53 protein-coding genes (1 of these 53 running past the window's edge) are annotated in these 57,671 nt (G+C 40.7%); 32 read left to right on the top strand and 21 right to left on the bottom strand.

Annotation, left to right across the window (positions count from 1 at the left end):
• Together VLB74_RS01300 and VLB74_RS01295 are read left to right on the top strand one after the other, a co-directional pair.
• Positions 1–464, top strand: partial view of a hypothetical protein gene (locus tag VLB74_RS01300; RefSeq protein ID WP_325201664.1) — the 3' portion only. Its footprint begins 295 nt before the window's first position; only the last 464 of its 759 coding nucleotides appear in the window; the start codon falls outside the window, past its left edge; the stop codon is at positions 462–464.
• A gap of 15 nt (positions 465–479) precedes the next feature.
• A complete protein-coding gene (locus VLB74_RS01295) occupies positions 480–1,298 on the top strand; it encodes a hypothetical protein (RefSeq protein ID WP_325201663.1) in 819 nt (272 codons plus the stop codon).
• Positions 1,299–1,341: 43 nt separating this feature from the next.
• On the opposite strand, the gene VLB74_RS01290 is transcribed toward VLB74_RS01295, so the two are convergent.
• The gene (locus tag VLB74_RS01290; protein ID WP_325201662.1) at positions 1,342–2,208 is read right to left on the bottom strand and encodes a helix-turn-helix transcriptional regulator; all 867 of its coding nucleotides are present in this window, start codon (positions 2,206–2,208) and stop codon (positions 1,342–1,344) included.
• Between the two features lie 229 nt (positions 2,209–2,437).
• Between VLB74_RS01290 and hemA the strand changes: the two genes are divergently transcribed.
• From hemA to VLB74_RS01220, 14 genes are all read left to right on the top strand, one after another.
• On the top strand, positions 2,438–3,697 hold the full coding sequence (gene hemA / locus VLB74_RS01285) for a glutamyl-tRNA reductase (protein WP_325201661.1): 1,260 nt from the start codon (positions 2,438–2,440) through the stop codon (positions 3,695–3,697).
• Entirely contained in the window at positions 3,690–4,613 is a 924-nt protein-coding gene (gene hemC, locus VLB74_RS01280; RefSeq protein WP_325201660.1) for a hydroxymethylbilane synthase, read from the top strand. The genes hemA and hemC overlap by 8 nt, the downstream gene beginning before the upstream one ends.
• Complete coding sequence (locus tag VLB74_RS01275; protein ID WP_325201659.1) at positions 4,613–5,281, top strand: uroporphyrinogen-III synthase; 669 nt, start codon at positions 4,613–4,615, stop codon at positions 5,279–5,281. Before hemC ends, VLB74_RS01275 begins: the two co-directional genes overlap by 1 nt.
• A 39-nt stretch (positions 5,282–5,320) precedes the next feature.
• Complete coding sequence (gene hemE, locus VLB74_RS01270; RefSeq protein WP_325201658.1) at positions 5,321–6,346, top strand: uroporphyrinogen decarboxylase; 1,026 nt, start codon at positions 5,321–5,323, stop codon at positions 6,344–6,346.
• Between the two features lie 27 nt (positions 6,347–6,373).
• The gene (gene hemF / locus VLB74_RS01265; RefSeq protein WP_325201657.1) at positions 6,374–7,276 is read left to right on the top strand and encodes an oxygen-dependent coproporphyrinogen oxidase; all 903 of its coding nucleotides are present in this window, start codon (positions 6,374–6,376) and stop codon (positions 7,274–7,276) included.
• Positions 7,277–7,330: 54 nt separating this feature from the next.
• The gene (gene hemB, locus VLB74_RS01260) at positions 7,331–8,326 is read left to right on the top strand and encodes a porphobilinogen synthase (RefSeq protein WP_325201656.1); all 996 of its coding nucleotides are present in this window, start codon (positions 7,331–7,333) and stop codon (positions 8,324–8,326) included.
• Between the two features lie 73 nt (positions 8,327–8,399).
• Complete coding sequence (locus VLB74_RS01255) at positions 8,400–8,822, top strand: c-type cytochrome (RefSeq protein WP_325201655.1); 423 nt, start codon at positions 8,400–8,402, stop codon at positions 8,820–8,822.
• A 111-nt stretch (positions 8,823–8,933) separates the two neighbouring features.
• Entirely contained in the window at positions 8,934–9,413 is a 480-nt protein-coding gene (locus VLB74_RS01250; RefSeq protein WP_325201654.1) for a hypothetical protein, read from the top strand.
• The gene (locus VLB74_RS01245; RefSeq protein ID WP_325201653.1) at positions 9,403–9,603 is read left to right on the top strand and encodes a helix-turn-helix transcriptional regulator; all 201 of its coding nucleotides are present in this window, start codon (positions 9,403–9,405) and stop codon (positions 9,601–9,603) included. Before VLB74_RS01250 ends, VLB74_RS01245 begins: the two co-directional genes overlap by 11 nt.
• Positions 9,604–9,620: 17 nt before the next feature.
• Positions 9,621–10,091, top strand: a complete 471-nt coding sequence (locus VLB74_RS01240; protein ID WP_325201652.1) for a methylated-DNA--[protein]-cysteine S-methyltransferase — start codon at positions 9,621–9,623, stop codon at positions 10,089–10,091.
• Positions 10,092–10,309: 218 nt separating this feature from the next.
• On the top strand, positions 10,310–11,467 hold the full coding sequence (locus tag VLB74_RS01235) for a serine hydrolase domain-containing protein (protein WP_325201651.1): 1,158 nt from the start codon (positions 10,310–10,312) through the stop codon (positions 11,465–11,467).
• Positions 11,468–11,529: 62 nt separating this feature from the next.
• Positions 11,530–12,243, top strand: coding sequence for a 3'-5' exonuclease (locus VLB74_RS01230; RefSeq protein WP_325201650.1), 714 nt, complete (start codon positions 11,530–11,532; stop codon positions 12,241–12,243).
• Positions 12,244–12,458: 215 nt separating this feature from the next.
• Complete coding sequence (locus tag VLB74_RS01225) at positions 12,459–13,898, top strand: nucleoside recognition domain-containing protein (RefSeq protein WP_325201649.1); 1,440 nt, start codon at positions 12,459–12,461, stop codon at positions 13,896–13,898.
• A 296-nt stretch (positions 13,899–14,194) separates the two neighbouring features.
• A complete protein-coding gene (locus VLB74_RS01220) occupies positions 14,195–15,796 on the top strand; it encodes a fumarate hydratase (RefSeq protein WP_325201648.1) in 1,602 nt (533 codons plus the stop codon).
• A 110-nt stretch (positions 15,797–15,906) separates the two neighbouring features.
• Here the strand turns inward: VLB74_RS01220 and VLB74_RS01215 are convergent, their stop codons facing one another.
• The 6 genes from VLB74_RS01215 to VLB74_RS01190 form a co-directional block, all read right to left on the bottom strand.
• On the bottom strand, positions 15,907–17,073 hold the full coding sequence (locus tag VLB74_RS01215) for a class I SAM-dependent rRNA methyltransferase (RefSeq protein WP_325201647.1): 1,167 nt from the start codon (positions 17,071–17,073) through the stop codon (positions 15,907–15,909).
• A gap of 86 nt (positions 17,074–17,159) precedes the next feature.
• Positions 17,160–17,816: a 3-oxoacid CoA-transferase subunit B gene (locus tag VLB74_RS01210; protein WP_325201646.1), complete on the bottom strand. Its 657-nt coding sequence runs from the start codon at positions 17,814–17,816 to the stop codon at positions 17,160–17,162.
• 91 nt (positions 17,817–17,907) lie between these two features.
• The gene (locus VLB74_RS01205) at positions 17,908–18,606 is read right to left on the bottom strand and encodes a CoA transferase subunit A (protein WP_325201645.1); all 699 of its coding nucleotides are present in this window, start codon (positions 18,604–18,606) and stop codon (positions 17,908–17,910) included.
• A 73-nt stretch (positions 18,607–18,679) separates the two neighbouring features.
• On the bottom strand, positions 18,680–20,980 hold the full coding sequence (locus VLB74_RS01200; protein WP_325201644.1) for a penicillin-binding protein 1A: 2,301 nt from the start codon (positions 20,978–20,980) through the stop codon (positions 18,680–18,682).
• Between the two features lies 1 nt (position 20,981).
• On the bottom strand, positions 20,982–21,473 hold the full coding sequence (locus VLB74_RS01195) for a gliding motility lipoprotein GldH (RefSeq protein ID WP_325201643.1): 492 nt from the start codon (positions 21,471–21,473) through the stop codon (positions 20,982–20,984).
• The gene (locus VLB74_RS01190; RefSeq protein ID WP_325201642.1) at positions 21,457–22,770 is read right to left on the bottom strand and encodes a PSP1 domain-containing protein; all 1,314 of its coding nucleotides are present in this window, start codon (positions 22,768–22,770) and stop codon (positions 21,457–21,459) included. The genes VLB74_RS01195 and VLB74_RS01190 overlap by 17 nt, the downstream gene beginning before the upstream one ends.
• Before the next feature lie 458 nt (positions 22,771–23,228).
• On the opposite strand from VLB74_RS01190, the gene VLB74_RS01185 reads away from it, so the two are divergent.
• The 5 genes from VLB74_RS01185 (at position 23,229) to VLB74_RS01165 (ending at position 29,118) form a co-directional block, all read left to right on the top strand.
• Positions 23,229–24,530: a TolC family protein gene (locus tag VLB74_RS01185; RefSeq protein ID WP_325201641.1), complete on the top strand. Its 1,302-nt coding sequence runs from the start codon at positions 23,229–23,231 to the stop codon at positions 24,528–24,530.
• Between the two features lie 11 nt (positions 24,531–24,541).
• Positions 24,542–25,606 (top strand): HlyD family secretion protein, encoded by a 1,065-nt coding sequence (locus VLB74_RS01180; RefSeq protein ID WP_325201640.1) that lies wholly within the window; start codon positions 24,542–24,544, stop codon positions 25,604–25,606.
• A gap of 3 nt (positions 25,607–25,609) precedes the next feature.
• Positions 25,610–27,178: an efflux MFS transporter permease gene (locus tag VLB74_RS01175; protein ID WP_325201639.1), complete on the top strand. Its 1,569-nt coding sequence runs from the start codon at positions 25,610–25,612 to the stop codon at positions 27,176–27,178.
• A 62-nt stretch (positions 27,179–27,240) separates the two neighbouring features.
• Positions 27,241–27,942 (top strand): potassium channel family protein, encoded by a 702-nt coding sequence (locus tag VLB74_RS01170; protein WP_325201638.1) that lies wholly within the window; start codon positions 27,241–27,243, stop codon positions 27,940–27,942.
• Positions 27,943–27,987: 45 nt separating this feature from the next.
• Entirely contained in the window at positions 27,988–29,118 is a 1,131-nt protein-coding gene (locus VLB74_RS01165) for an AI-2E family transporter (RefSeq protein ID WP_325201637.1), read from the top strand.
• A 73-nt stretch (positions 29,119–29,191) separates the two neighbouring features.
• On the opposite strand, the gene VLB74_RS01160 is transcribed toward VLB74_RS01165, so the two are convergent.
• Genes VLB74_RS01160 through trhO form a run of 3 tightly spaced genes read right to left on the bottom strand, consistent with a single transcriptional unit; the run spans position 29,192 to position 32,048 of the window.
• A complete protein-coding gene (locus VLB74_RS01160; protein WP_325201636.1) occupies positions 29,192–29,422 on the bottom strand; it encodes a ferredoxin in 231 nt (76 codons plus the stop codon).
• Positions 29,422–30,663 (bottom strand): peptidase U32 family protein, encoded by a 1,242-nt coding sequence (locus tag VLB74_RS01155; protein WP_325201635.1) that lies wholly within the window; start codon positions 30,661–30,663, stop codon positions 29,422–29,424. Before VLB74_RS01155 ends, VLB74_RS01160 begins: the two co-directional genes overlap by 1 nt.
• Positions 30,663–32,048 (bottom strand): oxygen-dependent tRNA uridine(34) hydroxylase TrhO, encoded by a 1,386-nt coding sequence (gene trhO, locus VLB74_RS01150; RefSeq protein ID WP_325201634.1) that lies wholly within the window; start codon positions 32,046–32,048, stop codon positions 30,663–30,665. Before trhO ends, VLB74_RS01155 begins: the two co-directional genes overlap by 1 nt.
• 259 nt (positions 32,049–32,307) lie before the next feature.
• Here trhO and cax point away from each other — a divergent pair, with 259 nt between their 5' ends.
• The 8 genes from cax to VLB74_RS01110 all read left to right on the top strand — a co-directional run bounded on the left by cax (position 32,308) and on the right by VLB74_RS01110 (position 43,573).
• Positions 32,308–33,411: a calcium/proton exchanger gene (gene cax / locus VLB74_RS01145; protein ID WP_325201633.1), complete on the top strand. Its 1,104-nt coding sequence runs from the start codon at positions 32,308–32,310 to the stop codon at positions 33,409–33,411.
• 331 nt (positions 33,412–33,742) lie between these two features.
• Entirely contained in the window at positions 33,743–34,891 is a 1,149-nt protein-coding gene (locus VLB74_RS01140) for an efflux RND transporter periplasmic adaptor subunit (protein WP_325201632.1), read from the top strand.
• A gap of 2 nt (positions 34,892–34,893) precedes the next feature.
• Positions 34,894–38,058 (top strand): efflux RND transporter permease subunit, encoded by a 3,165-nt coding sequence (locus tag VLB74_RS01135; protein WP_325201631.1) that lies wholly within the window; start codon positions 34,894–34,896, stop codon positions 38,056–38,058.
• A complete protein-coding gene (locus VLB74_RS01130; RefSeq protein ID WP_325201630.1) occupies positions 38,051–39,421 on the top strand; it encodes an efflux transporter outer membrane subunit in 1,371 nt (456 codons plus the stop codon). Before VLB74_RS01135 ends, VLB74_RS01130 begins: the two co-directional genes overlap by 8 nt.
• Positions 39,422–39,721: 300 nt before the next feature.
• Positions 39,722–40,726 carry a recombinase RecA gene (recA, locus tag VLB74_RS01125; RefSeq protein ID WP_325201629.1) on the top strand — a complete coding sequence of 335 codons (1,005 nt, stop codon included), beginning with the start codon at positions 39,722–39,724 and terminating at the stop codon, positions 40,724–40,726.
• Positions 40,727–40,820: 94 nt separating this feature from the next.
• A complete protein-coding gene (locus tag VLB74_RS01120) occupies positions 40,821–41,237 on the top strand; it encodes a hypothetical protein (RefSeq protein WP_325201628.1) in 417 nt (138 codons plus the stop codon).
• A gap of 15 nt (positions 41,238–41,252) precedes the next feature.
• On the top strand, positions 41,253–41,798 hold the full coding sequence (locus tag VLB74_RS01115; protein WP_325201627.1) for an RNA polymerase sigma factor: 546 nt from the start codon (positions 41,253–41,255) through the stop codon (positions 41,796–41,798).
• Complete coding sequence (locus VLB74_RS01110) at positions 41,795–43,573, top strand: outer membrane beta-barrel protein (protein ID WP_325201626.1); 1,779 nt, start codon at positions 41,795–41,797, stop codon at positions 43,571–43,573. Before VLB74_RS01115 ends, VLB74_RS01110 begins: the two co-directional genes overlap by 4 nt.
• A gap of 91 nt (positions 43,574–43,664) precedes the next feature.
• On the opposite strand, the gene VLB74_RS01105 is transcribed toward VLB74_RS01110, so the two are convergent.
• Positions 43,665–44,414 (bottom strand): lysophospholipid acyltransferase family protein, encoded by a 750-nt coding sequence (locus tag VLB74_RS01105; protein WP_325201625.1) that lies wholly within the window; start codon positions 44,412–44,414, stop codon positions 43,665–43,667.
• Positions 44,415–44,484: 70 nt separating this feature from the next.
• On the opposite strand from VLB74_RS01105, the gene trpS reads away from it, so the two are divergent.
• The gene (trpS, locus tag VLB74_RS01100) at positions 44,485–45,456 is read left to right on the top strand and encodes a tryptophan--tRNA ligase (RefSeq protein ID WP_325201624.1); all 972 of its coding nucleotides are present in this window, start codon (positions 44,485–44,487) and stop codon (positions 45,454–45,456) included.
• A gap of 229 nt (positions 45,457–45,685) precedes the next feature.
• Here trpS and dprA read toward each other — a convergent pair whose 3' ends face one another.
• On the bottom strand, positions 45,686–46,789 hold the full coding sequence (dprA, locus tag VLB74_RS01095; protein WP_325201666.1) for a DNA-processing protein DprA: 1,104 nt from the start codon (positions 46,787–46,789) through the stop codon (positions 45,686–45,688).
• A 283-nt stretch (positions 46,790–47,072) separates the two neighbouring features.
• Between dprA and VLB74_RS01090 the strand changes: the two genes are divergently transcribed.
• Both VLB74_RS01090 and VLB74_RS01085 read left to right on the top strand, forming a co-directional pair.
• Positions 47,073–48,011, top strand: coding sequence for an HU domain-containing protein (locus VLB74_RS01090; RefSeq protein WP_325201623.1), 939 nt, complete (start codon positions 47,073–47,075; stop codon positions 48,009–48,011).
• Positions 48,012–48,081: 70 nt separating this feature from the next.
• On the top strand, positions 48,082–48,597 hold the full coding sequence (locus tag VLB74_RS01085; RefSeq protein ID WP_325201622.1) for an acyl-CoA thioesterase: 516 nt from the start codon (positions 48,082–48,084) through the stop codon (positions 48,595–48,597).
• Between the two features lie 48 nt (positions 48,598–48,645).
• On the opposite strand, the gene VLB74_RS01080 is transcribed toward VLB74_RS01085, so the two are convergent.
• The 9 genes from VLB74_RS01080 to atpA form a co-directional block, all read right to left on the bottom strand.
• Positions 48,646–49,896: a murein hydrolase activator EnvC family protein gene (locus VLB74_RS01080; protein WP_325201621.1), complete on the bottom strand. Its 1,251-nt coding sequence runs from the start codon at positions 49,894–49,896 to the stop codon at positions 48,646–48,648.
• A gap of 21 nt (positions 49,897–49,917) precedes the next feature.
• The gene (gene lolB1 / locus VLB74_RS01075; RefSeq protein WP_325201620.1) at positions 49,918–50,682 is read right to left on the bottom strand and encodes a lipoprotein insertase outer membrane protein LolB1; all 765 of its coding nucleotides are present in this window, start codon (positions 50,680–50,682) and stop codon (positions 49,918–49,920) included.
• Complete coding sequence (locus VLB74_RS01070; protein ID WP_325201619.1) at positions 50,682–52,034, bottom strand: tetratricopeptide repeat protein; 1,353 nt, start codon at positions 52,032–52,034, stop codon at positions 50,682–50,684. The genes lolB1 and VLB74_RS01070 overlap by 1 nt, the downstream gene beginning before the upstream one ends.
• Before the next feature lie 3 nt (positions 52,035–52,037).
• A complete protein-coding gene (locus tag VLB74_RS01065) occupies positions 52,038–53,048 on the bottom strand; it encodes a sugar phosphate nucleotidyltransferase (protein ID WP_325201618.1) in 1,011 nt (336 codons plus the stop codon).
• Between the two features lie 81 nt (positions 53,049–53,129).
• On the bottom strand, positions 53,130–53,564 hold the full coding sequence (gene dut / locus VLB74_RS01060; protein ID WP_325201617.1) for a dUTP diphosphatase: 435 nt from the start codon (positions 53,562–53,564) through the stop codon (positions 53,130–53,132).
• Between the two features lie 43 nt (positions 53,565–53,607).
• Positions 53,608–55,074: a lipopolysaccharide biosynthesis protein gene (locus VLB74_RS01055; RefSeq protein WP_325201616.1), complete on the bottom strand. Its 1,467-nt coding sequence runs from the start codon at positions 55,072–55,074 to the stop codon at positions 53,608–53,610.
• Positions 55,075–55,139: 65 nt separating this feature from the next.
• Entirely contained in the window at positions 55,140–55,577 is a 438-nt protein-coding gene (locus VLB74_RS01050) for a GNAT family N-acetyltransferase (RefSeq protein ID WP_325201615.1), read from the bottom strand.
• A gap of 181 nt (positions 55,578–55,758) precedes the next feature.
• Complete coding sequence (atpG, locus tag VLB74_RS01045; RefSeq protein WP_325201614.1) at positions 55,759–56,619, bottom strand: ATP synthase F1 subunit gamma; 861 nt, start codon at positions 56,617–56,619, stop codon at positions 55,759–55,761.
• A 73-nt stretch (positions 56,620–56,692) separates the two neighbouring features.
• Positions 56,693–57,671 (bottom strand): F0F1 ATP synthase subunit alpha (gene atpA / locus VLB74_RS01040; RefSeq protein WP_325201613.1); only part of this gene is annotated, 979 nt, incomplete at its 5' end.

Below are 57,671 nucleotides of genomic sequence, written 5' to 3'. Positions count from 1 at the left end.
ACGGCCCTACCAACCGAGGCGTGATAATAAACAACAACACAACAGAAACAAGCAAAACAGGTTCAATTATCGTTGTGCCTTTTTCTTCTCCTCAAACCGCTCTGATTGAGGTAAAATACAGCATCACTGCAATGTTGTCCAGTACCGATTTAGGCGTAAGTTCGACCTCTTTTAACGACATATCAACACGAACGCTGAAGTTTTATTTTTGCATTGATCTGAATAATGACGGACTGGACGCTTCGGAGCTGTCAAGAAAATACGGCTTGAATGCCCAGTTTTATTCTTCCCATTCACAAGGTATACTCGGCTATTGCTTTACTAACGGACACGGGAATTCAACCGTTCCGCAAGGCAACCATTCATTACATTTTTTCGTAGAAGTAATTGATGGTTTGGGAAAATTCACAAGCGTCGGTATTGGCGGAAAATCAGACACCTTAAAAATCAGAATCTACAACTAACCCAAAACTACTGATATGAGAAAACAATTACTACTTATAGCCACATTGATTCCCTTGTCATTTCAGGCACAGGTTGGAATCAAAACAACAAACCCACAAGAGGGGTTGCACGTTGGCGGTTCAAATTCTACCGTAAAAGTTGATGGTTTAAATTTTGTCAATAATCCTGAAAATTTAGGGCCTGGTAATTCTTCCCGCGTATTTGTGAATGCTGACGGCGATTTGGTTCTCGGCTCTGCCTCTACCAACATTGCTATTCTTTTCGATTCTGAAAATTATTTAGACGATACCAGCAATTCAAGTGAAAATGGAGTAACCCAACACGGTTACGGAGACGGATTCACTTATGCCGGAGTGCCACGCGACATACCCAACTCGACCTTCACGCTGACACAACCTGCTATTATCGAAATTAACTACTCTGTTTCCTGGAATATTGAAAAAAATGGGACCAATAGAGTTGGAGACGGTAATGCTCGGGTAGTTCAAACCTTAATGTACTTCCGCCAAGGAAACTATCTTGGCCCAGTGGTAACCCACGATTTAGACGGAAACCTTATCGGTGGGGCTTTTGAAATCAGTACAGGATCTTCCGTGTTAGGTGGGGGATTAGGAATTACCGGACAGTACTACAACAACAAGCATTCCTTAAAAGGGGAATATGAAAATTTCCATAATTCAGGATCAGACTTTGTAAAACTTCCGGCTGGCACATACTGCCCAATGTTTTCCGCACAGTTAGCTGTTTCGGATGCCAGTGGCGCCGGAGCAATGAAAATGTATTTGGGTACCGGAAAAGACGAAGTTCAGATAATTGCCCATTATTACGAATAAAATAATAAAACTCATAAAAAAAACACCCGAGAGGGTGTTTTTTTTATATCGCTTTCTCAAGCAGATATTTTTTTGGAGTTGTCCCATACTTCTTTTTAAAACCGGCGATAAAATGACTCGCCGTACTGTAGCCTATTTTCAGACCTACCTCATTTACATTATACGAACCCGAATCCAGTAAACGTCTTGCATATTCCATTTTGTAATCAAACAAAAAACCATAAACCGTATCCCCGTAAATCTGCTTGAAACCCATTTTTAATTTTTTAAGGTTTAACCCAACCTCGTCAGCCAACTCCTGCAATCCGGGTGGTTCCCCCATATTGGCGATTATTATTTCTTTGGCCTTTTTGAGTTTCAGCACATTCTCTTCATCAATCAAAAACGGACATTGCTCGGCATTAGGATCTTCATTTCGGTTGAAAAACAAACTCAGCAGTTCATAGCCTTTCCCTTTATAATACATGTTTTTTATCGAAGGATTGAGCGAATAGTTAAACATCTGGTTCAAAACAATTGCCATTGACGGACTGATATTCTCTTCACCATAATACTTTTTATCACGGTTTTCATCACTCAAAAACGGAATATGCTCGGCCTGTTCCGAAAACAAACCGTGAAACTTTTTAATCGAAACCAGAACGGTAATCACCCACGATTTGGGTGCAACCTCCATCTGAAGCGGTAATTCTTTTTGCGGATTATAAAGCAAAAGCGACTTCTCTTCCTTCAATTCCAGAGAATAATTCCCCTGATTAAAGATATATTTCGCGCTTCCCTTCAATCCGAAATGAAACTGTATCAACCCCATATTTACAGGTCGTTCGAAACGAACCATTTCCTCCGAATCATTCTGAAACCGAAGCAAAATAAAATCTTCTTCAATTTTTATCTCTTCCATAGAACCCATAGCGGTATTTTTTTTAAGTAATTTTGAAAGATGATTAAAATTTATTTAGAATCACTCTAAATAAAAACTTTCAAAATACCTGATTTTTATACAAATTTAAAAGAAATAACGCTAAAGAACCATTTTAAAGACAAAAAATCTCATAGCGACACAAAAAGCACTTACAGCGTTATTTTAATAAACGGCTTCGCAATATATTTGTTTAACTTTTAGTGAAAAAGTGAAAAGCATGGAAAACAATACAATTTCAAAGCCTGCTTCATTCTATGTTGTTGGATTGAGCTATAAAAAAGCAGATGCCGAAATCAGGGGGAAATTCAGTCTGAACTGCGAGGCTAAAGAAGCCTTACTACTACAAGCCCAAAAGGAAGGAATCGAGAGTTTAATCGTTACATCCACTTGTAACCGAACCGAAATTTATGGCTTTGCACAGCACCCTTTTCAATTGATTAAATTGATGTGTGAAAACAGTCAGGGAACCATAGAAGATTTTCAAAAAGTAGCCTACGTACACAAAAATACCGAAGCGATTGGCCATATGTTCCGCGTTGGAACAGGTTTGGACAGTCAGATTTTAGGTGATTTCGAAATCATCAGCCAAATAAAAAACAGTTTTGTAGAGAGTAAAAACCACAACCTGGTTAACAATTACCTTGAGCGTTTGTGCAATGCCGTGATTCAGGCAAGTAAACGTATCAAAACCGAAACTGAAATCTCTTCTGGAGCCACATCGGTTTCTTTTGCCGCGGTTCGTTATATCTTCAACAACGTCGAAGACATTTCCAATAAGAACATCCTTCTTTTCGGAACCGGAAAAATTGGAAGAAATACTTGCGAGAATCTGGTAAAACACACCAAACACGAGCAGATTACCCTAATCAACAGAACCAAAGACAAAGCCGAAAAATTAGCCCGTAAGCTGAACGTAATCGTAAAAGACTACGCCAACCTGGAGGCAGAAATTCAGAAAGCCGATGTTTTGGTGGTCGCCACCGGTGCACAGAACCCAACGATAGACAAAGCTATCCTGAACCTGAAAAAACCGTTATTGATTCTGGATTTATCCGTTCCGAAAAACGTAAACGAAAATGTCCAGGAACTGGAAAATGTGACACTGATTCATATGGATCATTTATCGCAAATGACAGACGAAACGCTGGAAAACAGAAGAAAACACGTGCCGGCTGCCGAAGCTATCATCGAAGAAATCAAAGATGAATTCATCGGTTGGACTAAAGCCAGAAAATTTGCACCGACTATACACGCTTTAAAACAAAAGCTGAACAACATCAAAGAAAAAGAACTGACAGTTCAGCGCAAAAAATTCATCAATTTTGATGAAGAACAGGCGGAGTTAATAAGCAGCCGCATCATTCAGAAAATTACAAACCATTTTGCCAATCACCTTAAAGACGATGCAACCATGGTGGATGAAAGCATCGAGTGGATTGAAAAAATCTTTCAGATAGAAACCGAAAAAAATGACTAAAACCATCCGTATCGGAACCCGCGACAGCGAATTGGCCTTATGGCAGGCACATACTGTTCAGCACCAGTTGCAGCAACTCGGGTATTCCACAGAAATCGTAGCCGTGAAATCTACAGGCGACATTATTCTGGACAAGCCTTTATACGAATTAGGCATTACCGGAATCTTCACAAAAACTTTGGATGTGGCCATGATATCAGGTCAAATCGACATCGCGGTACACTCCATGAAAGACGTCCCAACTGCCTTACCGCAAGGGATTGTACAGGCAGCCGTTTTAGAACGCGCCAATACCGTTGACATTCTGGTACACAAAGGCAATCTGGACTTCTTAAACGGAACCGGAACTATCGCCACCGGAAGCTTACGCCGTCAGGCACAATGGCTAAACAAATATCCAAATCATACGGCAGTGGATTTACGAGGAAACGTAAACACCCGCATGCAGAAACTACAGGAGAATGACTGGAGCGGAGCGATTTTTGCCGCGGCCGGATTGGAACGCATCAACTTAAAACCCGAAACCTGCATCGATTTGGATTGGATGATTCCGGCACCTGCACAAGGTGCTATGGTAGTTGTAGCGATGGAAAACGACGAATTTACCCTGGATGCCTTGGCTCAATTAAACCATATTGAAACTGAAATCTGTACTTACATCGAACGCCAGTTTTTAAGAACCTTGGAAGGTGGCTGTACCGCTCCGATTGGCGCTTTGGCAATATATGACGAAACCGACGACACTATTCATTTCAAAGGGGTTTTATTCTCGATTGACGGCCAACAAAAAATCGAAATCGACCGTTCTTTTGATATCTCGGAATGGAAAAAACTCGGATTCAATTGTGCCAAAGAAATACTGGATAACGGCGGAACCGCATTAATGGCAGAAATCAAATCGAAACTGAAAAAATAATGAGCGACTCAATCCGCATATTGTCCACAAAAAAACTGTTACCCAACCAGAAGCAGTATCTTTTGAATGCCGGTTTTTCAGTTGTTGAAGCGGATTTCATCTCTACCAAACCTGTTGCATTTGAATTAAAAAATGTTAATGACACACTGATTTTCACAAGCCAGAATGGTGTAGAAAGCATTTTAAAGCATCCGAAAATCAATGAACTGAAATCAAAAGACGTTTTTTGCGTAGGCATCAAAACAAAAAACTTACTGGAAGCGAATGGTTTCAATGTCGTAGCCCATACCGGCTATGCCGAAGATCTGGCGGAAATCATCACATTGGTGTATCCGAACAACCAATACACATTTTTCAGCGGAAATCTTCGTCGCGACACATTACCGGAAGCATTGAAGGAAGCCGAAGTGGTTTTCAATGAGATTACGGTATACGAAACGGTACTCACCCCGCAAAGGATGGACATCAAACCCGACGGTATCTTATTTTTCAGTCCGTCCGGCGTGGAAAGTTACCTGAAAGAAAATATAATCAGCAAGGAGTATGCGTTCTGCATTGGAAATACCACGGCGGAAGCAGCAAACCGATTGGGAATCAAAAATATCATAATCGCCAATCAACCAACAATTGAGAACACGATTATTCAATGTATCAACGAATTTAAATAAAACTTTGCAACTTAGCCACTTTGCAATTATAAAGAAACTATGTTAAAAAACGACCTATTTTTAAGAGCTTTAAAAGGAGAAACCGTAGAACGACCACCGGTATGGATGATGCGTCAGGCGGGAAGATATTTACCGGAATTCCGTGCCTTGCGCGACAAATACGATTTTTTTACCCGTTGTGAAACTCCGGAATTGGCGGCCGAAATCACGGTACAGCCCATCAGAATCGTAAAACCGGATGCTGCTATTTTGTTCTCCGATATTTTGGTGGTTCCGAGAGCAATGGGCATCCATGTGGAACTGAAAGACAATCTGGGTCCGATTATCCCAGATCCGATCCGTTCGATGGAACAGGTGGAAAAAGTGTTCATCCCTAATATTGAAGAATCGTTAGGTTATGTGATGGATGCCATCAAACTGACCAAAGAAATGCTGAACGACGAAGTGCCATTAATCGGTTTCGCCGGTTCACCTTGGACCATCTTCTGTTATGCCGTGGAAGGAAAAGGATCGAAGAGTTTTGATACTGCCAAAGGATTCTGCTTTTCGAATCCGGTAGCTGCCCATACCTTATTGCAGAAAATTACCGATACAACCATCTTATACTTAAAGGAAAAAGTAAAATCGGGCGTAAATGCCGTTCAGATTTTCGATTCTTGGGGTGGTATGTTATCGCCGACCGATTATCAGGAATTCTCATGGAAATACATCAATCAGATTGTTGATGCTTTAGCCGATGAAACCGAAGTGATTGTCTTCGGAAAAGGATGTTGGTTTGCCTTAAACGAAATGTCGAAATCCAAAGCATCTGCCTTGGGTGTGGATTGGACCTGTTCTGCCAGAAATGCACGTTATTTAACCGGAGGCAACATCACCTTACAAGGAAATTTTGACCCTTCAAGATTATTGTCGCCAATTCCGACTATCAAGAAAATGGTTCACGAAATGATTGACGAATTCGGAAAAGACAAATACATCGTAAACCTTGGTCACGGAATTTTACCGAATATCCCGGTAGATCACGCCAAGGCGTTTGTGGAGGCCGTTAAAGAATATAATCAGTAGGCAGTCGCAGTATACAGTCAGCAGCAAATGAAAGAACAATTCTATCAATATATCCAAACGCTCCAGGATCAAATCTGCAAAGGTTTGGAAGATTTGGATGGTACAGCAAAATTCCGTCAGGATTTGTGGGAACGTCCCGAAGGCGGCGGCGGAAGAACCCGCGTGATTGAAAACGGTAATGTTTTCGAAAAAGGCGGCGTGAACATTTCGGGCGTACATGGAGCGCTGCCTGTAGCCATGCAGACCTATTTTGGTGTGGGTGAAGTCGATTTCTTTGCCTGCGGATTGAGTTTGGTAATCCATCCGAAAAACCCGATGGTACCGACCGTCCATGCCAACTGGCGTTATTTCGAAATGTACGATAAAGAAGGTAACATTGTGAACCAGTGGTTTGGCGGCGGACAGGATTTAACGCCTTATTATCTGTTTGAGGAAGATGCAAAACATTTCCATCAAACCTGTAAAATAGCTTGCGACAAACACAATTCGGAATTCTATCCGAAGTTCAAAAAACAATGCGACGAGTACTTCTGGAACGCACACCGAGACGAAGCAAGAGGTATTGGCGGATTGTTTTTCGACCATTTGAAAGCCTCTGAGGAAATGTCGATGAAAAACTGGTTCAATTTCGTTACCGAAGTCGGCAACAGTTTCTTATCGGCTTATTTACCAATTGTGGAAAGAAGAAAAGATTTACCCTATACAGAAGCTAACCGAACCTGGCAGGAAATCCGACGTGGCCGTTATGTCGAATTCAATTTAGTTCACGACAAAGGAACTTTATTCGGTTTAAAGACAAACGGAAGAATCGAATCCATACTGATGAGTTTACCGCCACATGTGCAATGGGTGTACGACCATCATCCGGAAACGGGAAGCCAAGAAGAAAAATTAATTAAAGTATTGGAAAATCCAGTTGATTGGATTTAATTATAAGTTAAACCAAGCTGATGGCTTAACGCTGACAGCTAAAAGCTAAAATATATGTTCCCATTACACAGAGGCAGAAGACTAAGAGTCAACGAATCGATAAGAAGTTTAGTTCGCGAAACAAGTTTAAGTCCGGCGGATTTCATGTTTCCGATGTTCATAGCTGAAGGCGAAAACGTAAAAGTGGAAATCCCTTCCATGCCGGGTATTTACCGCCGTTCGATTGATTTAACCGTGGAAGAAGTAAAAGAATTGTTCGCATTGGGCATCCGTGCGGTGAATATTTACGTAAAAGTCAACGACGATTTAAAGGACAATACCGGAAAAGAGGCCTGGAATCCAAACGGGTTGATGCAGCAAGCCATCAAAGCCATCAAATCGGCCTGTCCGCAAATGATCGTGATGCCGGATGTAGCGTTAGATCCGTATTCAATTTACGGTCATGACGGAATCATCAAAAATGGCGACATTGCCAATGATGAAACCGTAGATGCTTTGGTTAGAATGGCTGTTTCCCATGCACAGGCCGGAGCGGATTTCGTGGCACCGAGCGACATGATGGACGGACGTGTAGTGCGTTTGCGAGAAGGTTTGGATCAGGCAGGTTTTCATAATGTTGGGATTATGAGCTATTCGGCAAAATATGCTTCAGCATTTTACGGACCATTCCGTGATGCGTTAGACAGTGCTCCAAAAGAAGCCGAAATCGAAGTCCCGAAAGACAAGAAAACCTATCAGATGGACTATGCCAACCGCATCGAAGCCGTGAAAGAAGCACTTATGGATGTGGAAGAAGGTGCCGACATGGTTATGGTAAAACCGGGAATCGCGTACCTGGATATTGTACGCGAAGTGAAAAACGCAGTGAATGTTCCGGTAACGGTATTCCACGTATCGGGAGAATATGCGATGATTAAAGCGGCATCCGAAAGAGGCTGGCTGGATCACGACAAAATCATGATGGAACAACTGATGTGTATCAAGCGTGCGGGCGCGAGTTTAATCTCTACTTATTTCGCCAAAGAAGCGGCAATCTTATTGAACAAATAAGATTCTTCACGGCAGATTCTCGCAGTTTTTTCTTAACTTTGAGAGACGTTTTTAACGTTAAAAAGTTAAGAAAATGAAAAAGTATACAATCATTTTTCGCACGCTGATAATGATTTTACTGATCAGTTCGCAGATGTTGGTATCCTGCGGTAAAGAAGAAAAAAAAGAGAAAGAAGAAGAGCCTCTATATCCTGAAGTAAAAAAATCAGCTGAAGAAGTTTCTTTCGATTTAGGAAAAGAGATTTTTGAAGGAAGAGGTACGTGCCATACCTGTCACAAGCCTAATGAGAAATTAGTAGGACCGCCTTTGGCCCTGATAGCTAAAACGTATAAAGAAAAAGGAGGAAGCATACCTGATTTCTTAACCGAAAAAAGCGGCCCTATTGTAGTCCCTGCGGAATACAATACGATGAAGGCTAACTTTAAAATTACAAAAGCCCTCACCGACGAAGAACGTAAAGCGTTGGAAACCTATATCATGAGTTTCGGAAAATAAAACCACTCGTCCTCTTTTGAGGACATTTTTATTTTACAAAATGTAAAGTTTATTTGTCTTTTTGTTAATTATGTTTTACATTTGTCCTGTAATTCTAAATTCATTTTAATTATGAAAACAAAATTTTTATTTCCGCATCGTTTTAAAAAAATTGGGTGGTTACTTTTTATTCCATTCGCAATACTGTCACTTATCAGTCTTTGCACTACTTTGGAATTGAATTTTTTAAATGTCAATGTATTTTGCTTCATTCATAATAGCTTTTCTCGAAGCGGAACAATTTATTTTGGCTTTGTTGAAAACAACATTACCGATGAAATTTTAATGGGAGGCTTAATCATAGGGGGCTTACTGACCGCCTTTTCGAAAGAAAAAAACGAAGACGAAATGGTTGAAAAAATCAGACTGGAAAGTTTGGTTTGGGCTACCTATTTCAATTATGCCATGTTGTTAATTTCCATTATCTTCATTTATGGAGAATCCTTTTTTACAGCCTTATTAGTTAATATCGCTTCTTTACTAATATTTTTCATCGTACGTTTCAACTGGATGCTTTACAAAACCAATAAAATTTCTACCGATGAAGAATAACGTAAAAGTACAGCGCGCCATCGCCAATATTACTCAAGCGGAACTGGCAGAAAAAATCGGGGTAAGCCGACAGACCATCAACGCGATTGAAGCCGGAAAATATGTTCCTTCAACGGTATTGGCACTGAAAATCTCCAAACTGTTCGAAAAGCCCGTCAACGAAATTTTTGAATTGGACACCGACGATTAATTCCGTAGTTTTATCACATGGAAACCGCTTTTATACAATCGCCTTTGGGCATTACCAAAATTCAGGGAGATACCGATGGTATTGCAGTAGTTTCGGTAGTATCCGAAGGCGATGTTTCGATTACCATTCCCGAGTCATTACAGGAAGCGGCACTACAGCTTCAGGAATACTTTGAAGGAAAACGAACCGAATTCTCTTTTCAGTTAAATCCAAAAGGAACCGAATTCCAACAGAAAGTCTGGAAAGCGCTATTGGAAATTCCATACGGAAAAACCACTTCCTATCTTGATCTTTCCAAGAAATTGGGCGATGTCAAAGCCATCCGAGCCGTAGCTTCTGCCAATGGTAAAAACCCCTTATGGGTAGTCGTTCCCTGTCATCGCGTAATTGGTTCCGACGGATCGTTAACCGGTTATGCAGGAGGATTATGGCGTAAAAAATGGCTATTGGAACATGAGAATCCGGAAAAACAACAAAGTCTTTTTTAAATTACGAATTTCAAATTACAGATTACGACTGAACGACAGATTCATTTACATGATTGATAACTGTTCTTCTGAAAAACTTTGAAAAGCGAAATATTCTTATATACCGAAAGTAATTTCCAATTCGTAATTCGTAATTAACTCCCATTCGCTCCAAAAAAATAAAAAACATAAGCCGAATTTGTGTAAATTCGTTGCAATCGCAGTTTAAAACCCAACCTATGAAATTTCTGAAAAGCTTCCTGAAATGGTTTTGCATCATTGTGGCTTCCATTGTTATCCTAATGTATATTTTCGATGTAGATTACCTGTTTCGCGCTGTGCGAACCATCTATTTCAGAGGGTACACCACGGCCTTTTTGGACGATTACACCCATTTCCCAAACCGTGAAATCAAAAAGGGTACAGGACAACCATGGGCCATGGCCAAAGATTACAATACGGTTCCCGCCACTGAAGAACTTGAAAAAACCCACAAAGAACTGGGCACTGTAGCCTATGTTATCATCAAGAATGACAGCATCTGGCACGAAGCTTATTATGATGGATATGATAAAAATTCCAAATCCAATTCGTTTTCTATGGCCAAGAGTATTGTTTCGGCTGCGTTGGGCAAAGCGATCATGGAAGGCAGAATCAAAAGTTTAGACCAAAAGGTAACCGACTTTTTTCCGGAACTGAAAGGAAAATACGCGAAGGAAGTTACCGTGGGCGATTTGTCGTCGATGGCGTCAGGATTAAGCTGGGACGAGAAATATTACAGTCCGTTTTCCATCGTAACACGCGCCTATTTCGATAATGATTTAAAGAAAGTGATACTGGGATTGGAAATAAACGAAAAACCGGGACAATCTTTCAAATATTTAAGCGGCGCGACCGAACTATTGGCCATGTGCATCGAAAAAGCCACAGGCGAATACGTTTCAGATTATGTCTCCAAGAATTTCTGGCAACCGATGGGCGCCGAAAACGATGCCCTATGGCAACTGGACCACAACAAAGACGGCATTGAAAAAGCCTACTGCTGTATTGCCAGCAACGCCAGAGATTTCGCCCGTTTCGGAAAACTGTACCGGGATTTTGGGAAATGGAACAACAAACAGGTTTTAGACAGCGCTTTTGTGGCGAAGTCCATCACACCTCGTTTCGCAAACAGTCCGCAATACGGTTACGGATTCTGGCTGCATAAAATCAACGGCAAACAATTATTTTACATGCGCGGACACCTGGGCCAATTTGTAATCGTGGTTCCGGAAGACAACGTGATAATCGTACGTTTAGGACACATCAAAGGATTACAGACCGAAGAAGACCCGCACAGTAACGACTTGTACGTATATTTTAATGAGGCTTACAAAATGTTGGAAAAGCGAAAATAAATCATTTTATTTGTAATATTTTTCATATACAAACCAAACAGACTGAATCGAATCCAAACGCCATGATTGAAAAAATAAATTTAGACAACATCTTGTTTCTGGACATTGAAACCGTTCCTGAAACTGAAAACTTCAGCGTTTTAGACACAACAAAACAGGAGCTATTTGCCACCAAAACACAATACCAACGCAAAGACGATTATACCCCAGAAGAATTTTACGAACGCGCCGGGATTTGGGCGGAATTTGGAAAAATTGTCTGCATTTCCGTTGGGTATTTTACCCTGAAAAGTGACATTCGCCATTTCCGCGTGACTTCCTTTTTTGGGGAAGAAACCAAAATCCTGAAAGACTTTGCCAACTTATTGAACAATCATTTCAACCAGCCGCAGCATCTGTTGTGCGGCCATAATGCCAAGGAATTCGACTTCCCGTTCATTGCCCGTCGCATGCTGATTCACGGCATCCAGATTCCGCAAAAGCTGAATCTCTTCGGAAAAAAACCCTGGGAAGTACCGCACCTGGACACCATGGAACTGTGGAAATTCGGCGATTATAAAACCTTTACTTCGTTGAAATTACTTACCAATGTGTTGGGAATTCCGTCTCCAAAAGACGATATCGACGGCAGCGAAGTGGCACACACCTTTTACGTCGAAAAAGACATCGACCGCATCATCACCTATTGCGAAAAAGATGTGGTGGCCGTAGCCCAGATTTTCCTGAAATTCAGACGGGACGATTTGCTGATTGACGAGGAGGTTATTCATGTTTAGGAGCTATTTAACTACGTTGAATCTTTGATTTCCCGCTATCCACTATCTCGAGCGAAGCGAACTGACGAAGTAATCTTTTTTGCATATCACCTTCGGCGAAATTTCCGTTAAAGCAAAAAAGGATGCCGTTACTATCGGGGCTAGGGTCATTGCAAACTTTTAGCTTTGATTGTGTCTTTTCCCCTAAATAATTACATTTACGAAAAATATAAAGTATGGTATTAAGCAGATTCTGGCTAGCGATTTTTATTTCCTCCATTGCCTTTGTGATTATCGGTTTATTTTCCGGCAGCAGTTATTCAATTGATTATGTGCTGAACGGCAAAAAAGACGAACCGCTGTTAATCTCCGAAAAATACCTGAAAGAAGTTCCTGCTTTTATCAAAGACAGCATCGAAAAAGCACCGGAGAACACAATTGTCATCAATAAAGTAGAAACCGACTTGGACACCACATATGTATATAAAAACCAAACAGTTAAAATTTACAGTGGCGTACAAAAATCAGATGGTTTATTGCCGACTTGTAAAAACAGTCTGCTGGATCTGATCTTACCTTTAATAGCCTACCTGGCGTTCTTCTGTGGCTTGATGGAATTGCTAATCATATCAGGAGCTGCCGAAAGACTTGCCACAAAATTGAGTCCGGTTTTCGCCAAAGTGTTCCCGACCATTCCTAAAAACCACGAATCGATTTCCTATATGACGCTGAATTTCGCAGCTAATTTTCTGGGACTGGATTCGGCAGCCACGCCATTCGGATTAAAAGCCATGGAGAGTTTACAGACCATCAACCCCGAAAAAGACAAAGCCAGCGATGCCCAAATTATGTTCATGTGTCTTCATGCCGCCGGACTTACATTGATTCCAACGTCTATCATTGGCTACCGAGCCGCCGAAAATGCCTCGAACCCAGCCGATGTAATGCTGCCATGTATTATCACTTCTTTTGTGGGAACCATCGCCGCCTTCTTGTTGGTAGGAATCAAACAAAGAATCAACTTTAAAAGCGCTTCCCTAGTTCTTGCTTTGACCACTATTTTGGCAGCAATTGCCGGACTACTTTTCTATATCAACGGATTGGATTTAATCGGGAAAAACTTCTTTACGGGCAATTTATCCGGTTTGATGTTGGTGGCCATCATTGGTTTTACCCTAATCTTCTCATTCTATAATGAAAAAAAATTCACCCAAAAAGACACGACCATTTTCGACACCTTTGTCGATGGCGCTAAAAATGGTTTGAACACCGGAGTTAAAATTTTTCCGTATGTGATGGGAATGCTGGTAGCCATTTCATTCTTCAGAAACAGCGGTTTGTTTGAAATCATCAGTAATGGAATTTCGTTTACGTTTGCGCAAATCGGAGTCGCCAAAGAAATCACCGATTCTTTACCGGTAGCGATGCTGCGTCCGTTCAGTTCTGGAGGATCGAGAGGCTTCATGATTGACGCGATGCGCAGTTTCGGACCGGATTCATTTACCGGAAGATTAAGCTGTATTTTCCAGTGCAGTGCCGAAACGACTTTCTATGTGATTGCGGTATATTTCGGTTCGATTAACATCAAAAACACGCGTTACACTTTGGGTATGATGCTATTGGTGGATCTGATTTGTGTGATTACCGCGATTATGGTGGCGAGTTGGTTTTTTTAAATAATGCGTTTTTTAGAAGATATCATTTCAGAATTTGCAAAAGAAGGAATTTATTCTGCCTTTAAATGGCTGGGTATCTTTTGCAAATGGATTTTCTATGCAGGCCATAAATCTGTTCAACACATCGAAAAAGAAAACTGGAATCGAAGGATAGGTTTTTTTGTTTTTTGTACGGTTTTCTGTATCATCTATTATTTTATAAATTAGATTCATTCTATATCTCAAAGAACTTAAAAAACAAGCTTTTAGACTTCATTTAGTTTCGTTAAATTTACGCTCCTAAAATTACTGTTACAATGGACTTTATATACCAAGACCCGTATCCTATTACAAAAGACGATACACAATACCGAAAAATCACTTCCGACTACGTTAAAGTAGAACAATTGGGCGACCGTGAAATCTTAACGGTTGATCCGAAAGGTTTGGAATTATTGGCCGAAGAAGCAATGACCGACGTATCGTTCATGCTACGCTCTTCGCATTTACAAAAATTAAGAAACATCATCGACGATCCGGAAGCAACCGACAACGACCGCTTCGTAGCCTATAACCTATTGCAGAATGCCGTAGTGGCCGTAGATGGACAATTGCCATCATGCCAGGATACCGGAACGGCTATCGTAATGGCGAAAAAAGGTGAAAATATTTATACTGGAGCTGATGACGGCGAATGGTTGTCAAAAGGAATTTTCAACACCTACGAAAAAAGAAACCTGCGTTACTCACAGATTGTTCCTATTTCGATGTTTGAAGAAAAGAACTCCGGTTCCAATCTTCCTGCGCAGATAGATATTTATGCTAAAAAAGGAAGCTCTTATGAATTCCTGTTTTTAGCCAAAGGAGGCGGTTCCGCTAACAAGACCTTCTTATACCAAAAAACAAAATCGTTGTTAAACGAAAAATCATTGGACGAGTTCGTTCGCGAACGCATCATGGATTTGGGAACTTCAGCTTGTCCTCCATACCACTTGGCCATTGTTATCGGCGGTACTTCTGCAGAAGCGAATTTGGCTGCCGTGAAAAAAGCGTCCGCAGGATATTTCGATAATTTACCAACCAGCGGAAACATGGCGGGTCAGGCCTTCCGTGATTTGGAATGGGAAAAACGCGTACAGAAAATTTGCGAGGAAAGCCACATTGGGGCACAATTCGGCGGAAAATATTTAACGCATGATGTTCGCGTAATCCGTTTGCCGCGTCACGCTGCTTCTTGTCCGGTTGGAATGGGCGTTTCCTGTTCGGCGGACCGAAATATCAAAGGAAAAATTACCAAAGAAGGTATCTTCGTAGAGCAATTGGAAGTGAATCCGAAACAGTTTTTACCCGAAACGGCTCCACATCTGGAAGATCCTGTAGAAATCGATTTGAACAGACCAATGGCGGAAGTATTGGCGGAATTGTCAAAATACCCAATCAAAACCCGTTTGAAACTAAACGGAACATTAATTGTGGCCCGTGATATCGCTCACGCAAAAATCAAAGAATTACTGGATGCCGGAAAACCAATGCCGGAATATTTCAAAAACCACCCGATTTATTACGCAGGTCCTGCCAAAACTCCGGAAGGAATGCCATCAGGAAGTTTCGGACCAACCACAGCCGGACGTATGGACGTCTATGTAAACGAATTCCAGAAAAATGGCGGAAGCATGATCATGTTGGCCAAAGGAAACCGTTCCAAAGACGTGACCAATGCGTGTAACAAATACGGTGGTTTCTATTTAGGCTCCATCGGCGGCCCTGCTGCTATCTTGGCGAAAGAAAACATCCTTTCCGTTGAAGTGGTAGATTTCGAAGAATTGGGCATGGAAGCCGTTCGTAAAATCACTATTAAAGATTTCCCGGCATTCATCATTACCGATGACAAAGGGAATGATTTTTTCGAGAATTTATAAGTTTTAGAAAATAGAGTCAAGAGCAAAGAAAAAGAAACCCCGAAAATTATTTTCGGGGTTTCTTTTTCATCCTAGTTTCAAGATGAACACTGCGACTGTAAACTAATAAACTATTCCACATACAATACCAACCCTTTAAGGTAATGCCCTTCCGGATGATAAATGTTGGTTGGGTGATCCGGGCCTTGTGATAATTTATGCAATACACGGATATTTCTACCAGTTTCGATGGCAGCCGCAGCTACGGTGTTGTAAAATAAAACATCATCGATAACCTGCGAACAGGAGAACGTGAATAAGATTCCCTTTGGCGCCATGGCTTTCATACCGGCAATGTTCAAACGCTTATAGGCTTGTGTTGCGGTATGTTTACTTTTGATGCTTTTAGCGAATGCCGGCGGATCCAACACAATCAGGTCGTATTGTTTGTCGTGCTCTTTCATGAAAGCAAACACATCGGAGGCTACCGCTTCGTGGTTACAATCGTCATGGTTCAGTTTCATATTTCTTTCGGCCAGTGCCACTGCTTTTTCGGAGATATCCACGGAAGTAACCAATTCCGCACCGGCACTCATAGCGTAAACGGAAAACCCTCCGGTATAACAGAATGTGTTCAGCACTCGTTTCCCCCTGGCGTACTGTCCAAGCAATTTCCGATTGTCCCTCTGATCCAAAAAGAAACCGGTTTTCTGTCCTTCTACCCAGTTTACCGAAAACAAAATAGTATTCTCTTTTGCTGTGGTTTCCTTTGTTTCGCCCATTAGGAAAAAATCCCTTCCGGTTTGCGGTAACGTGCCACTGCTTTTGCAATAAATAGTTTCGCAGTAATTTTTGAAATTCGACTGTATGGCTTCGGCTATTTTTTCCATCTCATGAAAGATTCCGCTTGAATGCGCCTGCAAAACCCAGTTTTTATCGTAATAATCTATGATCAGACCAGGGATTCCATCACCTTCACCGTGAATCAAACGAAAGGCATTGGTTTCATTCAGATCCAATAATTTCATTCGTAATTCCCAGGCACTTTTTAATCGGTCGCCCCAAAAATTTTCTGTAAATGTTTCGTCTCCGAAAGTGAGGATACGCACCACAATACTGCCTCGATCACTAAAGTAACCCGTTGCCAGGTGTTTGTTGTTGGAATCAACCACGTCCACCATTTCTCCGTCATTCAATTCCTGACTTACACCATAAACAGCTCCGCTAAACACCCATGGGTGACGGCGTTGCACTGATTTTTCTTTTCCTGGCTTTAATATTACTTTCGGATAACTCATTGTTTCGTATTTTAATGCAAAGGTAAAAACAAAAAGCATCTTTAGTGTAGTTTACCAAAGATGCTTTTCAATATATTTTGATTGAATTAATCAATTATCATTTCCGGAATATCCCCTTCAATGATTAATTCTGCTTCAGTCGCTTGAATGATATCCTCCACAGAAACACCCGGAGCTCTTTCAAGAAGTTTAAATCCTTTTGGGGTGACTTCCAAAACAGCCAATTCCGTGACTACTTTTTTCACGCAGCCAACACCTGTTAGCGGAAGCGTACATTTCTTAAGGATTTTCGATTCACCTGCTTTGTTTACGTGCATCATGGCTACGATGATGTTTTCCGCAGAAGCTACCAAATCCATGGCGCCCCCCATTCCTTTTACCATTTTGCCCGGAATTTTCCAGTTGGCAATGTCTCCGTTTTCCGAAACTTCCATCGCTCCTAAAATCGTTAGGTCGACTTTCTGCGCGCGGATCATCCCAAAACTGAAAGCCGAATCAAAGAAACTTGCTCCCGGTAAAGTGGTGATGGTTTGTTTTCCAGCGTTGATGACATCGGCATCTTCTTCTCCTTCAAAAGGGAAAGGCCCCATACCCAACACGCCGTTTTCGCTCTGGAATTCTACGGAAATATCATGTCTTACATAATTGGCTACCAACGTCGGAATCCCGATTCCTAAATTCACGAAATAACGGTCTTTAACTTCCTTGGCGATTCTTTTTGCAATATCTTCTTTTGATAACATATGACTATTTTTTAAATCATTAAGTTGTTAAGGTTCATCAAAGATTTATTTACAAATGCTTTTTAACTGAACACTTAAAACTGAACACTGATTACTTTTTTCTAACGGTACGTTGCTCAATTCGTTTTTCAAATTTCTCTCCCTGGAAGATGCGCTGCACCATGATTCCCGGAATATGAATTTGGTTCGGATCCAAAGTTCCTGCAGGCACTAATTCTTCTACCTCTGCAATGGTAATTTTGGCTGCACCGGCCATACAACTGTTGAAATTTCTGGCTGTTCCTTTGAAAATAAGATTTCCGGCTTCATCGCCTTTCCATGCTTTTACGATGGAAAAATCAGCGTGATAAGCCAATTCCATTACGTGCATTTTTCCGTTGAATTCACGCACTTCTTTTCCTTCCGCTACTTCAGTACCATAACCTGCCGGTGTGAAAAAAGCTGGGATTCCGGCTTGAGCTGCACGGCATTTTTCAGCTAAAGTTCCTTGTGGTGTCAATTCTACATCCAGTTCGCCGCTTAACATCTGGCGTTCAAATTCGGCGTTCTCACCCACATAGGAAGAAATCATTTTTTTGATTTGACGTTTTTGCAATAGCAATCCTAATCCGAAATCATCAACACCTGCATTATTGGAAATACATGTCAATTCTTTTACATCTTTTCGGACAAGTTCGGCAATACTGTTTTCGGGGATACCGCAAAGTCCGAAGCCGCCTAACATGATGGTCTGCCCGTCTTTTATATCGTGTAATGCCTCCTGGACATTACCTACTTTTTTATTAATCATATGGTGATTGTGTTTGTTTAATTTTGGCCTTAAAAGTATAAAAAAAACGCCTTTTAAAAAAGGCGTTTCCTATTTAGAAATCGAATTCTTCGGTTTGTGTATCTTCCTCGACGGCAAGACTGTCTACAACCGCTTTCCTTGGCGTATAACAATCTACTTTGATTGAGAAATTTTCAGGCTTTTCGAATGGTTTCTGCGAAATATCCAGACTCGCATCCTCGTAGCATTTTCTCATGAATATCCCCCAAATAGGCAAGGCCATCGTAGCACCCTGCCCCATATTGGTCTGTTCGAAATGCGCCGAACGGTCTTCATTTCCAACCCAGACTCCGGCACATAAATTCGGCACCATACCGATAAACCAACCATCGGAATTATTCTGCGATGTTCCTGTTTTACCGGCTATCGGGTTTCTTAAGTTATAAGGAACTCCGGTAACTCTTGCCGATTCCGGAGCGCTTCCCCAACGTAAACGGGAACCCGTTCCGTATTCGGTAACCCCTTCCATCAGTTTAATCATGGTATAGGCAACATCTTTGCTCATTACGTCACGGGATTCCGGCACCGGTTCATATAACACTACGCCGTTTTTATCCACGATTTTCACGATTACCTGCGGCTTCATATACACGCCCTGATTAGCGAATGTACTGAAAGCAGCCACCATCTGTTCCACAGTGATATCTACAGCTCCCAAAGCGATTGAAGGCTGAACAGGTATTTCAGAGGTAACACCTAATTTCTTCGTCATGTCTACCACCGCTTCCGGTCCTACTTTATCAATCAGTTTAGCCGAAACCGTGTTGATGGAATTAGCCAATGCAGATTTCAGATTCACCATTCCGCGGTAATTTCCGGTTGAGTTTTTAGGTGTCCAATCGGCATCGATATTATAACGTCCCTGTGGCATCGTGAATGGAGAATCCATTATTGAGTCACACGGCGACATCTTCAATTGTTCGATGACCGTGGCATACAAAAACGGTTTGAAAGTAGAACCAACCTGTCTTGCTCCCTGTCCAACGTGGTCGTATTGGAAATGCTTGTAATTGATTCCGCCTACCCACGCCTTAACATGACCGGTTTGAGGCTCCATGGCCATCATACCCGTTTGAAGGAAATGCTTGTAATATAAGATGGAATCTCGAGGTGTCAACAACGTATCTTTTTCTCCCTTCCAGGTGAACACCTGCATTTTTGTAGGGATATCAAATGATTTTACGATTCTATTCTCATCGAAACCTTTTTCACTCATAATGCGCCAACGCTCTGAATTTTTCATGGAACGTTCCATAATCGATTTTGTTTCATCCGGGGTAATACCCGTGAAAGGTGCGTTTGGATTATCCTTCTGTCTTTTGTTGAATTCCTGTTGCAGGTTGGCCAAGTGTTCCGCAGCTGCTTCCTCGGCATATTGCTGCATTCTGGAATCGATCGTGGTATAGATTTTCAAACCGTCACGGTAAATATCGTATTCGCCGTCACCGTCTTTTTTCGGATTTTCTTTTACCCATTTTTTCATAAAATCACGCAAGTACTCTCTGAAATAAGTAGCACTTCCTTCAATATGGCTTTCCGGTGTGAATTTTAAAACAATAGGTTGTTTTTGAAAATATTCTTTTTTGTCTTTGGTTAAAAACCCGTTTTTCTCCATTTGATGAAGTACCACATTTCGTCTGTCGGTCACTTTCTGAAGGCGACGTACAGGATTGAACAACGATGGGTTTTTCAACATCCCCACGAACATTGCCGCTTCGTCTACGGTTAAGTCTTTAGGTTCTTTTCCGAAATACACTTTGGACGCCGAACGGATTCCCACTGCCGTATTAACGAAATCTACCGTGTTTAAGTAGTGGGCAATAATTTCCTGTTTGGTATATTGTCTTTCCAGTTTGGTAGCGATAATCCACTCTTTTGCTTTTTGGATAATACGGAACGGAAGGAATTTAGACCCTTCACCGTGGAAAAGGTTTTTTGCCAACTGTTGTGTCAACGTACTCGCTCCACCGCTTCTTCCTAGGCTCAACATGGCACGAAGCGTTCCTTTGGTATCGATACCGGAATGCTCATAAAAACGCTCATCTTCCGTAGCGACCAAAGCTTTTACCAAATGATCCGGCAATTCGGCGAATTTAACCGGCGTTCTGTTTTCCAGGTAGAATTTACCAATGGTTACTCCATCGGAAGAAATGATTTCCGTAGCTACATTCGAATTTGGATTTTCCAGTTCGTCAAACGAAGGCATCGATCCGAAAAGTCCCCAGGAAGCAAACAGGAAAAATAAAATCACGCCGCCAAAACAGTAAAAAAACAGTTTCCAGAATTTTTTTACGTACGGAGTTAAATCTTCTTTTTTATTATTGATTTGAGCCATTTTAATTCGTTTTTTCTATTCTAAAACCTACTTCCGAAACACCTTGCAATTGTTCAACACCAGCAACTTTCCCGGTTTCTCGAACGGCCTGTTGAATACTTACAATATACTTCCCTGCTTTGGGAAATCTTGTATTTTCCTTATACCAAAGTTTACTTTCTTTTACATCGGAAAACCCTTCACCCATCAGTGTACCGTCAGGATTTGCCATTTGGTATTCCAACGTATCTACTTTGGTAACCCCATCCGGTTGCAGCATGGAAACAATAAGAAACAAATTATTGTATGGGTAATCATTGTTGTTTCTGATGTTTACAAACATATTGTAATCCTGAATCGTGTCCTTTTGCTCAAAAGTAAACGAAACTTTCTGTTTTTTATGCCAGGAACCGTCGATTTCGCGATATTCATCAAAAACCCTTTTTTTATCGCATGAGAAAAGCGCTAATGATAAGGCGAATCCAAAAATTAAAAATTTATTGTTTTGAATCATTTTTATTGTTCGATGGTTTGTTTCTATTTGGTCGCGGTCTGCGGTTATTATTTTTTGGTTGCCCTTCAGCAGTTGGTTTATTCTGTCCGCCCTGACCTTCAGGAGCAGGCCTGTTTTGCTTTTCCGGTCTATTTTGTTTTTCAGGTGCTCCTTTTTGCTTTTCGGCATCGGCAGTAGGACGCTTCTTGTTGGGACGTTTCTTTTTCTTGGGCTGATCAAAACGTGTCAAACTATCCTGTCCTACAGCATTTTTGAAATCTTTCTCTTCCTCAACAATCGTCTCAACTGTATAATCTTCCAATGCAGCTATACGTTTCTTCTCTTTGTTCAATGCCACGATTTCTTTAACCTGATCCACCTTTAAAACGTGCCATTGTGCAAAATTATTGGTATAGGCGAACCACATCAGGCCTTTGAAAATATCCACCTTCTGACAAAGCGCATCGCCTTTTTCGGTATATAACTTGGTTTCCATGTCCGGAAAGCCTTTCAGCGCATCCAGATAAGTATCCAATTCGTAGTTCAGACAGCACTTTAATTTACCACACTGACCCGCCAGTTTTTGCGGATTTAGTGACAATTGCTGATAACGTGCCGCAGACGTATTTACACTTCGGAAATCGGTCAACCACGTGGAACAGCACAATTCGCGTCCGCAGGATCCAATTCCTCCCAAACGGGATGCTTCCTGACGGAAACCTACCTGTTTCATCTCGATTCTTGTACTGAATTCTTTGGCAAAATCCTTAATTAGCTGACGGAAATCGACACGGTCATTTGCGGTATAATAGAACGTGGCCTTTGAACCATCGCCCTGAAATTCAATATCTGAAATCTTCATTTCCAATTTTAAGGCAATTGCCAATTCGCGCGCACGAACTTTCATCGGTTCTTCTTTATCGCGGGCGTCACTCCAGATATCGATATCTTTTTGAGATGCTTTTCTGTAAATCTTAAGAACCTCCCCTTCGTGGTTAACGCCTTTTTTCTTCATTTGAACCTTTACCAATTCTCCGGTTAAGGTAACAATACCCACATCGTGACCCGGCGACGATTCTGTAGCAACGATATCACCGATGCTTAACGTTAGTTTTTCGGTATTGCGGTAAAATTCCTTACGTCCGTTTTTAAAACGAACCTCAACGCAGTCGAAAACCTCCTGACCTCCCGGAAGAGCCATATTGGAAAGCCAATCGAATACGGTTAATTTGTTGCAGCTATCGGTGCCGCAAGTCCCATTATTTTTACACCCCTTTGGCGCACTGCCATCGGAAGTTGAACAACTGTTACATGCCATAATTTGAATATATATTGATCGTCGGCCTCAAGGCAGACTACTTATTCGTAAATAGATTTTGTGTGTAAAGATAGTATTTTTTTATTTGGCGACTGACAGATTAACTTTAAGCCTTAACACTTCTTAATTTAAGTTCCGGTCGTATTTAATTTTTATTCGGAATTACCAAAATCGGAAGTTCAAAACAACCGATTACACCCTTCACCGTAAACCACTGAAGACCAACTTCTTTACTTTTTTCCGTTCAAAAGCAATTTATGACCGCCAACCGACATCCGGCAGTAATTTTAACGGATAACAGAAGGTTTTTATTGTTAAATTATTTAAATTTGATAATCAGGACATTAACACTATTCCCCTTGTTTTTTCCTGATTACTTAAAGCGATTTGTTATTAATCTTTTAAAATTAAAAAAATTGATAACTGTTACCCTCTTACAGCGCTTAAAATACGTCTTTTTGCTACTGATTGTCGCACTCATCGGCATGGAAAAAGGATACGGTCAGAATGATTCCTTAACCAACGTGAGAAGCATAACTTTAGAGGAAGCCCTGAAACTGGGAATTGAGAACAACCGGCAAATTAAAATTGCCAATACCGATGTGGCCATTGCCAATGAAAATGTAAGTCAGTCGAAAATGGCGAAGCTGCCAGTTATCGGCTTGAACATGAACTATAATTACATCGGCAATCCAAAAGTATATGAAGGCTTTTATGAAAAAAGCATCACCGTGGATTACTTCGATTATCAGGCTTCCGCTAACATCCTTGCCAGCATGCCTGTATATACAGGAAACCTCATCAATAACCGAATAAGCAAACAAGAGTTAATCAGTCAGTTACAGGAAGCCGCGGTTAAAATGACGGAAGCCGAAATTAAGCTGGCCATTGTTCAACAGTATTTCACATTGGAAAAACTATACCGCCAGATAGAAGTCACCAAACAAAACATCATCAACACCAATTTGAGGATTAAACAGCTAAAATCGAGGGTAGCCAACGGACAAAACCTTAAAAGTGATCTATTACGAACCGAATTGCAACAATCCCGATTCGAAGTTTCCGTATTTGAAGACACCAACAATATCAAACTGGTCAGCAATTATCTGGATATCCTGATTGGTATTCCGACGGACACGATTCTAAAGCCCGAAATGGCCGAAACCATGATTCCCATGGAAGAACGGGACATCAAACAATGCCTGGCCGAAGCGTATGAGAACCGCTATGAAATCAAACAATCCGAATTAAACGTGAAAGTATCCGAATCCAATCTCAGCATCACCCGAAGCGGATTCTTACCCAATGTATACGCCGGGGCAATGCTCAACACCCAATATCCCGCTCAATGGCCGGATTATCCAAACCTGCTCAGTTTTTGGACAGCAGGACTGACCCTAAATTGGGACATCTCCAGTTTTTACAACCTGAAACATCAGGTGAGTGGTGACAAGTTGGATATTGATCGGAGTAAAACGATTCTGGATGTAACCAAAGACCAGATCGACAAAGAAGTCAAAACCGTTTTTGTGAAGTATGTTGAAAGCCAAAAAAACATATCGACCTATAAAAAAGACGTGGAATTATCGGAGAGTAATTACAGAATTGTAAAAAGCCGTTACGACAATGACTTTGCCCTGATCAGTGATATGGTGGATGCCGAATTACAGTTAAACGGAGCTAAAATTTCACTCATCAACGCTAATCTCGATTTGATCATTCAATATTATACCCTGCAATATGCCATGGGCAAACTCTAAACCAAGACGCTATGAGCCAGGAAAACCAAAATACCGAAGCAGTTCAAAAATCAGAACGAAAAAGAAACACCATTCTGACCATCCTTTCTTTTGCTTTTCTGCTGGGGGGTGTTTTCTGGATATTGAGTCTGTTTTTTGACTTCAGCAAAAATGAAACCACCAACAATGCCCAGGTGGAATCATATATGAACAACATTGCGGCCCGGGCGAGCGGACATATTAAAGAAATCCGTTTCGAGGCCAACCAGCCTGTACACAAAGGCGATACGCTAATCATTCTTGATGACTCGGAATATCAAATCAAAGTACGACAGGCCGAAGCCGATTTGGCCATAGCCGAAGGAAACCTGCATTCTTTGGAACAGGCTATCATCACATCGACATCCAATCAGGCGGCTGCCAGGGAAAAACTGGCCGGTGATATGGCCGATCTTGAAAAAGCAAGAAAAGATTACCAGCGTTTTGAAAAAATGTTTGCCGATTCGGCTGTGACGCGAAACCAATACGATCAGGTACTTGCCAAAATGAAATCGACTGAAGCCTATCTGAAAGCGGGACAGAACGAATTGATGGCGAGCAGTTCCATTACGCAACAAAGCAAAACCAATCTGGAAGCCGCAAAAGCAACCGTAGCAGGCAAAAAAGCCAATCTGGACAACGCCAAACTGCAATTATCATATACGGTCATAAAAGCCCCGATTGACGGTTTTGTGGGAGAACGCGAACTTTCCGTGGGCGATTTGGTGAATACGAATCAGGTCATAGCCTCCATTGTACTGAAACACAAATTATGGGTAATTGCCAATTTCAAAGAAACGCAGGTGGAACGAATAAAATTGGGACAACCGGTTACGATTACCATCGATGCGCTTGACGGCAAGGAATTCAAAGGAAAAGTAGTTGGATTCTCACCGGCAACCGGAGCCAAATTTTCGATGGTCGAACCGGATAATTCCACCGGGAACTTCGTGAAAATCACACAACGTATCCCGGTAAAAATTGAATTTGAAGCCAGTCCACAGGAACTTGAACCCGTGAAACCCGGGATGAATGCAACAGTTGAAGTAAAAAAATAAATCATGGGCAAGATAAAAAAAGGAAGCGTTTTAATTCTTGTCGGGCTGTATGTCCTGACCATTCCTTTTTTTAATACCCTCAACATAACGGCTTACGACAATTCACAAATACTGGGGCATTTCGGAGAATCAACGACGGCTTTTACCTACTCGAGCTATATTCCCGTTTTTGCTATGTTAGCCTTTTTACCATTGGGAATAAAGATTGCCAAACAAATTCCGCTACGCACGATGGTTTTAACCGTTAGCTTTTTGTCGATAATCTGCAATACAGCCTCATTATATACCACTTCTATTGGATGGTTTACGGTTTGGCGTTCGCTTTTATCCATCCTTTCGATTATCGGGATATTTGCGACCATGATTCCCATCATCCTGAAATACAATCCGGCCTTCAATATGGCCATCATGTACGGGATTATGCAGTTCATCCTTCAGGGAAGCCAGCACATCTACAAATATTTGGGTACGAGTTTCACCAGTTTACACAATTGGACCTTTAGTGTTTACTTTCTGAACATCAATTTTTTCATCGGCATTATTCTGGCGTGGATTTTTTACCGAAAAGATGTCGCTCCAATGAAAGGTGTTTTCCAATTCGACTGGAGAGGCTGGTTCCTGATGATTTTATTGTTTACCGATATTCTTTTCCTATGTGCCGAAGGGCAAACCCGAAACTGGTTTCAGGACCCGAAAATAGGGTTAGCCGTTGCTTTTGGACTTATTATTATCGGAATATACATCCTTCACACCCGCTTTACCGAAGATCCGCTGATTGATCCTGATGTATTCAAGTACACCAATGTGGCCATAGGTTCGTTTCTCTTTTTCTACATCGGAGCCATCAATGGTACGGGAAGCGTTGTATCCGGATTCATGGGCAATATACTAGGTTTCGACCCTTTATATGAAGCCCGGACGCATTTGTCGATGCTGATTGGGATTTTCATAGCTATTCCGCTGACTACTTATCTGCTGTACAAAAAAATCTACATCGCTACGATTTGGATTTTGGGTTTCACCTGCTATGGCTTGTTCCACATGATTCTCTTTTTTAGGTTTTACCCCGAAATCAGCCCTTCCGATTTTCTGGAGCCTTTTGTCATGAAAGGATTAGCCATAGGATTCCTTTATCCGACCTCATCGCTTTATTTAGCCGAAGGAATTCCTAAAAAATTAGGTGATTCCCGAATGATGAGCGGCGTAATTTGCCGTGTCGTTTTGGCCGTGTTATTAGGAAGTGCCATTTTGGGAACGATGATTACCAACGCAAATATCCATCATAAAACAGGTTTGAGTCAGCAGTTATCCCCTACAAATCAATTGGCTGAAGATCAGTTAAATCAAACAAAAAACGTATATTTACACAAAGGACTTTCACAAACAGAAGCCCAAAAAATGGCTGAAAAAAGTCTTTCCAACCAAACTTCCCAGGCTGCTATTTTACTTGCTTACAAAGATATTTACTTGGTATTATCCGCCATTTGTTTTTTACCGGTTCTCATTATTTTGCTTTTCCGATTGGGAAGACGGCCGCTCGGAAGGGTTGAAGTCGAACCCATCCCCATTTAAATGCAACCCTTTCTCTTTGATTTTTGCAGTTACTGATTGATTTCCATTAAAAACAAAACCTTATGGTCGAAGCAAAAAAATATCGTTTATTCAATGGTTTATGGGATAAGGAAGACGGCCTTTTAAGCATGCTGGTTTTGCTTTTCATCATGCACTTTCTTTTTATTCCGTTGTTTGGCAGCTATTCCTTTTTAAAGTTAGCCATGCAGATTTTCTGGGTACTCTTTCTTTTGGCGGGTATTTTTGCATTGGAAACCACTAAAAAGCAAGCCAGGCTGATTTCCATTATTCCGGTTTTGTTTGTACTCGTTGGTTGGATCAGTCTTTTCAATACCAGTAATTTCATTGTAGTTGCCGACTTCATCCTTTCGATTGCAGCTCTTTTGCTGTTAATTACTTTGGTCCTTATAAAAGTATTCGAACCCGGGCCTGTAACTATATTCCGGGTAGTGGGATCGGTGGTGGTTTATATGCTGATGGCAAACCTCTGGTCTATCATTTACTTGTATATATTCCAGGATATCGAAGGAGCATTTCAGATTACCCTGCCGCCATTTGAAAGAAACAGTCTGGAAGCCAATTTTTTATATTTCAGTTACATCACTATTACCACTACAGGTTATGGTGAAATCCTTCCGCTCCATCCGTTTGCGCGTTCCATGGTACAGATGGAAGCCATTTTTGGCGTGTTGTATCCTGTAATCCTGATCGGGCGCCTCGTATCAGACAGTAATACCCCTGATATCAGAAAAAATAAAACCTGACAATTCAACTTTTATCCGTTTCACTAACTTTTAAAACCAATGGGCATGAAAAATAATTCCGATTTTAATAGCAAAACGCTATTCGACCTCATCCTGCAATTGGGAATGATATTCCTTATCATGGGATTCTGCATTAAGCTTTTACTACCTTTTACGATGCCGATTCTATGGGCCATCATCTTTGCCATTATACTCTATCCCTTATATAATTTTGTCCAGAAAAAATTAAAGGGACGCGGCGGGCTGGCTTCTTTTTTAATAATAACGATCCTCTTACTGGTCATCATCATTCCTACCATTACTTTTTTTAATTCGGTAGTTTCCAGCATTGTTGATGTAAAAGACCAAATGGAAGCCGGAACCTTAAAAATAGAATCCCCGGCCGAAAAAATGAAGGACTGGCCTATTATCGGAGACAAGATATACAACTTCCTGAATTCGGCATCCTCCAATCTTGAAAAAGCCGTGACAGATTACAAAGAACAAATCATAGATGTTTCTAAAATAATACTGGGAAGTATTGTCAGCTCCGGACTGACGCTCCTGCAAATTATCCTTTCACTTATTATTGCAGGATTCTTAATGACATCCAAAAGCTCTCAAAATCTGGCCACCGATTTAATCAGGAGAGTCGCCGGACCAAAAAAAGGCGAACAAGTTATAAACATAACGGTCTCTACGGTATATCAGGTAGTGAAAGGAATTTTGGGAGTAGCCGTATTACAGACCATCATTCAGGCCTTTGGATTGTTCCTCTGTGGTGTACCTTTCGCAGGTGTGCTGACATTAATCTGTCTGATATTATCCATTTTGCAGATTGGCCCTATCATCGTTAATATTGGGGTAATCGTTTATCTTTTTTCAACTGGCGACAGTACTACTACTGCTATTTTATGGTCTATATTTTTCGCAGTAAGCGGACTGTCCGACAATATATTGAAACCGCTGCTTTTAGGGAAAGGAGCTTCCGTCCCAATGTTGGTTATTTTCCTTGGTGTTATCGGCGGATTCATGATGTCCGGATTTATCGGCTTATTTGTGGGTCCAATCGTATTTTCCATTGGCTATCAATTATTTGATGCATGGGTAGAAGAAGGAAAAGCACATACAAATGAGGAGATCAAAACAAGTACAGCTACTACGACAGGAGAATCGCACGATGGAGTCGAACTTTAATCCATTTCATAAAAAAACCTGTTCCGTATTGCTACAGAACAGGTTTTTTAATTCGCATTCCGGCATTATTGATTCAGACTTCCTTTACCGAAATTATTTTCACAGGACAGGCTTTTTCCGCCAGTTCACAATTTTCAACGATCGAATGATCGGGCGATTTTAAAGTATGGAATCCTTTGGTTTCAACCGATTTCAAGAGCACCGTTTTTCCGTCTTTTTTAGACATCTGAAACTGCGCCGGAGCCATTTCCACACAATAATTACAACCGATGCATTTGTCTCTCTGTAACGTTATGATGACCATTAGTTCTCCACTATTTTATACATCTTGTCCGATAAACGGATACGGAACGGAACTTTCAGCGTACAACTGTCTCCTTTTGTAGCCTTTTCCGACACCTGGTCGTTCACCAGCATTTCTTCCAAAACCAATTCCTGCGCTCCCGTACTTGGACCGGTAATCAGAAGCTTATCACCTTTTTTGATGTCGTAAGCCTCGATTTTGAATTCGGCCACATTTGACTTCGGAAAATAATGCATTCCTTTACCAACATATACCTTTTTCTGCGTAGCACTCGAACCCGGATTATCCGACCATTCGCCCAGTTTTTGTCCCAAATAATAACCTGACCAAAATCCGCGGTTATAAACGGTTGACAAGGCTTCCATCCAAGTGCTTATCTTTTCTTTGGTAAATGTCCCCTCGTAATAGGCATCTATTGCTTCTCTGTATGTTTTCACGACGGTCGCAACGTAATCGGCTGCTCTTCCGCGTCCTTCCAGTTTCAGTACTTTGATACCCGAATCGATTACCTGATCCAGAAAATCAATCGTACACAAATCTTTCGGCGACATCATGTACTCGTTATCGATTTCGATTTCAAATCCGCTTTCCTGATCGATTACCGTATATTTTTTGCGGCAATTCTGTTTGCAGGCACCACGGTTAGCTGATGAATTATGCGAATGCAGGCTCAAGTAACATTTCCCCGAAACAGCCATGCATAAAGCTCCGTGTCCGAATATTTCAATTTCCACCAGATTCCCCGAAGGCCCTTTGATTTGTTCCCTTTCGATTTCATCGGTAATTTTCTTTACCTGACGCAAACTTAATTCGCGCGACAGTACAATAGTGTCGGCAAACAGACTGTAGAATTTTACGGTTTCGATATTGGTCACATTCAGCTGGGTCGAAATATGAACTTCGATTCCCATCGTTTTTGCCGTCATGATTACCGCCTGGTCCGAAGCGATTACCGCAGTGATTCCTGCTTCCTTGGCTTTGGTAAGCAACGTTTTCACGACCGACAAATCGTGATCATAAATGATCGTATTTAAAGTCAGATAAGTTCTGACGTTTTTTTCGTTACAGCGGCGGGCAATTTCCGGCAAATCTTCCATTACGAAATTTACCGTGGCACGCGCACGCATATTCAGTTGTTCTACTCCAAAATAAATGGAATCACAACCATTGTCCAAAGCAGCCTGCATCGATTCGAAATTTCCTGCCGGCGCCATTAGTTCAATTCTTCCAGAGGTAGTCATTAGCTGATAATTTTAAATAATTTATCGGATAATCGCACTCGGAACGGCACTGCAAATGTCACTTTATCACCCGGTTTTGCCTCGGATGCTTCAGTTCCGTTAACGAACATTTTATCTAAAACCAGTTCTTCGTTACCTGTTGTTGGTCCGGAAATCAAAACTTTGTCCCCAAGATTCAACTCCTGATTTTCGATAATGAAAAGCCCGATCTGTGCTTTTACGTAGTAATGTTCAACTTTACCAAGTAACGTCTTTTTGATTTTTATTTTCTGACGAATGGTTTTCGGTTTTTGCTTCGCCAGTTCGCTAACGCTCGGGTCAGCTTTAGCCAAAGGAGTATCGGTTAACTCACCTGATTTTTTGAATTTCAGCGATTCTGATTTTCCTTTTCGGAAAACTTTGTTCCCCACCTGCGCTCCTCTTCTGCGTTTAATCTGTTCCACTAATGGTAAATGCGTGATTTCCAGACATTCGGTCGAACAACAGTTGTCCATCGCTTCTTTACATTCATCACACTGGATAAATAACAAGTGGCAGGCATCGTTTTCGCAGTTCGTATGGTTGTCGCACGGTTTTCCGCATTGGTGGCATTGCGAAACGATATCTTCGGTGATACGTTCTCCCAAACGGTGGTCGAACACGAAGTTCTTACCTATGAATTTGCTTTCCAGACCTTCTTCCTTAATCTGTTTGGCGTAATTGATGATACCGCCTTCCAACTGAAAAACGTTTTTAAATCCCTGATGTTTGAAATAAGCCGAAGCCTTCTCACATCGGATTCCTCCTGTACAGTACATTACCAGATTTTTATCTTCTTTGAAGTCTTTCAACTGTTCGTTGATAATCGGTAACGATTCACGGAAGGTTTCCACATCCGGGGTAATCGCGCCTTTGAAATGACCTACTTCACTTTCGTAATGGTTTCGGAAATCCACCACGATTGTATTCGGATCATCCAAAATTGCATTAAACTCTTTTGCTCTTAAGTGAACCCCTTTATTGGTTACGTCGAACGTTTCGTCATTTAAACCGTCGGCCACAATTTTGTGACGCACTTTCACAGTTAATTTTAAAAACGAATGATCATCGTGCTCCACAGCTACATTAAGACGGATGCCTTGCATGAAATCATAAGCTTCCAGAGTATCACGGAAGGCTTCAAAATTTTCGGCCGGAACCGACATTTGTGCGTTGATACCTTCTTTGGCTACATAAGTACGGCCCAAAGCATCAAGCTTGTTCCATTCAATAAATAAATCGTCTCTGAATTTTTTCGGATCTTCAATGTGCGCATAGGCGTAGAAAGACAACGTAAGGCGTTGTTTTCCGGCTTGATCGATAAGCTCGGCTCTTTCTTCTGCGCTTAAGGTGTTATACAGTTGCATGCTATAAACTTTAAGTGAGAAATTATGTTATGAATTCTAAATGGAAGAATTCGGGTGCAAAAATAATCATTTTAAAATAATTTCAAAACGAATTGATTCTCAATGTGTTAAAAAATTAGTCACCGAATACTACAGAATTCATTTAATGTAAAATTTCAAACTAGTGTTTTTAAACGATAAAAAATGTAGAATATAAGAATAATCTGCTTCTTAAAAATTATTTCTATAACTTTATTAAGTTAAATACCAGCCTCTTAAAATGAGAAAATACTTAAAACCTTCTGTGTTTTGGCTCTTCATTTTTATTCCAATAACCATCGTATTGGAAAAAATGCATGTGGGTGATTCTCTCATTTTCTTCTCGGCAGCCCTTTCCATTATTCCCATTGCAAAACTGATTGGCGAATCCACCGAAAATCTGGCCCATTACACAGGAGATGCAATTGGTGGTCTTTTAAATGCCACATTTGGTAACGCCCCGGAATTAATAATCGCTGTCATTGCACTGAATGCCGGCCTGTACGAAATGGTATTGGCCTCCCTGGCCGGAGCAATCCTCGCTAATTTACTATTGGCCACAGGTGTTGCTTTCTTTATTGGGGGAATAAAACATCACAGTCAGGAATACAATCCTGCCACCATACACACCTACAACTCCATGATGTTTTTGGCAGTATGCAGCATGCTTATCCCCAGTGCTTTTAATCGCTTTTTCATCGTCGAAATGGGGGATCTCTATAAGGAAAATCAGAGCAACCTCAACATACTGCTTGCTATTGGTCTTTTGGTCGCCTATGTCGCTTATCTTTTTTTTATGATTAAAACGCACCCTGACTTGTTTAAAAGCATAAATAAAAATAAGGACAACCGGATGGACGAAGAACATGAACCCTGGAGCAAAGAAAAAGCCATCGGTGCTCTTGTTGCAGCCTCGGTTACAGCCGCCTTTATGAGCGAAATCTTGGTTGGCGCCGCCGAAGGAACCGGAAAAGAACTGGGTATGACTTCCGCCTTTATCGGAATTGTGTTTGTGGCCGTAATCGGAGGCGCTGCAGAAAGTCTCTCGGCCATTGCCATGGGAGCCAAAAACAAAGTGGATCTTACCATCGGGATAGCCCTTGGCAGTTCCATACAAGTTGCGCTGTTTATCGCTCCTTCACTGATACTGTTGAGTTTCTTTATCGGGCCTCAACCGATGTTTTTAAATTTCAATCGTGCAGAAACCGGAGCTATGTTTATGGCGGTGATATTGACTACGGTTGTTTCCAATGACGGCATGTCAAACTGGTACAAAGGAATTCAGATGATTACCTTATACCTGCTTATTGCCCTGCTGTTTTATTTTATTCCGGAACAAATATAATCCAAGAACATGAAAACAATAATAGAATTTAAATCAATTAGATATTTCATCGGAAATAAAGTGCAATTATCTCAAAAACAGTTGTTTTAGTGTAAGATTTTTTATATTTGTATGTAAGCATACGAAATATTTTTATAAGAATTCAGATTGCCAGCGATGGCGTTTTTTAAAGTTATTGCCCCAATTACATTACACTATTTCTAGAACGCAATTTTTGTTTTTCAATAAGTTCCAAAAGAGCAGATAGCTGCTGCTCCTATTTGGCAGTTGAAAAATCCTAACGGAAAAGAAATAAGAATCGGCTATTTATAATTTTTAAAAGGAAACCAAGATGAATGCTCTAAAAAAATCAAAAGTCGTGTTTGCACTGTTCTTCTTATCATTTGTATGGATTTCCTGCAAAAAAGAAGAAAAAGTTATTCCTCCAATAAAAGTCCCATATATAACGGTTGAAAAAAGTGATGTCCCTGTTTACAGGGAATATCCCGCACAGACATTTGGAGATTTAGATGTTGATCTGGTGGCCAGGGTAGATGGCATCCTGCAGGGCATACATTTTAAAGAGGGCGACCGGGTACACAAAGGACAGTTGTTGTACACCATAGACCCTATCGAATATGACACAAAGGTAGAGCGCGAAAAAGGACAGGTAGCAGCTTTTAACAGCAACTACGTGAATGCCGAAGAAGAATTAAAAAGAATAAAACCTTTGGCCGATATGAATGCGGTCAGTAAAAGAGAACTGGACGCAGCGATTGCAAGGGTAAAAACTACAAAATCCAGCCTTGCTAGTGCCCAAGCCAGCTTGAGAAACCAACAAATCGAAAGAGGCTACTGTAATATTTATGCACCTGTTGATGGTGTTATTGGCATAAGCAACGCCAGAATTGGTGATTATATTTCAAGAATCGGGAATACGGCACATCTGAACACCGTTTCCAGATTAGATGAAGTCCGCGTGCGTTTTGCCGTCAGTGAAGCTTCCTTTTTACAATATCAGAGAAAATTCGGAAAGACACCTCCCTCTATAACCGATTTGGAATTGATCCTATCCGACGGAAGTACCTATCCCTACAAAGGAAAGATGAATTTTGCAGATGCCAGTGTAGATCCTACCACGGGAACCGTAACCTTCGAAGCCCAATTCCAAAATCCCGAAAGAATAATTCGATCCGGGCAATTTGTGAAAATCCGTATCGTGGTAACTACGGAAAAAGATGTCATTGTGATTCCTCAAAAAGCAGTTACCGAAATGCAGGGTATTTACCAGGTTTACGCCATTGACCAGACCAAAAAGATTCAGGTAAAAGTAGTAAGTGTCGGCGAAAAAATAGGAACAGATTGGGTTATATCCGAAGGACTGGCATCGGGGGACCGCGTGGCCATAGTTGGCACCCTGTTTGTTCAGCCGGGCTCGGTGGTTGAACCGGTTCCTTTTGTGGAAACCGGTGAAAAAAAAGTCTCTAATCAAACCGAATAGTTATGGATCATTTTTTCGTAAGGAGACCCATTGTCGCCATTGTGCTCTCCATCTTAATCGTAATTATCGGGTTTCTGTCACTACGGACCACTCCGGTATCTAAATTCCCGGACATTGCACCACCTATTATCAACGTGAACGGAAGTTACAGGGGAGCCAATGCCATCAATGTAGAACAAGCTGTTGCCACTCCCATAGAACAAAAGGTAAACGGGGTGGAAAACATGCTGTACATGCAATCCACCAATGCTGGAGACGGTAACATGGGACTTTCCGTTACCTTCGACATCGGTACCGATTTGGACGTAGCCACCATGCTTACCCAAAACAGGGTTGCGGAGGCCACTCCCAAATTACCACAAGACGTAAGAACCACCGGGGTTTCCACTAAAAAATCGTTGTTGGTTCCCATGCTTCTGATTTCATTGCATTCGCCCAACAACACTTATAATGCCGATTTTTTAAATAATTACGCGACCATCAATGTTGTGGATCCTCTGGCTCGTATTAAAGGAGTTGGGGAAGTTTTACTTTATGGAGGAAGTAATTATGCCATGCGCGTATGGATAAAACCCGATGTACTGGCTAAATATGATATGACGGCTTTGGATGTGATGAATGCCATTCAGGAACAAAACGCCATTGCCCCCGGAGGTAAATTCGGAGGCCCGCCGGCAAAAAACGGTAACGAATTCACTTATAATGTGATGTTAAGCGACCGATTGGTAACACAGGAGGATTTTGAAAACATCATCATCAAATCGAATATAAAAAACCAGCAGATCCGATTAAAAGATGTAGCCACCGTCGAACTGGGAACAGAAAATTATTTTACTCAAGCCCGTTTAAACGGTAAACCGGCTGGGGTTATCGGTATCAAGCAAATGCCGGGATCCAATGCTTTGGAAGTAGCGGAAAATGTGAAAAAGACCATCGCAAAATTAAGTGAAAAATTCCCGAACGATTTAAAATACGACGTTTCTCTAGACACTACGCTAGCGGTTTCTGAAGGGATCAATGAGATTGTCCACACGCTTTTCGAAGCCGTTATTTTAGTAATCCTGGTGGTATTCATATTCCTTCAAAACTGGAAGGCAACATTAATTCCATTGATTACGGTACCTGTTTCATTAATCGGAGTATTCATGTTCTTCCCGCTTTTAGGATTTTCAGTGAATGTATTGTCCCTTTTGGGACTCGTGTTGGCAATCGGTATTGTAGTTGATGACGCCATTGTGGTTGTTGAGGCAGTCATGCACCATATCGAACACGGAATGACACCGAGGGAAGCCACAAACCAGGCCATGAAAGAAGTGGCCGGACCGGTAATTGCCATTGCCGTGGTACTTACCGCAGTATTCATCCCGGTGGCATTGACTCCAGGAATTACGGGACGACTGTACCAGCAGTTTGCCATCACCATTGCGATATCGGTTATTTTATCCGCCATCAATGCTCTAACATTGAGTCCGGCTTTATGTGCATTATTGCTTAAACCCGCCAAGGAACAAAAAGGCTGGCTGGCCCGATTTTTCGCTGGCTTTAACCGAGTATTTGATTCGGTCACTAATAAATATACCGGATTGGCAGGCCATCTGATTAAAAAAACCATGCGAAGCCTAATCTTCATCGGAATAGTTGTAGTAGTCATCGTCATTTTAGGAAAAAAAGTTCCAACCGGATTCGTTCCAGAGGAAGACGAAGGATACTTCTATATCAATGTCGAATTGCCTTCTGCCTCTTCCTTGGAAAGAACCAGCCAGGTCTGCAAAAAAGTGGAACAAATACTTGCTCAAGATAAAAACATTGAATTTTATACCACCAATGCCGGATTTAGTTTGCTGAAAAATTCCAACGCCACGAGCAATGCTTTAATTTTCATTTCTCCGGTAGAATGGAGTCACCGGGATAAAAACGTGGCAGAAATGATGAAAGAACTAAACGCTAAATTCACTACCCAAATTACAGATGCCACCGTATTTGCCTTCGGACCACCTCCTATTGCGGGTATCGGAAATGCCGCCGGTTTCACCATCATGTTGCAGGACAAGGGAGGAAACAGTCCGCAGTACCTGGCCGAGAACACCAAGAATTTTATGGAGGCAGCCAAAAAACATCCTGAAATCGGCACCATCCGAACCACATTTAATGCCAATGTTCCCCAGATACGTTTAGAAATAGACCGGGACAAAGTAAAAGAACTGAACCTTTCACTGGCAGATGTTAATACTACCGTCGGAGCCAATCTGGGCGGACAGTACATCAACGAATTCAACCGTTACGGCCGTCAGTATATTGTTTTGATTCAGGGGGTTGCGGATGAATTTATCAACCCTACGGATATCAGCAAAATTTTTATAAAATCGAAGGATGGCAACATGGTTCCGCTGTCTTCCATTGCTACGATTAAACGGGAAACCGGACCCGAGTTCACCAACCGATTCAACTTATACCGTTCGGCGGAAATCGGGGGAACTCCGGCTCCAGGTTACAGTTCGTCACAAGCCTTAAAAGCACTGGAAGAAACGGCCAAAGAAGTCCTGCCGCAAAGTATGGGTTATGAATGGTCGGCCATGAGTTTTCAGGAAAAGGCAGCCGAAGGAAAAGGAAATGTCGTTTTCATCATGGCCTTGGTCTTTGTATTCCTGATCCTTGCCGCGCAATATGAAAGCTGGAAACTACCTTTCAGCGTTTTGCTGGGGACTCCGTTTGCCGTATTTGGGGCGTTCCTGGGATTATTCCTCTGTAAACTGTTCAGTCCTGATTATGTAAACAACGTTTTTGCCCAAATCGGACTGGTACTGCTCATCGGACTGGCGGCTAAAAATGCGATACTGATTGTCGAATTTGCCAAAGCGGAATACGAAAAAGGAGTTCCGTTACTCGAATCGGCATTAACGGCGGCAAAATTGCGTTTCCGTCCGATCCTGATGACTGCATTTGCCTTCATTTTGGGGGTAATCCCGTTGCTGACAGCTTCCGGCGCCGGCGCACAAGCCCGTAAAGTAATGGGAACAGCGGTATTTAGCGGAATGCTCATTGCTACCATATTAGGAGTATGTTTTGTTCCTGTACTTTTCGTATTCATAGAAAGTTTCGGGAAAAAGAAAGAGGAAGCCATAACATCTGAAAATAATAGTGAACCAAATTCCACAGGCCATGAGTAAGATATTTAAAATAGGTGTTGTCGTTTTGGTATTGGCACTGCTTCCAGCGGGTTGTTTGGTAGGCCCGAAATATGCAAGACCTGAACAACCGAAAGAGGAAGCCTTTAAAAACGCCCAGGTTAATGTGGATACCGCCAAATCCGTTGTCAATCTGAAATGGTTTGATGTATTTGATGACGACGTACTCGAAGGCCTTATCAACAAAGGCATAGAAAATAATTACGACCTGAAAATCGCACTATCCCGTTTAGAAAGAGCCAAAGCAGAATTAGGCTATTCGAAAGCGGATCTGCTGCCGTCATTTTATTACCAGGGAACCGTAAACGCCAATAAAGAAGCTTTCATTCCGTCCAATGTGGGTGCAAATATGAATTGGGAATTGGATTTCTGGGGTAAAGTGCGCCATGAAAACAGAGCTTTGAATGCCGAATTATTAGCCACCGATGAAGCCCGAAAAGTGATACTGACAGGAATTATCAGTAACATCGCTATTTCCTATTTTCAGTTAAGGGATCTCGACAATCAATTGGACATTACGAAGAAAACCTTAATTGCCAGACAAGAATCGTTCAACATTATTAACGAACGATTTATAAAAGGCTATACATCGGAAGTGGACAAAGTTCAGATCGAACAGCAAGTAGCCATTGCCGAAGCCGGAATTCCACGCATCGAGCGACAAATCACTTTTTTGGAAAACGTTATTTCTGTTTTAATAGGGCAGGTTCCGGGAAGGATTGAACGAGGCAAATCCAACTATGATCAAAGGATTTTAGTCGACATCCCACTTTCGCTTCCATCAAAACTGCTCGAAAACCGACCGGATATCAGGGAAGCAGAGCTCCGTTATATGGCAGCCAACGAAAGAATTGGTGTTGCACAAGCGCTGCGATTCCCTTCCTTCAACATAGCGGCAATGGCCGGTTTCGCCAATTCCGAATTGAGCGATCTGTTCTTGAGCAGCTCCTACCTTCAGAATGCTTCGGCGGGAGTTGTTGGTCCGATATTCAATTTTGGGAAAAACAAACGCAGGGTAGAGATCTTCAGACAGGAAGCCGAACAATCCAAGTTCTATTACCATAAAATCTACCTGATAGCCATTTCCGAGGTTGAACAATCGTTACAGGATGTGAAAACGTACAAGGAAGAATGGATGGCACGCAACAAACAGGTGATGGCCGCCAGAAAGAACCTGGAATTATCCAATGCCCGATATTACAATGGGTATGTTTCCTACCTGGAAGTTTTGGATGTTCAGCGAAATTTATATGAAGCCGAACTGGAACTTTCAAGACTGACCCAACAGCAATTAAGCGCTACGGTTGACTTATACAGAGCTTTAGGCGGAGGATGGAGTCAATAAAAACGATCTAAAAACGGCAATGCAAACAATGGCCGTGAATTCACAAAAGGCAATCTGCTAAATTTGTGAATTCGCGGCTAAACTGTTTTATAAGGATACACAGAAATAAAAGTGTAGTAAAATACTTTTTTGAGAATCCGCGGCATTTCGTCCTTTTAACAATTTAAAAACTACAACGTTATCTTTTCTGAATAGCACTTTACCAATAAATACCAATCTCCGAAGTTTTTTAATCCGATGTTGGCAATATCTTATTTGAAACTTAAAAAAAAACATTATTTTTAGCAAAAATTATAGACCATGAGTTCAGAGAAAGAAGCCAAATTAAAAGCCTTACAATTAACTTTAGACAAGTTGGACAAAACCTACGGAAAAGGAACCGTAATGAAGTTGGGAGATGCCGCAGTGGAAGAAATAGATTCCATTCCATCCGGTTCTCTTGGTGTGGATTTAGCCTTAGGGGTAAACGGGTATCCACGCGGAAGAATCGTAGAAATTTACGGACCGGAATCTTCAGGTAAAACCACTTTAACTTTACACGCCATTGCTGAAGCTCAGAAAACAGGTGGAATCGCTGCATTTATCGATGCGGAACATGCTTTCGATCGTTTTTATGCCCAGAAATTAGGAGTAGACATCGACAACCTGATCATTTCACAACCGGACAACGGGGAACAGGCTTTGGAAATCGCCGAAAACCTTATTCGTTCGGGAGCGATTGATTTAGTGGTAATCGACTCGGTTGCCGCCTTGACACCAAAAAGTGAAATCGAAGGCGAAATGGGTGATTCCAAAATGGGATTACACGCGCGTTTGATGTCACAAGCCTTACGAAAATTAACGGCTACCATCAACAAAACACATTGTACGGTTTTCTTCATCAACCAATTGCGTGAAAAAATCGGGGTGATGTTCGGAAATCCTGAAACCACTACCGGAGGTAATGCCTTGAAGTTTTATGCTTCGGTGCGAATCGACATCCGTAAGTCAACCCAGATTAAAGATGGGGACAACGTATTGGGTAACCGCACCAAAGTAAAAATTGTAAAAAACAAAGTGGCACCACCGTTCCGTACAGCCGAATTCGACATCATGTATGGTGAAGGAATTTCAAAAACCGGAGAAGTTTTAGACTTGGCTGTGGAATTTGAAATCATCAAGAAAAGCGGTTCGTGGTTCAGCTACGGCGACACCAAACTAGGTCAGGGACGTGATGCGGTAAAAGCTTTAATCAAAGACAATCCGGAATTAATGGAAGAACTGGAGCAAAAAATTAAAGAGTTGATCAAAATCAACAATAACTAAATAATAAAAATCCCGAAAATTTTTCGGGATTTTTATTTTTCATACGCAACCTTTCTACCTCAATTTCATCTTACTAATAACTACAACCTACAAAATGAGAAAGATTTTTTTATTGCTTCTGGTTCCTTTTCTTTATTTGTCCTGCAGTACAGAGCCGGAAACAGAGGATGTGGCATATGAATTATTGCCTATAAGCGAGGTGCAATTACCCGCCAATTTTAATGTAAATAAAGATAATATTATCAAAATAAAATTCGTTAGGCCCACGGAATGCCATGCTTTCAACAAATTTTATTCTGAAAAAAATGGCTCCACAAATACCATTGCCGTTGAATCAACTGTTTTTAAGTATTCCAATGGAGAATGTGCCGCCTTACAAAATCAAAATGTGGCAACCCAAAATTTAAAATTCAAACCAACAGAAACTGGAGAATATACATTGAAGTTTTGGAAAGGAAAAGATAGTAGTGAATCCGATTTGTTTTTGACCTATACCATTCTGGTCGAATAAAAATATAGTAGTGCTTTGGGGTTAGAACAAATCATATATAATTGTCAAAAGAAGGATACAGCAGCTCAAGAGCAGTTGTACAGGCTTCTTGCTCCAAAATTATTCGGTGTCAGTTTAAAATATTCAAGAAATTATACCGAGGCCGAAGATAATTTACAAGACGGATTTATATTGATTTTTGAAAAAATAAACAAATTTGAGTTTAAAGGTTCTTTTGAAGGATGGGCAAAACGGGTATTAATCAATCACATTTTGCAGAAATACCGAACGGAAGGCATTTTCGAAATAATCCATGAAAACATTCCCGATTCGCCTGATGTGGAAATTGAGGAAGATTCACTCACAATGGATTTTTTGGTTTCCATAATTCAGCAATTGCCCGACCGGTACCGATTAGTTTTCAATCTTTATGTCGTAGACGATTACTCCCATAAAGAAATAGCCGAAATGCTTAAGATAACTGTCGGAACATCCAAATCAAATCTGGCCCGAGCCCGAATGATTTTAAAAGATAAAATTGAATCGCATCACGCAAATAAAAAATTCTCATCCATAAAATGAGCGAATTAAATAACATAGACCGCCTTTTTAAAGAAAAATTCAAGGATTTTGAAGTTACTCCTTCCGACAAGGTTTGGGAAAACATCCAGTCCGAAATGAATACTGCCAGGGAAAAAGAAACCAAATTTCTTCCCCTATGGTCACGCTTGTGCAGTTTTCTAGCTGTTTTCCTGATTGGCTTTTCGCTTGCCACTACTTTCATTGCTGGCCCTTTTGGAGTATCCAATCACTTTAGTAAAAAAACTGATGAGGGAGCTACCCTTGGAAGCGACTCAAAAACGACGGATAACAAATCCCAGAATGTTATTGTAAAATCTGGTTCTTCCGAGAGCTTTATCAGTAAGGATAACGCTGTTGTTGCTCAAGACAATGAAAAAATAGATATTACGGCCTCTAAAAACAAAAACAATGCTACTGGTAAAAATCATAAAAGCACTGTATCCGGCAATCCTTTTTCAAAAAACCATTTAAGCAGTTCTAAAAATTCGGATTCAAAAACCGAAAGTTATCTGTCACACAATACCAATACTGACGATCCGACTTCAACAAAAAAAGATACAGAGAAAAGCGTAACATTGGCATCTCAAAAGTCTTTAGCTACTGTTGATAAAAACAAAGCAGCAACTACTGACACCACTTCGAAAAACAGTTTGTCAGGAACCGATATAATCCGTTTGCAGGACAACAACATTACTGCAGCCGATATGGATGCTGACACTGAACTAAATGACTTTGACGGCAATTTTGATCCTTATGCAAACACATCAAAAGTAGCTCATGAAGTAGGCAGTAAATATGTGCAGAAAAAAGAACAACAAAGCATAATCAGCAATACTGGCATTACTGCTGCTGAATCAAACGGAAACTCAAAAATTGCGACAACCGAGGCTTCTTCCAAATCAGGAAGCAGTAAATCAAAATTCAATCCGAAAGAAACTACCGGCAGTACTATCATAATTAAAGACTCTGCAACAATAAAACAAAACAAGATTGCTGAAGGAACAAAAACCAAGACCGATCCTAAAAAAGAATCTGAAGACAAAAATACTGATGACCGAGATGGGAAAAAATCGAAATGGATTGTCAGCACTAATTTTGCTCCGGTATATATGAACTTAAACGGTTCCGGATCTTCTTTGGATCCCCAGTTTGATGGGAATTCAAAAAGCTACCAGACGAGTATGAGTTATGGTGTCGGATTAAAATACGCGTTGAATAAAAAATGGTCTGTCCGTACCGGTGTAAATCTCCTGAATTTTGAATACAGCACAAACGATATTTCTTATTACAATTCCACAAGCGGAAACGGCTTACAATATGTAAATGAAAACGGAAACGGAAACAGCATAGTAATTGAAAATCCCGATCCAAAAGGAATTGCCTATAATGATAGTGGCATTGTTACTACCCGATTCAAAGGAAATTTAGACCATAAAATGAATTATGTTGAAGTTCCTGTCGAATTCACCTATAAAATTTTAAACAGAAAATTAAGTATTGACGCGATCGGGGGAATGAGTTCCCTGTTTTTGAATGACAACAAAGTTTCGGTCGTTTCGGCAGGCTCAAGTCTTGCCATTGGTGAGGCAAACAATCTGAATAAATTACATTTCAGTACTAATGTGGGATTAGGTTTAAGCTACAGTTTCCTGAAAAACCTTCATGCAAACATAGAACCTATCCTAAAGTACCAGATCAACACATATGATAACAATACCGGAAACTTTAAGCCCTATTTCATAGGCGTTTACAGCGGAATAAGCTATAGTTTTTAAGTTAGTTAAGTTTTAGTTAAGTCAGTCATTTTCTGTGGTGGGAAATGGCGTAAAAAGCACTCTTTTGGGTTAGAGTGCTTTTTTATTTGTATTATTTTGTGTTTTCAAATTCCGTAAGCTGCTCCAAAATAACATTTCGAACACTGTCCTTTATTTCCTTTTTATCTTCCAGTGTTTTACCGAACGTCTCAACGGGTTGATGAATTTTTATTCTCATTTTTCCGGGGCTTCCGCTGAAAAAAGTAAATGAAAACCGCTCTTTCACATCCCCGAACGTCATGGGTAAAATGGGCAACTGGTGCTCAATTGCGATGCGGAAAGCGCCATCCTTAAACTCATCTAAAATAATGCTTTCGTCTTCCGGCACACCGCCCTCCGGAAAGATGCAAATACTCAAACCCTGATTGATTCTTTTCTGTGCGCGTTCAAAAACTTCGAAACGACTTTTGGAACTTTTTCTGTCCACCAAAATACAGGTGCGTTTGTAGAAAAATCCAAAAACAGGCAGTTTTACCAATTCCTTTTTGCCAACAAAAACAAAGGGATGTTTTTTTACCAAAAGCAACATCAGCATAATATCCATCATCGAGGTATGGTTGGCAACCAACATATAACTTTTACCTTCCTCCAACTCGAAGTCTTTTTCCAGTTCATAATGAAATCCCATTCCATAAAGGATGATTCCGGCCCAAAGACGAGCCAACACAAAAAATTGCGGATATGTTTTTTCGGAGAGGATTGATAAGAACAAAAGAGGAAACAACACCAGAATTGGCACTACAACCAGTATATAAAACCAAATGCGCCAAAGTGTCCAGAAAAGAATCTTAAAAATTTTCATAGCACCAAATGTAGCAAATCAGGGTAAACATTTTAGTAAAACGTTTACCTTTGCGTAAATTTTTTTACAAATGGCAAAAATACTAACCGGAGTTCAAAGTACAGGAACACCACATTTAGGAAATCTTTTGGGTGCGATTTTACCAGCTATCGAAATGGCCAATCAACCCGAAAACGAACCGTTTCTTTTTATTGCCGATTTCCATTCGGTAACTCAGATCAAAGACGGAAAAACGTTACGTGAAAACACCTACAGTACGGCAGCGGTATGGCTTGCTTGTGGTTTAGATGTTAACAAAGTGGTTTTCTATCGTCAGAGTGATGTCCCGCAAACGGCCGAATTATCCTGGTATTTGAGCTGTTTTTTTCCATTTCAGCGACTGACATTGGCCCATTCTTTTAAAGACAAAGCCGACCGTTTGGAAGATGTGAACGCCGGTTTATTCACCTATCCGATGCTAATGGCGGCTGATATTTTATTGTATGATGCCGAAATCGTCCCAGTAGGGAAAGACCAATTACAGCATGTTGAAATCACCCGTGATGTGGCTTCCCGTTTTAACTTTCAGATGGGAGAAACCTTCGTGTTGCCAGAAGCGAAGACCGACGAAAACACCATGATCGTTCCGGGAACCGATGGCGAGAAAATGAGTAAATCCCGAAATAATTTCATCAATATTTTCCTTGACGATAAAGCACTGCGCAAACAGGTAATGAACATCCAGACCGATAGCACACCGTTGGAAGCTCCGAAAAACCCGGACACCTGTAACGCTTTTGCCATCTACAGTTTGTTGGCAACCGACGAACAGATCGAGAAAATGAGAGCCAATTATTTAGGTGGAAATTACGGATACGGACACGCAAAGCAGGAGCTTTTTGAACTGATCGTATCCAAATTCGAAACCGAAAGAGCAAAATACAATCATTACATCAACAATTTGGAGGAAGTAGACCAACTGTTAAAAATGGGCGCCGAAAAAGCGCATAAAATAGCAGATGGCGTTCTGGCCAGAGTAAGAGAAAAATTAGGATTTGAATAAATAAAAAGAGGCTGTCTTAAAAGGCAGCCTCTTTTGTGTTTTAATATTCTTAACCCATCACTGTTTAACTTAATATAGTTTTTTTAAACCAGTTAATTCATTTAAGTTTTCAGTGTTTTGAAAATCTTTTATGACTTATATATTTACAAATGACAATACATTCTGGTAAATTGATTTTTTTTATACCATGTAAGCTATTTTAGTATTTTGACTTTTGAGGCAGTGTCTTTTATACCGCTTCAAAAAGCCTGCCCGGAAGCGGACGAATGGCGCCCTTTAATTCCATTTGCAACAGCAATGAAGAAATTTTAAAAATCGGGAATCCGCATTCGAGGGCGATGATATCTAAAAGCTCTTTTCCGTTTTTTTGAAGGAAATCATAAACCCGCTGTTCTTCCGGCTCCAAGGAAATGAACAGCTGTCCCTGAACAACATTTCTGTTTTTTTCCTCTAACTCCCAATTAAGCATATATACAATATCGGCGGCAGAAGTCAGCAGATGCGCCCGCTGCGTTTTGATCAGATTATTGCAACCCTGACTGTACTTATCACTGCTTCTTCCCGGTACGGCAAAAACATCACGATTATAATCATTGGCTATGTTTGCGGTAATCAGGGAACCTCCTTTTTCGGCACTTTCGATTACTATGGTCGCTTCGGACATTCCGGCAACGATACGGTTACGCCTTATGAAGTTTTCTCGTTCGGGACTGGAAGTACTCCAAAATTCGGTCATAAACCCGCCATTTTGTTCCATTTTACCGATATACTTTTTGTGCATTTTTGGATAAATCTGGTTTAATCCGTGCGCGAGTACGCCGATAGTCTGCAAACCGCAGTCAATTGCCGTCTGATGCGCGACAATATCCACACCATAGGCAAAACCGCTGACGATAACGGGATTCAATGGGGATAAATCCTCAATCAATTTCCTGGTGAAATCGGTTCCGTAACTGGTAATTTGACGGGTACCGACTATGGAAATAAGCTTCCGGTTCTGTAGATCGATTTGGCCGGATTGAAACAATACCACGGGACTGTCAATGCAATGTTTCAGTCTTTCGGGATAAATAGGTTCCTGATAAAACGTAAAATCGATATTTTCCTTTTCGATGAATCGGATTTCAGTTTGAGCCAAATCAAATACAGACGTGTTCTTGAGATTTTTTAAAAGCACCTCACCGACACCGTCAATGGCCAGGAGGTGGGATCTTTTTTCAGAGAAGACCTTCTCGGCAGAACCACAGTGATTGATAAGTTTTTTTGCGACGATGTCCCCCACACCTTCGACTTTTAAAAGTGCCAGGGTATAATATAAATCAGATGTTGTCATGGCGTATAAATGAAAATCAAAGGAAAACATTTTTTTTTATATTTTGAAATAAAAAGATTACAAAAAACAAAATAGTTTATCCCCTAGCCCTGATAGAACGGAAATCCTTTTCTTGTGAGATTGTTATACAATTTCGCAAGAAAAGATTGGAGAGAAAGCAGGAATACGGATTGCTGAAATACCCAAATCATTCGCTCCCAAAACGTTACAACAAAAATACGATTGTTAATAAAATTTGTTGATAATTTTTGGTTGTGCTTATTGAATAATTAAATTTGTAGATATGAAGATTGAAAACTACATCTCCGCCTTACTCTACCGTTACCAGTGCGTTACCGTACCGGGTTTCGGTGCTTTTCTTACAGAAATCAAATCGGCTCAATTGGACGAAAATACCAATACGTTTTTTCCGCCGAAGAAGGTCATTTCATTTAACCCGCATTTGAAAAACAATGACGGATTGCTGGCAAACCATATTTCGTTGCAGGAGAAAATCTCATATAATGAAGCTGTTATAGTCCTGCAGAATGAAGTATCGCTTTGGAAAGATCAATTGCAAAGAAGAGAGATCCTGGATTTGAAAAACATTGGCGAAATTTCGGTTAATGCGGAATGGAATTGGGTTTTCGAACCAATTTCTTCGGTAAATTACCTGGCCGATGCTTTCGGTTTGAGTGCCGTGGTGACTCCGTCCATCCAGCGTGAAGTTTTAAAAGCACAGGTGGAAGCTTTGGAAGAGAAGGCACCTATTGTTTTTACTCCGGAAAGAAAGAAAAATTATTCGTTCCTGAAATATGCCGCAGCCATTATTTTGACAGTTGGTGCGGGAGGAGCTGCTTATAAATATCAGTTCGAACAGCAGTTTGCCAACGATAGCCTGTTGGTAGAAAAAGCCGTTCAGCAAAAAGTGGAACATAAAATCCAGCAGGCAACCTTCTTTATTGAAAATCCGCTGCCGGCCGTTACGTTGAATGTTTCCGAGAATACCAAAAAGCCGTATCATATAGTTGCCGGCTCCTTCCGCAATGAAGAAAATGCGACTAGAATTTTTAATGAACTGAAAACGCTAGGTTTTGAACCGATTCGCCTGGAACAGAATCAATTTGGATTGTTCCCGGTTTTATACGGAAGTTTTTCCAGTTATACGGAAGCACAAACCAAAATGAAAGAAATTCAGAAATCACACAATAAAGAAGCCTGGGTGCTGATTAAAGAATTATAATATTATTAAATCCTCAATTTTTGAGGATTTTTTTATGCTTTTATTGCTAACTTTGTAAAAACACAATGCGATGCAAGAGAAAAAACCATCCGACTCTGTAACCGTCATAACTGATTTAGTTTTGCCTGGTGAAACCAACCCACTGAACAATCTTTTCGGGGGCGAATTGTTAGCGCGTATTGACCGTGCGGCGAGTATAACTGCCCGTAGACATTCGCGCAGAATTTGTGTAACCGCTTCGGTAAACCATGTGGCTTTTAACAGGTCCATCCCACTGGGTGCAGTTGTTACTATTGAGGCAAAGGTTTCGAGAACCTTCACCAGTTCAATGGAAATTATGAGTGATGTCTGGACGGAAGACCGCGAATCCGGAATTAAAAACAGTGCCGGTCAGGCCATTTATACCTTTGTGGCCGTAGACGACACCGGAAATCCGGTTCCAATTCCGCAGGTAGTACCAGAAACAGAAGAAGAGAAAAAACGTTTTGAAGCCGCCTTGAGAAGAAAGCAGTTGAGCCTGATTCTTGCCGGTAAAATGAAACCTACCGATGCTACGGAATTAAAAGCCTTGTTTTTTGGGGAGTAATTTTAAACTGATATAAAAAAGCCGCTTGATTTAAGCGGCTTTTTTTGTTTACATATTACTGATCCAACTCTGTGGATTAAGTGTTGTCGTGTTTTGCGTCACCATAAATTTCATTACGCATTTTCCTGCTGAATTGGTGTGAATTTTACCAATATTTTGTTTTGCTGACACTTTATCGCCCGTAGACACAGAAACACTAGATAAGTTTAGATAAACTGTAATGTAATCTCCGTGTTGGATATAGACTGCAATATTTTTACCTGATATTATTTGGACACGCAGTACCTCACCAGCAAAAACGGCTCTGGCATTGGACCCACTTTCAGTTGTTATCTCCACACCACTATTGTGTACCGTCAAATCAGGATATCCAGGGTAAGGCTGATCACCGTAACCCAAAGAGACATATCCTTTCTGTACTGGCCATGGCAATTTTCCGCGACTGGCTTTAAAATTATCTGCCAGTTCTTTTCCTTCGGTCGTTAGTACAAATTTAGCAGGATCAGCTGCTCCCGATGACGATTTGTTAACAATGGTTTTTCCGGAGGCGGCGGCTTTCTTATTGGCTGCAGCAATTGCCTCGCGAATCATCTTCTGAATCTGTTTGTCGATTTTTCGCGTTTCGGCCTGCATCTTTTTAATCTCGGCAGCGTATTTCTTTTTATCTTTCTGAACAATTTGGGCTAAACGCTGTTGTTCAGCCTTGTCTTTTTCATATTCCTTTTTCTCCTGTTCGCTTTCCTTAATTACTTTCTCCTTTTCTTTCTTCTTAACTTCGAGTACCTCTGTGGCTTGAGAAAGCTGATTGGTTTTTATCTTGATTTCCTCTCCCTGCATTTTCCTGAAACTGGCATACTGTTTCATGTACTGCATGCGCTTATAGGCCTGAAGGAAATTTTGTGAGGACAAAAGAAACATATAACGGCTCTGCTCCGAACGGCTTTTATAGGACTTTACAATCATATTGGCATAATCCGTTTTCAGGTCTTTCAACTCACGGTTTAGCTTATTGATTTCCAATTGTTTCAGGTAAATATCATCCGAAAGCATTCGTTTCTGCTTGGAAGTGGTATTGATGAGTTTCTGGCTCAACTGAATTTTCTTATTCTGTTGAGCAATCTGACCCAAAATATTTTTTTCCTTTTTCTTTTCTTCCTGAAGACGGATCTGCACCTCCTGAATTTCCTTCTGAAGTTGCGCTTTTCGTTCTTCTAACTGGCGTTGCTTGTCATCATTGGGTTGTGCCCAGGCAACAGTTGCCAAACAAAAGAAAAATATAGAGAGCAGTATTTTATGCATTGTAAAATAATTTTGGCAAATTTAATCAATAAAAATTTGTTCGTAGCCATTCGGCACGTCATAAGAAAAAGATAATGATTCGTCAAAAATAACGGCACTATACCCTATTTCAATATTAACCTTGTTTTCCTGCATCGCCTGAATTGCGATATCGAACGGCATGATTCCTTTGGATGAAGTTTTATGAGACAGATAATCAATCACTAAAGAACGACCTTCTCTCTTTTGGGTAAGAACTTCTTTTTTCAGCAGAAAATTAGCTCCTTCGAATAAAAATTCTTTTTCGGTATTTCCGTTCCCTTTGCTTTTTAACTTGTACAGATTATTTTCAACAGATTCCTCGTACTTCCCTTTAGTGAGATCATCTATTGCCTGTCCGAGGAACAGGTTTTGCACTTTCTGAAAATCAAGATCTGTTCCCAGCCATCGGCTTAAAAGCGAATAATCGCCTTCAAAATATTTTCCGTTGATCTTTTCGTAATAACTCACTTTTTCGGGAGTAATCATCGCTTTAGCCATCGTAATTCCTAAAAAACGAACAATTACCAATATTTTCTCATCTTTCTTGATTCGGATTTCTGCACTTACATTTTGGGTTTGCTTATCGTCTTCATAACGGGCATTGGCCTTAATGTTTACGGTTTCAAAATCTTTCCTGTTGGCATAATGTCCGGAAACAACTTTGGACATCGCCATAGTATCGGCAGCGCCACTTTCGGCAACCAATTGTTTGGGTTTACAGGAAAATATAAGAAGGAGTCCGAAGACCGCTAACCATTTTTGCATTATTTTTTTTGTTTTAACAATTGTTCCGCCTTGTTGAAATAGCTGTATTTTTTATTTTGATCTCCCAGTCCGTTGTAGGCTTCACCCAATTGAATATTAAAATTAATTTCCAAATCAATGTCATCAACAACAAAATCTATTCCCGAATTTAAAATCGAAACCGCTTTTTTGAAATTTTTCAATTGGTTTTGTGCCATACCGGCGTAAAAATACAATCGTGCATGCGTTGGAAACATTTGAAGATAGTCATCGGCTCGCTTGTACACTTTATCAAACTGGTTTTTGTCGGTATACGCCTGCAACAATAATTCAATGACGAGTATATCGTCTTTTTGTTTCAACAGACTTTTCTCAAAATAATAAATGGCCTTATCCGTTTTCTTTTTGTTTAGAAAAAAGATACCGATCTCTTTAGGCACATTAACAGTGGTATCATCGGCGAAATAATCAACCGCCTGTTCCAGTTCTTTGTCAAAGGAATTGGTGTTGTTAACGAAAATCAGAAATTCGTTTAAGACCCGATGCTTAACCTTTGTTTCGATTTTAGAACTTTTCATGATAGCAAACATCGCCTGAGCCGCCTTCTCACCATTTCCTTCGTTCAGTCGAAGTTTGAACAGGCTGACCTGGGCCCAATCCGAATCAGGAATATTCTTTTCTAATTTCCTGGCCACTTCCAAGGCTTTATCTTCCTGATTGCTTTCAGAATACAGATAAATCAACTGAATATAATTTTCTTCTACTTGCGGAAATTTTACAATAGCCGCTTCCAATTGTTCCTTTTCGGGCTTTTTGAACTGGCTTTCGCTCAAAATCTGAAGCTTATAGGTTTCCATCATTTGAGAAATATTTGAAGTCCGCTCCATTTCCTCAATAAGTGCCAATGCTTTTTCAAATTGACGGGTATACATATAGAGCGACACCAAATCATCCTGAAATTCCTTATCAAATTCGATTAGTTTCTGAACCACGGTAATTGAACGCGGATAATCTTTGGTTTCATAATAAACATCATACAGGCCGTTCCAGTACCAACGTTCTTTGGGGTTCAGATCGACGGCTTTCTGAAAGGCCCTTTCTGCCTCGGGGTATTTTTTCAGTGCCAGGTAATTTTTTCCCAACTCGTGATGTAAAACCGGATTGTTGGGTTCTTTGGCGAGGCAAAACGCTAATTCTCCAATTGCCTTATCATAATTTTCAATCCCTTTTTGCTTTAACGATTCAAAGAAATGCTCTTCAAATTCATTTTTGGCGATGGCGATGGAATCCGGTTCAGTTTGGGCAAAAGACAACCCCGAGAACAACATGGTTCCCAAAACAGCTATAACTTTTATCCAAACCTTCACTTTCATATCTTATTCTAAAACGGAATAATCTCCGATGCTTATTGCTTTAAAATTTCCGTCAAACGCCGCATGGTTTCCAATCATGGCATTGTCTAAATCGGCATTTTTAATATGCGCATGTGTTTGTACCAAACTATTCTTAATTGTTGTGTTCATCAGGTGCGTTGCTCTTCCCAAAGACACATTAGGTCCTACAGTCGAATTGACCAACACTACATCATCCCCGATGAAACAAGGCGGAATAATGGTCGAATTCTCAATTTTTGCCGAAGCCGAAACCATATCCACCCCATCCTCATGAAGAAAACGCAGCATACGTGAATTGGTATCTACCGTAACCTCCTTGTTACCGCAATCCATCCATTCGTCTACTTTACCAGGCACAAATTTCATGCCTTTTTGTTTCATGTTCTCCAATCCGTCGGTCAATTGGTATTCACCACCTTTAACAACATTATTATCTAATAAATATTGTAATTCCGAACGTAAAGTTTCGCCGCTTTTGAAATAATAAATTCCGATGATGGCCAAATCAGAAACAAATTCCTTTGGTTTTTCCACGAAATCCACAATCTGATTGTTTTCGTTCAGTTGTACCACACCGAAAGCGCTCGGGTCTTCCACCTGTTTAACCCAAATCACGCTATCGGCAGAAGTATCAAGTGTAAAATCCGCACGGAATAATGTATCGGCGTAAGCGACAACAATAGGACCGCTCATGCTTTCTTTGGCACACATGATGGCATGTGCCGTTCCCAAAGCTTCATTCTGATAATAGATTCTTCCTTTGGAACCTAATTTTTCGGCAATGGCAATCAAATCGTTTTCAACCTGCTTGCCAAAACTCTCATGGATAATGAAGGCAATTTCTTCAATTTCCTGATTGATTACCCCGGCAATATCTTCTACCAAACGGTGTACGATCGGCTTTCCTGCAATCGGGATCAAAGGCTTTGGAATGGTCAATGTGTGAGGACGAAGGCGTGAACCACGTCCGGCCATCGGTACTATTATTTTCATTTTTATATTATGCGATTGAAAATTAAATGATTAAAAAATCCTGTATTTAAAATCATTCAGTCTTTAAATTATTAAATCTGTTTACTTCACTCCGGTACTTCCAAAGCCACCTTCACCGCGGGACGTTTCGGTAAGTTCAACGGTTTCCAGCCATTCCGCACGTTCGTGTTTCGCAATGATTAACTGTGCAATTCGCTCTCCGTTTTCAACTACGAAAGACTCATTGGATAAATTTACCAAAATCACCCCGATTTCACCGCGATAATCCGCATCAACGGTTCCGGGAGAATTCAGCACCGTAATGCCTTTTTTGAATGCCAGTCCGCTTCTCGGACGCACCTGCGCTTCATATCCGATGGGCAATTCGATGAAAAGACCGGTTTTTACCAATGCTCTTTCCAGCGGTTTTAACGTTATAGGTTCCGAAATATTTGCCCGTAGGTCCATCCCTGCCGAAGCATTTGTTTCGTAATTAGGCAATGGGTGTTCTGATTTATTAATGATTTTGATTGTCATCGCTGATAACTATTACTGTATTGAAAGTCTAAAAATAAAAAAATTAAGCCACTTTTCGGCGGATAATGCGCAACAAAGTTTCTTTTTCGTTATGATAAATAAAATAAGTGAATACTAAAATAGCCGCGATTCCGAAAATATAGCTTTCGCGGAAAATGTCAACATAGAACGAAAGTCCCGCTAACAATGTTGAAACCCCAAGATAACCGAAAATTCTCATTTTATCGTACGGTATCGGATAGTGTTTATTTCCAAGATAATAGGATATACTCATCATGGTTCCATAAGCGGCCAAAGTCCCGATAGCGGAACCCATGTATCCGAACTTCGGAATCAGCAGAAAGTTTAAAGCCAAGGTCACTACAGCGCCGACTGCCGAGATATAAGCCCCGATTTTTGTTTTATCGATTAGCTTGTACCAAACCGACAAGTTCGTGTAAATTCCCAAAAAGAAGTTGGCCAAAACGATTAACGGCACCACTTTCATAGCATCCCAATAGTCCGGATTCGGCACCAAAAACAATTTTATGATATCTGAAAAGACCACTACGCCTAGGAAAATCAGCGAACCAAAAATCACGAAATACTTGGTTATGGTAGCGTAGGTCTGCTGGGCATTTTCCTTTTCGGCATGGCTGAAAAAGAACGGTTCAATTCCCAACGTATAGGCTGTCCGGAACAATACCATGAACAGACCAATTTTATAACAGGCACCATACGCCCCGATATTAGACAAACTTACCCCTAAATATTGCAGAAGGATTTTATCGAAATGTTCATTGATTCCGAAGGCGATTCCGGCAAATAAAATAGGGCCACCGTAACGAATCATCTGTTTCCATAATAGGGTGTTAAAATGCCATTTCATTGTAAAATAATCCGGAATAAAAACTATTAAGGTGGCAAGGCTCGCTATTAAATTGGCTATAAAAATGTAACCTATCTGAAATTTGGCTATATAAATACTTGCCCAAAAACCATTCGGATTGGCCGCAACTATTTTTGGAAGAAAGATCAAAAAGAAAACGTTCAGCCCTAAACTGATAAGCACATTTCCAATTTTTATCGCTGCATATCGGGTTGGACGTTGTTCGGCTCTTAATTTAGAAAAAGGGATGACCACCAAAGCGTCCAAAGCCAAAATCCATATCGCATAAATAAAATATTGAGGGTCGACCGCGATAGCCCTCGCGAGGCTGTTTTTGAAAAGAATGGCTACCAACACAAATGCCGCCGTAGACCACACAAGGGAAATTGTCGCTGTCTCAATTACGCTTTTCTTATTCTCTTCTTTATTATAAAATCGGAAAAAAGCCGTTTCCATTCCATAAGACAACAGTACATTGAAAAAAACCATCCAGGAAAAAATTATGGTTATTTCCCCAAATTCGCTCTTGTTGGGCAGATACTCAACATAGAGCGGATTAAGCAAAAAACTTATCATTCTCGGAAGCACCGTGGCGATTCCGTAAATGAAGGTCTGTTTAAAAAGGTTTTTATAAAGACTCAAAATGTACTGTTTTGACTAATGTTACACAAAAGTAAGCAATCCGTCGGTTTCTTTTCGAAAGAAAATTAAGTTAGTCCTTCTTTGTCGAGGATTTTCACAAAGTGAAACCCTTTGGGCGCATATCCCTGATTGTAGTAGAAACGATGCGCTCCGAAATTTGTTGTAAATGCATCCAAAACGATATTGGTGCAGCCCAAATCCAACGCTTTCTGTTCGACAAAATCAGTCAGCATTTTACCGATTCCCTGCGAGCGGAATGCTTCGTGGACAACGAAATTGTCAATTTCCAGATATTTTCCGCTCCATAGTTTGGTCGAAAACCAGCAGCCTGTAATCCCAATACAATTATCCTTATCAAAAACCGCAATCTGTGTATAGTTATTCGGAATCATGTCCTTTAAAAAAGATTCGTATTTCTCAAAGGTCATTTTTGGGTACAATTGACGGATTAATTCCAATTGCGCTGTCATTTCAGCCAGGGCGGTGAGTTCTTTTATTTCCACTTTTCGTATTTGAATTTCCGAATAAATGTAAAAAAACTGATACAAAAGTCAAAATAATAAAAACTTAAATGACTTATCTGGTTTTAAAAACTGTACTTAATAAAGTATCGTTGATAACATTAAAACATAAAAAAGGCCGCCTTTTTTAAGACAGCCTTTTTATTTTTATTTAAAAATTACCTTAATTATTCAAAGCTTCCGCTCCACCAACGATTTCCAAGATTTCGTTTGTAATGGCAGCCTGACGCGCTTTGTTATAAGTTAATTTCAATTGATTTCTCAATTCGGTTGCGTTGTCCGTAGCTTTGTGCATAGCAGTCATACGCGCTCCATGCTCCGCTGCAAAAGAATCTCTTACCGCTTTGTACAATTGTGTTTTTAATGATTTCGGAATCAAAGTCAACACGATTTCTTCTTTTGTCGGCTCAAAAATATAATCAGAAGCAGCTACTTCGTTACTTTCGATAGGTGCCAATGGCAAGAATTGCTCATTTACTACAACTTGAGTAGCGGCATTTTTAAACTGGTTGTACACCAATTCAATTTTATCGTAATCGCCATTCACAAATAATTGTGTTAACGATTCTGCGATAGCGGCAGCGTTCTCAAATGTAAGGTCATCAAAAATAGGGCTGTGGTTACCAACAATTGTGTTTGTTTTAACCAAAGCATCGTTTGCTTTCTTTCCGATGGCAACTATACCAATTTCTTTACCGGCATAAGTTGTCTCTGATAAATTTTTAACCAGTTTAAGTACATTGGCATTGAAAGCGCCACACAAACCTCTGTTTGATGTAACAACAACCAACAATACTTTTTTGACCTCTCTCTGCTCCGTATATTGACCGGCGAAATCGCCTTCCAAAGAAGCGCTAAGATTTTGGATTAATTCGGTTAATTTTTCGGCATAAGGGCGCATCGCTGTAATTGCATCCTGTGCTTTTTTCAACTTTGCTGCAGATACCATCTTCATCGCCGATGTAATCTGCATCGTAGATGAAACGGAAGTAATTCTGTTACGTATTTCCTTTAAGTTTGCCATTGTTCTTTAGTAATTAGTAAACAGTAATTAGTAGTTAGCTATACACCAACTACTAATCACTATTCACTTAATATTAATATTTTGCAGAAATCTCTTTTGCCGCTTTCTCTAAAACATCAGTGATGTTATCGTCGAATTTACCAGCTTTTAAAGCGTCCAACACATCTCTGTGTTTCGCTTTTAAATAGTCCAAGAAATCATTTTCAAATTCTTTTACTTTGTTAACCGGAACATTTCTTAATAAGTTTTTAGTTCCAGCGTAGATAATCGCAACCTGCTCTTCTACAGTAAACGGAGTGTTAACCGCTTGTTTCAGGATTTCAACGTTACGTCTACCTTTTTCAATTACGTTCAAAGTAACAGCATCCAAGTCAGAACCGAATTTCGCGAACGCTTCAAGCTCACGGAATTGTGCCTGGTCTAATTTCAACGTACCGGATACTTTTTTCATTGATTTGATTTGCGCATTACCTCCTACACGAGATACAGAGATACCTACGTTAATCGCCGGACGTACCCCTGAGTTGAACAAGTCAGACTCCAAGAAAATCTGTCCGTCTGTAATCGAAATTACGTTTGTTGGGATATAAGCAGAAACGTCACCCGCTTGTGTTTCGATGATTGGTAACGCTGTTAACGATCCACCACCTTTAACGATTGGTCTTAACGATTCCGGTAAGTCATTCATGTTTTTAGCAATGCTGTCATCAGCAATTACTTTACAAGCTCTTTCTAATAAACGAGAGTGTAGGTAGAAAACGTCTCCAGGATATGCTTCACGTCCCGGTGGTCTTCTTAATAAAAGAGAAACCTCACGGTAAGCAACAGCTTGTTTAGATAAATCATCATAAACAATCAAAGCTGGACGACCAGAATCTCTAAAATATTCTCCAATTGCAGCACCTGCCATAGGAGCATAAACTTGCATTGGAGCAGGATCAGAAGCATTTGCAGCTACGATCACTGTATAAGCCATTGCTCCTTTTTCTTCTAAAGTTTTTGCAATTCCAGCAACTGTAGAAGCTTTTTGTCCAATAGCTACATATATACAA

The sequence above is a fragment of the Flavobacterium sp. genome (assembly GCF_035456225.1).
Lineage (GTDB): Bacteria > Bacteroidota > Bacteroidia > Flavobacteriales > Flavobacteriaceae > Flavobacterium.
This window is presented reverse-complemented; position numbering and strand designations above follow the sequence as displayed.

Excerpts from the sequence above, each read along its gene's own strand:
- VLB74_RS01225 (WP_325201649.1), top strand. The coding sequence starts at position 12,459 with ATGGTATTAAGCAGATTCTGGCTAGCGATTTTTATTTCCTCCATTGCC.
- VLB74_RS01110 (WP_325201626.1), top strand. The coding sequence starts at position 41,795 with ATGAGCGAATTAAATAACATAGACCGCCTTTTTAAAGAAAAATTCAAG.
- trpS (WP_325201624.1), top strand. The coding sequence starts at position 44,485 with ATGGCAAAAATACTAACCGGAGTTCAAAGTACAGGAACACCACATTTA.
- cax (WP_325201633.1), top strand. The coding sequence starts at position 32,308 with ATGAGAAAATACTTAAAACCTTCTGTGTTTTGGCTCTTCATTTTTATT.
- VLB74_RS01105 (WP_325201625.1), bottom strand. The coding sequence starts at position 44,414 with ATGAAAATTTTTAAGATTCTTTTCTGGACACTTTGGCGCATTTGGTTT.
- VLB74_RS01070 (WP_325201619.1), bottom strand. The coding sequence starts at position 52,034 with ATGAAAGTGAAGGTTTGGATAAAAGTTATAGCTGTTTTGGGAACCATG.
- VLB74_RS01175 (WP_325201639.1), top strand. The coding sequence starts at position 25,610 with ATGGGCAAGATAAAAAAAGGAAGCGTTTTAATTCTTGTCGGGCTGTAT.
- VLB74_RS01090 (WP_325201623.1), top strand. The coding sequence starts at position 47,073 with ATGAAGATTGAAAACTACATCTCCGCCTTACTCTACCGTTACCAGTGC.
- VLB74_RS01220 (WP_325201648.1), top strand. The coding sequence starts at position 14,195 with ATGGACTTTATATACCAAGACCCGTATCCTATTACAAAAGACGATACA.
- hemE (WP_325201658.1), top strand. The coding sequence starts at position 5,321 with ATGTTAAAAAACGACCTATTTTTAAGAGCTTTAAAAGGAGAAACCGTA.
- trhO (WP_325201634.1), bottom strand. The coding sequence starts at position 32,048 with ATGCAACTGTATAACACCTTAAGCGCAGAAGAAAGAGCCGAGCTTATC.
- VLB74_RS01240 (WP_325201652.1), top strand. The coding sequence starts at position 9,621 with ATGGAAACCGCTTTTATACAATCGCCTTTGGGCATTACCAAAATTCAG.
- VLB74_RS01275 (WP_325201659.1), top strand. The coding sequence starts at position 4,613 with ATGAGCGACTCAATCCGCATATTGTCCACAAAAAAACTGTTACCCAAC.
- VLB74_RS01120 (WP_325201628.1), top strand. The coding sequence starts at position 40,821 with ATGAGAAAGATTTTTTTATTGCTTCTGGTTCCTTTTCTTTATTTGTCC.
- hemF (WP_325201657.1), top strand. The coding sequence starts at position 6,374 with ATGAAAGAACAATTCTATCAATATATCCAAACGCTCCAGGATCAAATC.
- VLB74_RS01255 (WP_325201655.1), top strand. The coding sequence starts at position 8,400 with ATGAAAAAGTATACAATCATTTTTCGCACGCTGATAATGATTTTACTG.
- VLB74_RS01200 (WP_325201644.1), bottom strand. The coding sequence starts at position 20,980 with ATGGCTCAAATCAATAATAAAAAAGAAGATTTAACTCCGTACGTAAAA.
- VLB74_RS01205 (WP_325201645.1), bottom strand. The coding sequence starts at position 18,606 with ATGATTAATAAAAAAGTAGGTAATGTCCAGGAGGCATTACACGATATA.
- lolB1 (WP_325201620.1), bottom strand. The coding sequence starts at position 50,682 with ATGCAAAAATGGTTAGCGGTCTTCGGACTCCTTCTTATATTTTCCTGT.
- VLB74_RS01215 (WP_325201647.1), bottom strand. The coding sequence starts at position 17,073 with ATGAGTTATCCGAAAGTAATATTAAAGCCAGGAAAAGAAAAATCAGTG.
- VLB74_RS01170 (WP_325201638.1), top strand. The coding sequence starts at position 27,241 with ATGGTCGAAGCAAAAAAATATCGTTTATTCAATGGTTTATGGGATAAG.
- VLB74_RS01155 (WP_325201635.1), bottom strand. The coding sequence starts at position 30,663 with ATGACTACCTCTGGAAGAATTGAACTAATGGCGCCGGCAGGAAATTTC.
- VLB74_RS01130 (WP_325201630.1), top strand. The coding sequence starts at position 38,051 with ATGAGTAAGATATTTAAAATAGGTGTTGTCGTTTTGGTATTGGCACTG.
- VLB74_RS01230 (WP_325201650.1), top strand. The coding sequence starts at position 11,530 with ATGATTGAAAAAATAAATTTAGACAACATCTTGTTTCTGGACATTGAA.
- VLB74_RS01290 (WP_325201662.1), bottom strand. The coding sequence starts at position 2,208 with ATGGGTTCTATGGAAGAGATAAAAATTGAAGAAGATTTTATTTTGCTT.
- VLB74_RS01165 (WP_325201637.1), top strand. The coding sequence starts at position 27,988 with ATGAAAAATAATTCCGATTTTAATAGCAAAACGCTATTCGACCTCATC.
- VLB74_RS01065 (WP_325201618.1), bottom strand. The coding sequence starts at position 53,048 with ATGAAAATAATAGTACCGATGGCCGGACGTGGTTCACGCCTTCGTCCT.
- hemC (WP_325201660.1), top strand. The coding sequence starts at position 3,690 with ATGACTAAAACCATCCGTATCGGAACCCGCGACAGCGAATTGGCCTTA.
- hemB (WP_325201656.1), top strand. The coding sequence starts at position 7,331 with ATGTTCCCATTACACAGAGGCAGAAGACTAAGAGTCAACGAATCGATA.
- VLB74_RS01140 (WP_325201632.1), top strand. The coding sequence starts at position 33,743 with ATGAATGCTCTAAAAAAATCAAAAGTCGTGTTTGCACTGTTCTTCTTA.
- VLB74_RS01235 (WP_325201651.1), top strand. The coding sequence starts at position 10,310 with ATGAAATTTCTGAAAAGCTTCCTGAAATGGTTTTGCATCATTGTGGCT.
- VLB74_RS01250 (WP_325201654.1), top strand. The coding sequence starts at position 8,934 with ATGAAAACAAAATTTTTATTTCCGCATCGTTTTAAAAAAATTGGGTGG.
- dut (WP_325201617.1), bottom strand. The coding sequence starts at position 53,564 with ATGACAATCAAAATCATTAATAAATCAGAACACCCATTGCCTAATTAC.
- VLB74_RS01295 (WP_325201663.1), top strand. The coding sequence starts at position 480 with ATGAGAAAACAATTACTACTTATAGCCACATTGATTCCCTTGTCATTT.
- VLB74_RS01245 (WP_325201653.1), top strand. The coding sequence starts at position 9,403 with ATGAAGAATAACGTAAAAGTACAGCGCGCCATCGCCAATATTACTCAA.
- hemA (WP_325201661.1), top strand. The coding sequence starts at position 2,438 with ATGGAAAACAATACAATTTCAAAGCCTGCTTCATTCTATGTTGTTGGA.
- VLB74_RS01210 (WP_325201646.1), bottom strand. The coding sequence starts at position 17,816 with ATGTTATCAAAAGAAGATATTGCAAAAAGAATCGCCAAGGAAGTTAAA.
- recA (WP_325201629.1), top strand. The coding sequence starts at position 39,722 with ATGAGTTCAGAGAAAGAAGCCAAATTAAAAGCCTTACAATTAACTTTA.
- VLB74_RS01085 (WP_325201622.1), top strand. The coding sequence starts at position 48,082 with ATGCAAGAGAAAAAACCATCCGACTCTGTAACCGTCATAACTGATTTA.
- VLB74_RS01080 (WP_325201621.1), bottom strand. The coding sequence starts at position 49,896 with ATGCATAAAATACTGCTCTCTATATTTTTCTTTTGTTTGGCAACTGTT.
- VLB74_RS01190 (WP_325201642.1), bottom strand. The coding sequence starts at position 22,770 with ATGGCATGTAACAGTTGTTCAACTTCCGATGGCAGTGCGCCAAAGGGG.
- VLB74_RS01135 (WP_325201631.1), top strand. The coding sequence starts at position 34,894 with ATGGATCATTTTTTCGTAAGGAGACCCATTGTCGCCATTGTGCTCTCC.
- dprA (WP_325201666.1), bottom strand. The coding sequence starts at position 46,789 with ATGACAACATCTGATTTATATTATACCCTGGCACTTTTAAAAGTCGAA.
- VLB74_RS01160 (WP_325201636.1), bottom strand. The coding sequence starts at position 29,422 with ATGGTCATCATAACGTTACAGAGAGACAAATGCATCGGTTGTAATTAT.
- VLB74_RS01180 (WP_325201640.1), top strand. The coding sequence starts at position 24,542 with ATGAGCCAGGAAAACCAAAATACCGAAGCAGTTCAAAAATCAGAACGA.
- atpG (WP_325201614.1), bottom strand. The coding sequence starts at position 56,619 with ATGGCAAACTTAAAGGAAATACGTAACAGAATTACTTCCGTTTCATCT.
- VLB74_RS01195 (WP_325201643.1), bottom strand. The coding sequence starts at position 21,473 with ATGATTCAAAACAATAAATTTTTAATTTTTGGATTCGCCTTATCATTA.